This window comes from Flavobacterium soyae, assembly GCF_021245985.1.
Lineage (GTDB): Bacteria > Bacteroidota > Bacteroidia > Flavobacteriales > Flavobacteriaceae > Flavobacterium > Flavobacterium soyae.
Window position 1 is genome coordinate 57,672 of sequence record NZ_JAJQXA010000014.1, and the last position, 50,301, is coordinate 107,972.

Here is a 50,301-nt window from a genome sequence, read left to right on the forward strand (position 1 = left end):
TGTTTAAAAGTTTATAAGCTATGAGCACCAACGGCAGCCAAATAGACAATGTTATTTTTAAAAGAAATGGAGTTAATCAGGAAGAACGCTTTAGTGACGCATTAGAGCCAGACAACCTGAAACTTCATGATTTTACTATTGAAGACTGGCTGTTATTTGCTTATAATTTTGCCAAAGAAGTCAACTTTTTTGACACTAATAATGATAAAACCCCAGAAGGCGATTGGCAGGAGTTTTTCAGCTATTTTGGTTTTTCAAAAGATAATCTGCCAGATGGTATTCCGAAAAGAACAGATAAGGAATATGCTGCTTTAAAAGAAAACATTACCAAAACATTATCAACTGTTAATATAAATCAGGACCTTACTCCTCACCTAACCTTGTTTGTGTGTTTCCTGAAATTATTGGAATTATCCCAAAACAAGCTTAATCTTATTACCAAAAAGCATTTGGATTTTTTCTATAAAGACATCCTGCAAATTCAAAAACTACCAGCAAAAGCAGATAAAGTCAATATCATTTTTGAACTGGCAAAAAAAATAGCTGAAGAAAAAATAGCTGTCAATACAGAACTTGACGCAGGAAAAGATCCTGATGGCAAAAAGTTAATTTACAAAACCACAGAAGAATTTATTGCCAATAAAGCCAATATAGCGTACCTAAAAAGCGTGTATAATGACGTTGATTTGGGTGAAATAAAATGCAGCGAAATCGCCAATTCTCTGGATGGAAAAGGTGAACCTTTAAAAGAAGACGCTCCATATTGGTTTCCTTTTGGATATAATTCAGATGAAAAAAAGTACCCAAAATTAAGCGATGCCAAATTAGGTTTTGCCATAGCATCTGAATTATTTAATCTTAAAGAAGGCGACAGAAATATTGGTATCACAATTTTTTTTGACGAACCCTTAAAATTTACAAATCAATCATTTACTATAGCGGATTTAGAGAAAAACATTAGCATTCAGTATAGTGGAAAAAAAGGTTGGATTGGAGGTTTCAAACCCGGCACAAACGTTCCTTTTAATAATATAAATGTATCTTCGAATATTGATGGAAATGTACTAAGATTAGTGTTTCAGATACCAAAAGATAGTCCGTCAGTTATTAATTATGATCAGAAAATTTTAGGGGAACATTTCTCTACAGAACTTCCTGTAATCCGATTTCTAATTCATACCGAAGAAGCAAAAGGTCATGCCCTTTTTAGATGTTTAGTTACAAAAACGATAAAAAGCATTACTGCAAAAGTTGAGGTTAATGATGTCAAATCTTTATTATTAGAAAGTGATACCGGCTTGCTTAATGCGGCAAAACCCTTCTACCCTTTTACAACGCAGCCAGAAAAAAACAGTTCATTTATAATCAACTATCCAGAAATCTTTTCTAAAAACTGGATAGGGGCTGATATTAATATCAAATGGAAAAATACTCCATTATCATTTAAAAATCACTATGCTGCCTACAAAGTAACTTTTCTTGAAACTATCAGTAAAGAAATTTTCAACTCTGCAATATTCAAGGATGAAGACAGTCAAACTAAAATGCGTGCCAACCAGCCCGAAGATGCCAGAAAAACCATTTTACAACCAAAAGGTACTGCAGAACCTAACACTATAAAGGTATTTAACCCTGATGGTCCAATTGTTACTGCAGATGACTATTTTAAAGCAACAGTATCAGTTTTAAACAAAGAAGTTTGGAAAGACCAAACGAATGATGTCAAGCTATTTACTGATTCTGATAAAAACAGCGTATTTGAATCTAACATCAATGTAAAAGGCGAATATGAAATTGACAAAAGCGGCCCTATCCGATTAACATTAAATCAGTCGTTTTTACATTCATTATATCCCAAAATATATACTTTGGCGATAATGAATGTGGCGGAAGATCCGACTACACCAATTCCAAACGAGCCTTACACGCCACTTGTAGAAAGCATTAGCCTGAATTATTCTGCGGAGGAAAGTATTGATTTTAGGGTTTCTGCTTATGAGTCTAACCGAATAAAACTGTTTCATGAAGCTCCGTTTGGCCAGCGCGAAGAACATTCTTATTTGAAAGAGCAGGCCATCAATAAAGAAATTTTAGAGGCTAAAACATCAATTGCAAATTATCTGGTTCCCGATTATTGCCATGGAGGCGAATTTTATGTAGGCCTTCAGGATGCAGAAATATCGCAGCAAATTTCATTATTGTTTCAAATATTAGAAGGAAGCGAAAATATCAGCGTTCCCACTTTTACAGGAAAACAAAAAGTAGAATGGTACATATTATGCGATAATTACTGGAAAAACCTTGACAAGGATATTCTAGCAAATGGCATAGACAACTTCTTAAAGTCGGGTCTCGTAAAATTTGGCATTCCAAAACAGGCAACTAATGACAATACATTGTTTCCAGCCGATACCATTTGGGTAAAAGCAAAAATGCACAAAGACTACGATGCCGTTTGCAAAGTGATTGATGTGAAAACCCAGGTTGTTACTGCAGCATTTTTTGATAACAACAATAATTTAGCGCATTTAGACAGCACATTGCCTGCAAAAACAATATCAAAATTAATTACCAGGGTACCACAAATTAAAAGTATTGAACAGCCTTTTAATTCGTTTGATGGAAAACCATTAGAGTCAGACCCATCCTATTATTTACGTGTAAGCGAGCGCCTGCGTCACAAAAACAGGGCTATAACGCTTTGGGATTATGAACATCTTATTTTACAGGAATTTCCAAATGTTTTTAGAGTAAAATGCCTTAACCATACTTTTATTTCGGGTACAGATACCTCATTTTTATCTCCGGGAAACGTAACGCTGGTCGTAATTCCGGACATCGTAGACAAAAATGTATTCGATATTTATGAGCCAAGAGTAAGCACAGCCACATTAAACAGCATTGAGAGCTTTATTAATTCTAAAAACTCCATGTTAGTGTCTGCAAAAGTAATTAATCCTGATTACGAAAAAGTTATAATAAAACTGGATGTGAAGTTTTATCCAGAATACGATGAGAATTTTTATAAAAAACAGCTCAACGAAGATCTTATAAAATTTCTATCTCCTTGGGCATTTGATACCTCAAAACAAATCATATTTGGAGTTGAACTGCAGCGCAGTATTGTTATAGAATATATCGAAAATCTATATTATGTAGATTTTTTATCGATGCTTGAGATGGCCATTTATGTCGATAAGAATGCCAAAAATGAAGAACCTAAGCCATTGCCATTAGACGATACAGATAAAAATGAGGCTAATATAGATCTTTTAGACTTTCAAACTACACTGTCTCCATCAAGCCCAAAAAACATCTTAGTTTCTGTTAAAAACCACATTATCAGCACCAACATAATAACATGCAAAAAAACAACCCCAGAAGAACCTGAAAAATGTCGATACGAAACCAACATATAACCATTCCTAAAAAATCAGCATCAGAGGACGATTTGGATTTCTTTTATTTAAGAAAAAAAGGAATCGAATATATCGAGTCTTTTGGAAGCAAATTTTGGACAGACTTTAACGAGCATGATCCAGGTATTACGATGCTGGAAATGCTTTGCTATGCCATTTCAGATCTTGGCATGAGGCTCAATCTTCCTATAGAAAATATTTTAGAATCTAATGACATTAATAAAGGCATTCCGAAACAGTTTTTTAAAGCTTCAGAAGTATTGTCTTCTAGTCCTGTCACGCAAAATGATTACCGAAAACTTTTTATAGACATAGATGGAGTTAGAAACTGCTGGCTCGCCAAACATGAGAAAAAAGTCTATGTAGACTGCAAAAAAAATCAGCTTTCTTATGACTTTAAAGATTATAAAGATCTACCCGAAAATTTAAGAAAAACCTTTGAGCTCAATGGCTTGTATGATTTGTATGTAGATTTTGAAAGTTCAAAACCTGCAGAAATAGAGATCGTTAAAGAAAAAATAAGAAAGCAGTATCACGCTAACAGAAACCTTTGCGAGGATCTTGTCGATATCAAAAAAGTGGTAGACTACCCTATAAAAATATGCGTAGATATTGAAGTAAATACTGAAGCTGATGAAGAACTGGTTCATGCCAATGTGATTGATGCTCTGGAAAGTTATTTATCTACAACCGTCAATTTTTATTCTCTAAAACAAATGATTGACAAAGGATACTCAACTCTGGAAATTTTTGATGGTCCATCTTTAGAGAACGGTTTTATTGATACAAAAGAATTGCTTACGGCCGATTTGAGAAACGAAGTACGCCTTTCTGATATCATGAGAATAATCATGTCGGTGCCGGATGTAGTACTGATTAAAGATATTTCTTTGGGTAATTGCGGCGGCGATGATCTGGAAAACAAATGGCTTATCTGCCTTGCTCCTTACCAAAAACCCATTATTTGTGCCAAAAGCGTTTTCAATTACAACAAAGGAGTATTGCCTCTTAACATCAATCAGGCTCAGGTAAAAATTTATTTAGACGCCATAAAAGCCGAAAAAGACAAAGCTACAACCAATGCCAGCCAGAATAAAGAATTAGAAATACCGAATGGTGAATATCTGAACACGGATTTTTATACCACCATACAAAATGATTTTCCTGAAACTTATGGTATTGGCGAAGTAGGTCTTCCAACCAGAGCATCTGTTGAACGTAAATCTAAAGCAAAACAATTAAAAGGATATCTTTTATTTTTTGACCAGATATTAGGAAGTTATTTTAAACAATTAGGTCAGGTAAGCGAATTGCTTTCAGTAAGCGGTAATTTAACCCGAACTCTCTTTACTCAAGTCGTTAAAGACATTGAAGGCGCTAATGACATTGTAGATGGATATGATAATTACACTGATGATAGTATTACAGAACTGCTTTTTGACCAGCAGGACAATAATATTGAACGAAGAAATAAAATTTTAGACCACCTTTTATCACGTTTTGCCGAGAATTTCTCAGAATATGTTTTTGTCAACAAAACCATTTACGGCAATACTACAGATCAGGTAGTATTGCGCGATAAAGAAAACTTTTTAAAAGATTATAAAGTAGTAAGCAAAGAGCGCGGCAATGCTTTTGATTATTACAAACAGCCTATTACCAATTTATGGAATACGAATAATGTTTCAGGGGCCGAAAAAAGGATTTCGAGACTTATTGGGATTAAAGATTACAGCCGTAGAAATCTTTCTAACTCCTTTGTCCAGATGTACAATTTTATTGATTCAGACAATCAATCGGTGTATAGATGGCGTATTGTCGACACAAATAATGAAATTGTACTTTCTTCAACAGCTGAATACTTTGACACTTCTGCTGCAAATAAAGAGCTTTATTTTGCTGTACTGCAAATTATTCAGACACGGGAATATAAAATAAAAGAGGCCTTTAAAAACGGTACAGTAAAAGATTTAGCCATTATCGACAATATTTTAATACAAAAGTCAGATGCTGGGAAATATTCTTATGACATTATAAATCCGGCCATCAAAGACAAGAAAAATCCAAACCGTATTATAGCCCGCAGATTTGAATATTATAATAATCTCCCAGATTTAGAAAAGTCAATTCTGGATTTGATTCAATTTATGAAAGAAGATTTTACCGAAGAAGGAATGTTTTTGGTAGAACACATGATGCTTCGCCCAGATGTAAATCAAACAACAGTAAATCCAGATACTTTCATGCCTATCTGCGCCGAAGAGTGCGGTGATTGCGAACCAATAGATCCCTACTCCTACCGTGTGAGCGTAGTACTGCCAGGATATACATTGCGGTTTGCCAATACCGATTTTAGAAATTATATAGAAAAAATAATTAAGGAAGAACTGCCAGCTCATGTTCTGGCAAAAGTATGCTGGATTGGATATAGGGAAAAAGATGTGAAAGACCCCGCAGAAAACCAGCTTGTTCAATTTGAAAAAACATACAAAGACTACTTGCTTGCCAAAACTGATTTGAATCAAGAGCAGCCGGAACCGCAATTAATCAGTTTTATCAAGGCACTGACCGTTCTCGACAATGTTTATCCAACAGGACGACTGTTTGACTGCAGTGATGAAAACGAGCGATTGTCAGATAAAATTATACTAGGAAAAACGAATTTAGGATCACTATAAAAACTATTGCCATGTCAGCAAAACTTTCAACAATAACAACACAATACCGAAGATTTACAAAAAATCAGGTACTTACAGAAGGAAACCTTAATGAGGTTGTAGATTTTTTTGACGACCAGGATCGCCTGTCCCGCATTTATCTGAGTGGCGTTGGTATAGTTTGCGGACTTTATTCGTCTTATGATGAGGTTCAAAAAACCATTTCAATAACACAAGGAACAGGTATAACTACTGATGGTGATCTTTTTAAGTTATATCAGGCAGATGTACTGGGAAACAAAAAAATAGATTTTGATTCCAAAACATACACACACTGCAAAGTTTATGATAATACAAAAGCGGGGTATAAACCTTTTTTCTATGATGGTGCAAACAAGCAGCTGCCTCTTTTTGAACTCTTGACAGAAGAACAGCAAAAAAAAGAAAAAGACCCTAATTTTGCTTTAGCAGAATTTACCGCAAATACCAAATTTGAGTTTAAAGAAGCTGTAATTCTTTTGTATCTGGAGTCGTATGAAAAAGAATCTGACCTTTGCGTAAGCCTTTCTTGTGACAATCAGGGATTGGAAATTGCAGGCAATTATAAAGTTTTAATTGTCAGCAAAAATATTGCGGCACAAATAATGAATCACGACAGCATGATTGGCAAAATCAATTATGCTAATTTATACCATACATTACCAGACCTAAAATCAAACAGAATTGTACTAAAAAAAGAAGATTTTGTTCATCTTGAGGCTATAAAACAAACTTTTACCAAAGGAATTTTCAAAAACAATGCTGTTAAAAATTTGCAGGAAGGTTACAATCAACTGTTGACAGGCTTAAATATGCCAGTCGTTTTAGAATCAATTCAAAAAAATATAGACGAATTATTTAATTTCGAAGGAGACCCGGTACTTCCTTCAGATTTTCAATATAGATATGACCTTCTTAACGATCTTATTGATACTTACAACGAAACCAGAGCACTTTTACTCAATATAGAGGATAGTTACTGCTATCCTGATATTAATGCGTTTCCAAAGCACTTAATGCTGGGCGAGCTAATAAAAACGGAACCTTGTTTTGAATTCCGTCATGCTTTTTACAAATCGCCTTTGCTTACAGGAGAAAATCTTAACACTTGCAATGACTGCCTTGCAGATGATGACGCTCCTGTTATAGATTCAAAAGAAAAGAAAAAGGTAAAAGCGGATGAAATAAAAACAGATGAAATAAAAGTATGTTACGGCGAAAACATATCCAGACAAAGAATGTACAGTCTTATTCTGAGAAGTACAGAATTATTAGAAAATTACAATCCATCGTATGATTATATAAAAATTACACCCTCTCTGCAAATGGGCAAATTGGGCAAGAAAGCCATTCCTTTTTACAACAATGTAAACAATTCGCTTATTAAAGCTTGGGATTTTGATAAAACGATTTTAGGATTGGAGAAAAACAATGTTAGTTATCATGACGATTTATTGAATACTAAAGAACCGCTCGAAATACATCTTGACAGTGATTTTTATAGAATTGAAGGCCACCAGGGACGCAATTACAAAGAAGCACTAAAAGCTATCCAGCAAATTAGATTAGAAAACGGGCTCGGGTTCAATATCATGATTCTGGCAGTAAATGCAAATGAACTGGATAAAACCATCCAGTATTTCACCAAATATTACCTAAACAAAAATCATGGTTACGAACATAAAGCAGGTGTAGTTCCCGGAGGCACTTTCATAATGATATATCTGGAAGAAAAAATACCTTATTATAAAAGCCGCAGACTTTCTTTAACCGGTGACTTTGAAAAATTTGCTGAAGGCATAAACATTTTAAATCCGGTTGTTGCTGATTTCTCTATACCGTATTTATGTTGTGACGAAAACAATATAGGGCTTACTTTACCAATAGATAAAATTTGCTTTGACAGCAAAACACCTCCTCTGCCTTTTAAAGTATCTCCAACAGGAGGTTTTGTAAGAGCCAATGTTAGACCTGATCAAAACGGAGGAATAAAAGTAAATGAATTTGGCGCACTTGTTTTTGATCCAAATATAGTCAGTAAAGAATTAATAGGCCAGCCTATAACCTTTACAGTTAATAACTTTGATACTGACTGTAAGATAACCATTTTTGAAAAACCAAAATTCGATTTTGTCGCTGTTCCTTCAAAACCTTCGGGAGCAGACGAAACCGAAGTCACTTTTACCGTAACCGGAGAAAATATTGAAGGCAACAAATATACTTGGGATTTTGGAGACAAAACCGATCTTGTAACGGATGATAAAACAGAAATAAAACATATCTACAAGTATAATAGTGAATCGCAAAAAAAATTCACATTTGATGTTACCCTTAGTGCAGACAATGGCAACTGCGGTTTCCAAATCACTCATCCTGTGAGTTTTGAAATTGAAGATCCAAAAGTACTGGTAGATGGCGAATTAGTAAACGAAATATCCTTTTGCCGAAACGATAAACCTGTAGAGCTTACTCTGCAGCCCAATGTAAAAGGGGCCGAAATTTTAGGAGAAGGAGTTATAGTAACATTCGGAGAAAAATATATGTTTGCTCCAGGCGAGGTATCTAAGGATGTCAAAACCGTAACCATTTTTATAGACGACAAACCATCCAATCTTACCATTACACTTTTAGATCTTCCTACTGCTAGTTTTAGCTTTAATGTAGATGCGGCGGGAATTCTAACCCTAAGCAACAATTCTTCAAATGCCACAACATACATCTGGGAAATTAATAAAGAAATAGTAAAAACAGATAAAAAAGATCCAGTAACACGTCCAACTTCGTTATATAATGAATCTTCTATTTCAGTTTCATTAATTGCTGAAGGCAACTGTGGTTCTGTAACTGATGGTCCAAGGTTAATTGAGATTAGAAAAGAACCTGAAGTAAATATATGTCTTAACAATGCTGAACTATTTGTAAAAAATGCAATGGAAACCACTTCCAGTTTAAAAGAAATTTCCGTTTTAAATAAATTCAATGAGGAGACTATTAACTTCATTTCTGAAACTGAAAACAGATTTGCCGAAGTTCAAAAAAACCTTGAGAGTTACATCAATGGTAAGGCAAATGCTAAATTATCTGAATTATTCACGCAGGAATATTTCAATTTTATATCCACAGTTGTCGCCTCTGCCATTAGACTGCAAAATCCAGATCAGATTACTGCGGTACAAACACTTATATCGCTAAATACTTCATTGTTTTACACTATTTTGAGATGTCAGGATCAAGAAACACTTAAGGTATCTGAAAAACAAATTATCCCGGCAGCATTACTTTTTAATAATTTATTTAAAAGTTTCATAGAAATAAAATTCAATACAGATAAGGATGGATCATTGAAAGAGTTTTTGTCAGGTATGCTAACAGTATTTTCAAAAATCGATTTTATACTGTCTAATTTAAATATACAAATAGAAGACCTTACAGCTGGTGATAAATTCTAATAAACATATTATCAATAAAGTTTTCCTTGAGATAAATACCAATTCTAAAGAAAAAGGATATTATCTCAAGGACAATATTGATGCGTTTTTGCAAAAGGAAATATTCCCGTTTTTAGAAAACTATTTTAATGAAGTGGATTCGAAAAATCCTTCACACAGCATACAATTAGACAAACTAAACATTGATATTGCCATAAATCAAAATTTGGATTTCGAAGATTTCAAAGAGCAAATTCTAAAAAAAGTAATAACACAAGTTGAAGAAGTTTTTGAAAAAGAAGAAAAAAGCACAGAAAGTTATAAACTAATTCATGCACAGGAAAAGGAAATAGAAAGCTTTTTTTATTTTCTGGAAACAGGAACAAATGCCTGGTGGACAGCCTTAAATCATGATCTTAAAACAATAGACAACACTACATTTGATGAAGTCTTAAATGATAAAGCTTTTCCTTTTAAGTGGGCTAACGCAGTTCAAAAACCAATCGTGAGAGCCAGGTTTATTAAACAATTTAGCGATAACCAAATTGCGGCAATTATTACAAAAGGAATATTACTGAAAAAAAACAATGCTGAAAGCAGTGCCAAAATAATCAGGATTAGTGCCATAAAAAAACACATTGAAGCATCTGTTTCAAAAAATCAATTAACTCCGAACCAAAGATTTTCAATGTGGGAAATAGTTGTTTTAAGCCTTTTGGAAACACGCAATCCAATGTTAAAACAAAAGATTTCCAAATTGATCTGCAGTGTATTTGAATTGCATAAAAAAAACAGCTTTTTAGAACACAAAGAACTTTTTCTGCAGGAAATTGAAAATCAGATAGAGATCCAAAACGAACTCGAATTACTGGCTAATCTTGATGCTGTTGTTTCGGTTATCGAAAACAAAGCAGCCTCAATTATTTTAAAAGAAAAAGTAACAGGAATAAAAACTATCCAAAAAAACCAAGAGTCAATAAAAACTGAGGCAGAGTCAGAGTCAGAGACAAAACCAAAAACTAAAACTGAGACAAAAGGAAAAACTGAGGCAGAAAGAGAAAATGAAATACAAAAAGAAACAAAAACAGAAAGAATTCAGCAAAATAATGAAAAGGAAGTATCCGATATGGATTTTATTTTATCAAAAAATAAAGATGCAACGGTTCAGAGTGACAATGAAAATATCGCACCCTTATCAAATAATTCAATAGAGAAAACTCTCAATACTCAGGAAGAAGTAATAAATAAAAAAGATTTTTCTATTGAAAAAGAAGAAAAAGAAAATACCAAAGAAGATATAGAAGAGCTGGAAGAAAGCCTAATAGATGCAAACGTTCACATAGATACAAATGTCAACGATTTATATGTTCAAAATGCAGGTTTGCTATTGATTCATCCCTTTTTAAAATCTCTTTTTGAAAATTGCGGGCTGCTCAATAAAGACAACACTATAAACAATCCCGAAATTGCTGCGCACCTTTTGCATTATATAGCCACAGGTCAGGAACAGGATTATGAAAACACTATGGCTTTCGAAAAATTCTTATGCAATATTCCAATAGCCCAGCCCATTGAAAGAAACATTATACTCTCTGAAAAAATGAAAAAAGAAGCAGCCACAATGCTGCAAGCCGTGTTGAGCAATTGGGATGTGATGAAAAAATCATCAGCAGAATTGCTGCAAAATGAATTTTTGCAGCGACCTGGAAAACTGAATATTAATGAAGACGAAAGCCCTGTAATACTTATAGAGCGAAAAACACAAGATGTTTTATTAGATAAATTAAGCTGGAATTTAAGCATCGTGAAATTGGCCTGGAAAAAACGAATCATATATGTTAACTGGTAAAAATTAAAAATATGAATGCTGATAATACTTCTTTTTTAGAATACGATAAAAAAAATATTCTTATTGAGCAGCAAAATGCGTTTGGATTTATATTCAACAATCTCGATTTGTCGAAAATCGCCTTTTGCGGAGGAGTTGCAGATTATTTGAACCTTCGCCAGTACTATCAAATGCGCATAAATGATTTGGATATAATGTATGAAAACGAAGAAGATTTAAATCCAATTAAGAGCAAAGTTGACATAAAGAGATACACCTCTAAATTTTACAAAACCAAAAACGGAGAAACATTGGTTTATAAGTTCAAAATTCATGGCAAGGAAATAAATATAGATAATTTCCCAAATGATTTTTCGAGATTAACCCTTACGCAATCACCTCTTTTGGGCAAAATGGTATGGCATTCCTCATTTAATGAAATGAAAAAATTTCATAACAATGAGATACATCTAAAAACCTCGGAAATAGCAGGAGTAAACTACGAATGGAAACGATTATATAAACACAGCCGAAAAGCTTCTTTGTACAACAATGTAACTTTCTTAGAAGAAAAAAACTTAATTCATACTATTAAAAAGAACATTTTATGAGGGAAGAGCCTAGAATAATTTACAGTTTAGATGCATTTCCTGTTAGTAATAATCGATGGAATCAAGGTAATAAATTTAAAGAAACGATTTATTCGACTGCATTAAGTATACTATACAGCCATTTATGGTATCAGGATATTGAGCTTTATGCAGATGACACTGCGTATAAGTTTCTTTATATGCTTCCTATCAGAGTTACTGAAATTAAGAGCAACAAAGACACCGTTATTTGGATGAAATCGAAAATTGATGTTATGGAAAAACAAATCAAACCTTTTGTGCATCTTGACAATGATGTCTTTATAAAGAAAAAAATAAATTTTGATTTTGATAAGGTAATTGTTGAACAAAACGATTACGAATTGTACGGTATGTACCAATATCGTTTAGATTTTTTTAATCAATATACTCAAAATTTAGACTATTGGAAACCCGATTTGGGATATGCATATAATTGTGGAGTATTAGGTTTTAGAGACTTTGGGCTTCGAGATCAGTTTTTAAAAGTTTTTCACGATTTAGAAGAAATCTTTTTAAAAAATCATAATCCCAAAATAGCAAAAATAGAGCCTTGCATTGTTTTAGAACAATATAATCTTGCGGCATTGTTACATCATCATAATATTAAACCAACATTATTGCTGTGGAAAAAAAACCTGTTCGAAAATTTCCAGCTAGCAGATAAAATTGGCTATTCACACATTGTTGGTCAAAAAAAATACAGAATTGACATTGTTCAGGAAATAGAAAACAGGCTTTCTAAACTGTTTCCGTATTGGTACAAAGAAGTAAAGAATGCCTTAGAGAAAGAAGGTATTGCTTAAAATAAAACCACACGCTGGGTGTAATTGAATACATGAATTTTCTATTTAACACATAGAAACATAGATTTTACTTAAAAACAAGAAATGCAAAAAAGAAATACATTTCTTTCACATAGCATAATTATGTGCGTTTAAAAAAAAGTGAAACGCCTTATTTCGAGCTTACATAATTCTATGTTTCTATGTGTTAAAATAATTACGATTAACAAGTTAAAACTATAAAAGCTATATATGAAACAACGATACAAGATGATTTACAGCCTTGATACGCTTCCTATAATGCATAACAGATGGGATATGGGAGACAAACTAAAGGAAACTATCTACATGACTGCTCTGAGTGTATTATACAGCCATTTGTGGTATGATGAAATTGAGCTTTATGTAGACGAAATAGGCTTTAAATTCCTGTATATGCTTCCTTGTGCCGTTACCAAAGTGCAAAACGAAAACAGAATCGACCTTTGGATGAAATCAAAAATCAATGCTATGGAACGTCAAACAGAACCATTTATTCACATTGATACTGACATACTTATTAAGAAAAAAATAGATTTTCTTTTTGATAATGTTATAGTAGAACGCAAGGAAGATACTTATGAAATCCATTATAAAAAGCAGGTAGAGTTTTTTAATAAATACACCAAAAACCTGCCTTACTGGCATACAAATTTAGGCTATTCTTATAATTGCGGCATATTTGGTTTTAATGATCTCAAACTCCGCGATGAATTTATAAAAAGCTATTATGATTTGGAGAAAATATATTTAGAAAACCAAGAAAACTTTACTGAATTAAAACAAGAAGGTTATGAAACCTGCATTTTAATAGAACAATATACTCTTGCATCGCTATTGAATTATAAAAACAATAATCCTACAATGCTTTTAAAAGGAAACAACATAACAGAGCATGGGAAACATGCCGATATTATTGGGTATTCTCATTTTTTTGGAATGAAAAAATATGACAAATATGTTGTTGATGAAATTGAACTTCGGCTCTCTAAAATATTTCCATATTGGTATAAGCAAATAAAAAATGCATTAGAGAAAGAAGGTGTTATCGCAAATAATCTGCAGTTTGTTTAGTGAAACAAATTAGTATTTCAAAATGGTAAAATAACAATCATGAGAGAATTTGAACAAAAGAAAATAGCTAATCACTCCCCTTCTACTTTTTTTGGACCAAAAGTTCAAAAAAAACTAACTACAGGGACAGTAGGAGATAAATATGAAATAGAAGCCGATAATGTTGCTGATAAAGTAGTAAACAAACGCAAAACTGGAGGTTTACTGCAATCAAGAAGTGAAGAAGCAGTACAGCAAAAGCCTATTGCAGAAACCATTTCAACAGTTCAAAAAAAGGACTTGGCACAAGAACAGCCTCTGCAAAAAAAAGGCAAGGAAAAAGAAGAAGATAAAAAGGTACAAAAGAAATCCGATAAGGAAGAAGACAAAAAAGTACAGAAAAAAGGAGAAAAAGAGGAAGACAAAAAGGTACAGAAGAAATCCGACAAGGAAGAAGACAAAAAAGTTCAGAAAAAAGGAGAAAAAGAAGAAGACAAAAAGGTACAAAAGAAATCCGATAAGGAAGAAGACAAAAAAGTTCAGAAAAAAGGAGAAAAAGAGGAAGACAAAAAAGTACAGAAAAAATGTGCCGAATGTGAGAACGAAGACAAAAAGGCTCAGAAAAAAGAAGAAAAAACAGTTCAAGCAAAGCTAAAAGAATCGAACTCAGTAAATGAAAAAGTCGAAAGTAATCTCAGCAGCTCAAAAGGCGGCGGCAATGCCATGGACAAAAACACAAAGCGGGAAATGGAATCGGGTTTTGGAGCCGATTTTAGCGGTGTAAACATCCACACTGACAGCAGAGCTGTTCAAATGAGCGAAGAGCTGGGCGCACAAGCTTTCACACATGGCAGCGATGTCTATTTCAATAAAGGAAAATACAATCCAGACTCCAAAGAAGGCAAACATCTGCTGGCGCATGAACTCACACATACGATTCAGCAAACCGGATCCAAACAAAAATCTGGGGCAATACAAAAATCGTCAATAGAAAACCATCAAGAAGATTTACATGCAGAAAGACCTGAAAATCCACAGTTTAAAGGCAATCCTCCATTAGAAAAAGCCAATGATAATCAGATGCTTATTTCTACCGGTCAAAAGGGGCAATATGTTGCGGAATTGCAAAATGGGCTGATGCAGGCAGGTCAAAGTTTACCAAAATTTGGGGCAGACGGCGATTTTGGAAGTGAAACACGAAATGCAGTAATAGGCTTCCAAGCAGAAAACGGTTTGAATAAAGTTGACGGTATTGTGGGACCGGAAACTATAGGAGCTTTAGATAATAAACTGGTAGGACAAAAAGGCGGTGATAATAATTGTTGTGGAGAAGCATTTCAATTACCGCAAAATAATAACGATTTTAACATTAATGATTCCGTTATGTCTTCCTCAACTTTTTGTTCAAAAGGCGATTTTAAAATAACCTCAACTGCCAATTGGGTTACACCACATAATGCAAAACATTATAATATACTATTGACTGCTATACAAGGAGGAACAATACATAAAACCGGCAGAAGATATGATGTTGGCAAAACAGAAACACAGTCATTTGCTGTAAAAACCAAAGATTGTATCTTCTTTAAAGTAGAGGTTAAAGTAATTAATCCTGGAGGTAGTCCAAATTTAAAAGGAAGTTTTAATGTAACCAATTAGAGATGCCAGCATTAAAACAAATATCAAAATCAAATCCTTCGCACTCCGCGTCACACCATGACAAGGGGAAGGAATCTTTTTTTGGTGTTCAGGCAAAATTGAATATAGGTAAGTCTAACGATAAATTTGAAGTAGAAGCCGACAGAGTCGCAGACCACGTGGTGGCCAATAAACAAACGCAAAAAGCAGACTCTTTCTTTTCGCCTTCGCCAGTAGTGCAAAAGAAATTGGCGCGCAATGTTCAAAAGCAAGAAGAAAAAAATAAAGAAGTGCAGCAAAAAACTGCTGCCGTAACCATAACACCTGTTGGACAGTTAAAAGGTGAATCAATCCAAAATAAACTCGATTCCAGAATAACTGAGAAACGAGAAATCAATCCGGCTTTTTCAGGATCAAAAACGTTAATTCAGCATAAATTAGAAGACAAAACCCAGAAAAAAGAGGAAACAGTTCAGAATAAAAAAGAAGTCAAAAAACCAGAAACTGTTTCAAAAAGCGCTCCATCAATCAAACCTTTAATTCAAAATAAAGGAGAAGAGGAAAATGTACAGCAGAAAAAAGAAGAGGAAAAGCAAAACTCAGACGAAGAAAAACAACTGCAAAAAAGCGCGGCTGGCGATGCCAATCCTGGCGATAATTCTAATATCGAGTCCAAGTTAAACAGCAGTAAAGGCGGAGGTTCTCCACTATCCGGAAAAGTAAAAACCGAAATGGAATCTGGTATTGGAGCCGATTTCAGCAATGTCCGCATACATAATGACTCTAATGCTGTTCAAATGAATAAGCAATTAGGAGCTCAGGCCTTTGCTACCGGAAACAATATTTATTTTAACGAAGGAAAATACAATCCGAATTCGAAAGAAGGCAAGCATTTACTCGCTCACGAATTAACGCATACCGTACAGCAGGGAGCCGCAATTAGAAAAAAACCGGAACCAATCTCCCCTGCTCCCGAAATGGTTCAGGGTTCGTTCCTCGATTTAGTTCCCGACTGGATCATCGATGGGGCACGACACGTTCCGGGTTACACTCTTTTCACCGTTATTATCGGTTATGACCCGTTACGACAAGTTGATGTAGAGCGAACTCCAATTAATCTGGTTGAAGGCTTAATGGGTCTTATTCCTTTTGGAACAGCCATATTCGACAAGCTTCAGGAATACGGAATACTGCAGCAGGTTTTTGACTGGGTAGAAGGAAAATTAAGCGAACTCGGATTAACAATCGACAGTATTCTTGATCTGGTTGAAGAGGTTTGGGACGAAATATCATTTCCTTACACCGGTATAATTGATTTAGTAACTGAAAAATTTAATGAAGTAGTTAACAGAATAACTTCTTTTGTAAGCGCAACGGTAGATCAGGTGATTACCTGGATAAAAGAAGCCTTGATAGGTGTAGCAGAACCTATACTGGCAGAAAACAAAGCTTGGTCATTAATCAAAAAAATAATCAAATACGATCCGTTACGCGATGAAGCTGTCAATGCCACAACGGTCGAAATATTAGAAGATTTCTTAATACTGATAGACAAGCAGACAGAGCTTGAGCAAATGCGTGAAAAAGGCACGCTGCAAAAAACTGCCGACTGGCTTGACACTCAGGTTGGAACTTTCAATTCATTATTAGGCGAACTTCGTGGACTCATAACGGCAGCCTGGGATGCTATTCAGCCTGCAAATTTGGTCAATATTGCCGATAATCTCTCTGCACTTGCAGATCAGGCTGGAGGATTCCTGCAGCGAGTTTGGGATTTTGCATCAGGTGTAGCACTAAAAGTATTAGAACTTGTCAAGGAATCACTATTAGGATGGCTGTCTTCTCAAGCCGCTGCCGTAAGAGGTTATTCACTTGTTAAAGTAATTATCGGAAAAGATCCTTTTACGCAAGAAGTCGTACCTCGCACAGTTCCAAATATGATAAGAGGTTTTATGAGCCTTATGGATGGCGGAGAAGAACAATATGCACAAATGGTAGAATCTGGTGCAATAGCCAGAATTGTGGGCGAAATTGAAGCTGCAGTAGAGACGCTCAACATGACACCGCAATCTATAATACAGCTCTTTACCGATATTTGGGATTCTATGAGCATCGATGACCTCATCCATCCGATAGATGCTTTTATGAGAATCATTGAAAAATTTGGAGAACCTATAGGCCGATTAATTGCTTTTGTAGCAGAAATTGTTCGAATCGTTATTATGGCGATTCTCGAAATCATGAATTTCCCATTTGACCTCATCGGAAATATCATTACAAGAGCCTTAGAAGCTATAGATGATATTAAGAAAGATCCAATTGGTTTCTTGAAAAACATACTGCGAGCGCTTAAACAAGGATTCGTACAATTCTTTGACAATATCGTTACCCACTTAATCAATGGTGTAACTGGCTGGTTAATGAGCGAGTTGAAAGATGCCAATATTCCGGTACTTACAGATTTCTCTTTACGCGGTGTTATCAGCTGGATATTAGAAGTGCTGAATATCTCGATGGAAAGAATCTGGGAAAAACTAGCAGCACACCCTCGCATTGGTCCTGCAAGAGTGGCCAGAATCCGCAGCATGATTAATACGCTCGAAGGTATCTGGACATTCATAAAAGATGTTCAGGAGCGAGGTATGGCCGCCATTTGGGACAAAATACAAGAACAGCTAAGTAATTTATGGAATACCGTTCTCGATGCCGTGAAAAACTTTGTCATGGAACGTATTGTCAATAGAATTACCGCCAGACTTTTAAGCATGTTAGACCCAACGGGGATCATGGCTGTGATAAATGGTGCTATGGCGTTCTTTAATGCTATTCAAAGTTTTATCAAATACTTGCGAGAAATGCTCGAAGTGGTCAATTCGTTTGTCAATGGCGTAGCCGATTTAGCACGGGGTAATGTCGCCACAGCCGCTGATTATCTGGAAAGAACTATGGGGCAAGCTATGCCTGTCGTAATAGGTTTCTTGGCAAACCAAGTTGGTTTAACTGGTATTGGAGCAAGAATTGGAGAAATGCTTATTGCTGTTCGTCAAATGGTTGATGAGGCACTTACATGGCTCGTGAATCAGGCTGTAGACAGAGGAATGGCATTGTTGGACAGAGTGATGGGAAGAGGCGGCGCAGATGGACTGACAACTGTTAGACAAAACCTGCATCAAGAAGAAGAAACTCATTTAACCAATGGTGGCATTACACATGAAAATGCTCAAGCTGTGGCACAAACTGTGGCTACTAGAAATAGTACTTTGGTAAGCTCAATACAAGTTGTAGATGGTGGTGATAAATGGAATTACAATTTAGTTCAGAGAGCAGCGGAAGAAGGTAAAAATAAAGCGGAAGCTGATAGTGATATCCACGAAGGAACTATTATTGGCAGTAATCGCAATAAAACTACAGCAAGAAGTGAATTAACAAGAATAACAATTTCTATGGTTGGTAATGGAATAGATCAAACTACTTTGGATAGATATAAAGGGCTTGAAGACGGTTATTTAAAATATTTACGCACCAAAGGCACCTCAGACATGATTCAATGGCCTCTAACTTATTTAAAACTTAGATCATCACGCAGCAGAGGAAGAAATGGAGAAGAAGGTTGGATTAAGGAACAATTTGGTGAATCAGCAGGAAAAAACAATCGTACGTATAATCCGAGAATAGTTGATGATGAAGGTAGATCAAAAGTGGTACCGACGATCCCCGATTATATAGAAGGCAATGAAATTGGAGATGTTAAGGATGTTAATTACCAATCATATACAGAGCAATTAAAAGCCATAAAACAAGTAGCAAGAGATCAAAGAAAACGATTCTCATTAATTATTCGTAAAGATGATAACCCCAATGGCGCAACGAGTTTGAGCTCAAACTTATCTAATGAAGTACAAGTTGGTCCACATAAAATTATTACACCAGAAGAAGCTTCTGAATAAAATTTAAAATTATGATAGTTTTTAATATATATACTACGTTTCATTTTGACAATTTAAAATCTGTAAATGATTTAATAACTTTTATTATCAACAATAAGTTTCCATTGTTTGAGAACTATGGCACTACTGAAGACGGCAATAAAAAAATAGAAAAATCTAATTTTAAAGCCATTGAAAAGATAATATCAGATTATCCAATACATGCTTTTGGAGAAATTTATTTTAGAACAAAAGACAAAAAAATTATTCTAAAAATAGAAAATAATGTAACAGGGATAAGTCGTTGGACCCTTTTCCTATCTGAAAATAAATTTGAAAACAATACCGCATTAAATCCTTTATTTGATTTTTTTGAACAAATTATTAATAAATATGACATCTTTTTTATTGGAGGAGATATACAAGAGGAATTTGATAAATCAAATATTAGAGAAGAAATTAATAGTAATGGAAAACAAACTATTATAAAAGTTGGTTTTGATGACATTAATCAATTACCAGGCATTTATTGGTTTAATTTTTTAACGAAAAAACTCATTCCAAAAAACTTTTTATCAAGCAAAGCGATCAAATCTGTATTTACTAAAACAATAAATGATGGGGTGTTTATTGTCCTCACTGAAAATATTCTTAGTAAGGATAAAAGAGATATTGCAAATAATATTATTAAAGTATTTCCTGAGAATTTATTTTTTGACAAAAATAAAAACGTGTATTTAGATTGGGCTTTAGATGAAATTATTCTTAAAAATAAAATTCAGGAATACAAACATATTTTACTACCCTACTTCGATATATACAATCACAAAGAAAGTAACAAAATAAACTGGAATACCTATGATGAAAAATCAATTGACAAAATAAAATCTTTAGTTGATTATAAAATTCTAACGCCATTCAAAAATCAAACAAAATTTGAAGATATCTGTACAAGTATACCTTTAATTATAAAAGAAAATTCTGCTTTAAAAAACAAATTGGAAAAGCTTACAATAAGTTTAGGTGTATTAATTGGGGATGCTTTCGTTGAAGAATACAATTGCCAATGGTCAGCAAATAAAGGAATTTTCAATTGCTCGATTATAATTCCTAAGCTTACTCCAAAAGGGTTTTCTCCTTTCTTTTTTATTCTTCAAATTATTGTCAATGATTTAGTACCAGAAGATTTCATTAACGAGTTGAAATATTATATTAAATAAATTCTGGAATTAAAAAATTAACATTTCAGAAAATATAATGTAGCCAATTATTAAGATGGCAACCAAAATAATAACTTCTAAAAACTTTAATCATGCAAAAAACATTCTACCAAAAAGAACTGCTCATTAAAGCAACACAACAAAGAAAAGGAGCAAATAATAACAAAAAAGATATTGAAAAAATTCAGTCCTGGCTTAATTTGTTTGCTATGCAAAATCCAAGTTCGGGAACGGCAACGGGTATCGATGGAGATTTTGGACCAGCAACAGAAAAAGCTGTGCTTAATTTTCAAAAAGCAAATAACTTAGCCCAAACGGGTATTGTAGATCAAAAGGTATTCGATATACTTGTATCTCCTCTTAAAAAAGCTTTTACAAGTCCCATATCTGGAAATAATTTGAGAGAATTGATTTTGAGTGCAGCTCAAAACCATCTTAAAAATCATCCTTTTGAACTTGTAATCAACAGTCAAAGCAATACCGGACCGTGGGTGCGAAGTTATATGGACGGCCATGAAGGTACCGACTGGTTTTGGTGCATGGGATTTGTTCAGGCCATTATTGACCAAGCTGCTTCTGTTCAGGGAAAAAACTTTAAAACCCTTATGCCGTTAACTTATAGCTGCGATACTGTTGGTACAACCGGTCTTCAGAAAAAAATATTGACCCGTTTTCAAACGGCCAGAACTAATCCGGCTTTAATAAAACCCGGAGATATATTTTTGATTCAAAAAACTACAAATGACTGGTTTCATACTGGAATTGTAGCTAAAGTTCAAGGCGATATAATTGAGACTTTTGAAGGTAACACCAATTCTGATGGTTCTCATAACGGAAACGCTGTAATGAACAGAATCAGAAACTTTAAACAATCTAAAATTGACTTTTTTTCAATCGAATCATTAGTTGTATAAAATGGAAAATGTATTCACTTACCTAAAAAACCAATTCGTATTTCAGCTTGACAATCTTTTTCAGGTCGAAAACCCAATGGAAAAACCTGTTTTGAACCAAATCGATTCAAATGGTTTTATCAACGAATTCATCATCGAAAATAATTTAACGGAAATCGATATTCTTTTATTGGGATTGGCTCTTGCACCGCACCTTAAACCTGATTTTTTAAGTTCGGTTATTGCCGAGTATTTACCGAATGGAGGTGAATTGCCTGAATTTGGAGGAATGAAAACGAAGAACCATCGCGGAATTTTACCAACGGGCGAAACGGCTCAGTTTTTAATTGCAGGAAATGATCTGGATAGCCGAATTTCATTTTATGATTATCTGCACAATCAGTCACTTCTTTACCATAAAAGAATCATTAAAATAGAATCGGTTCCTAATGGTGAGCCTAAACTGAGCGGTTTACTGATTTTAGAAGACGAATACATCGAAAAATTCATTACCGGAAAAATCCTAAAACCACAGCTTAGCAGTATTTTCCCTGCGCAATTAATTGAAACTCAATTAGACTGGAACGATTTGGTTCTCAATTCTGTTACTTTAAATCAGATTAAGGAAATAGAAACCTGGCTCAAATTCAACGATATTTTACTTCACGAATGGAATATGAAAGCCAAAATAAAACCCGGTTTCAGGGTTATGTTTTACGGCGCGCCGGGAACGGGAAAAACACTTACGGCCTCACTTTTAGGAAAATATACCCAAAGAGATGTTTATAGAATTGATCTATCTATGGTGATTTCGAAATACATTGGCGAAACCGAAAAAAATCTGTCTTCACTTTTTGATAAAGCGACTGATAAAGACTGGATTTTATTTTTTGATGAAGCCGATGCCGTTTTCGGAAAAAGAACAAATGTTAGGGATGCACACGATAAATACGCCAATCAGGAAGTTTCGTATTTGCTGCAGCGCATCGAAAATCATCCCGGATTGGTTATTCTGGCCTCTAATTTTAAAACAAATATTGATACAGCTTTTACCCGAAGATTTCAATCTATAATTGAGTTTGAAGTGCCTTCATCCAGCGAACGTTTAAAACTATGGCAAAATAACCTGCCTAAAGGAATTAAGATCGCTGAAGATGTAAATCTTAATGAGCTTTCAAAAAAATATGATATTACGGGCGCTAATATTGTAAATATCATTCAATATGCCTGTCTGAAAACTTTAGAAGATAAAAATAAAAGTATCAACCTTAATCACCTGCTTCAGGGAATTAAAAAAGAATATGCAAAAGAGGGAAAAATGATGTAAATTTTTAATTATTAAGTAATATGAATCAAGAGCTGAAATGCGCCGTTAGATACAAAATATTGGCAGTCAATATAGGTTCGAAATTCATTGGCGTGCCATAGGTACGCAACAAAATGATAACTATTGCGTACCTGCGACACGCTAAATTTATTTCAATTCATGTTTTCTACCAATATTTAGTGTCTAAAGGCACAGCAGATAAATATGCAACCAATTATTTACTATTTTTATTCTTTAGGCAGCTTGCTTCAAATCAAGTATTTTTACCTAAACCCAGTTTATCCTATCTTTATAAATTAGCTTTACAAAATAATCGTCATTTTTAATTCTCTTATAAAGAAACTATGAGCAATTTCTATCTTACTGCCCTTTTACCAATACAAAAAGAATATCCTTCGCATGTTTTACCTAATAGAAATTTTCTTCCATTTAATGGGAAACCTATGTATCAGTACATAATTGAAAAATTACTGAAATTCACTCAATTTGAAAGTATCGTAATTAACACCGATTCAGATGAAGTTAAAGAGTATTGTAAATGGAACGGCAGATTAAGAATAGTTGACCGACCGGAATCATTAATTGGCGAAGACATCAAATCAGATCTGATAACGGCTCATACCCTTGAGAAAATTTCGGGTGAACATTTTATCGAATTTCAAAGTTTTAATCCTTTAGTAACAAATTACACCATAGATAGTTTTATCAAACAATATATGGATCATATTGTTCCCGGAGAATATTTTGATTCGGTTTTCAGTATACAGCGTTATGAATTGAGAAATTATGATCTCGAAAAAAGAGAAATGAATGATGAATTTCAATTTTCAATAATCGAAAATGGAATTCTTCATGGTTTTACCCGTACTTCTTTCCGTAAACATGGAAAAAAGATTGGAAAAACAGTCTCGGCATTTGAAGTAAAAGAAATTGAAAATACGCTTCTGGATTCAGACACTAATTATGAATTAGTGAAGTTGGTTTTTGCTAACCAAGATAAATTTCCTGCTATTTTTCATAGCGGCGTTTAATTTACATTGTTTTTCAACTGATCGGCAATTTCAATAATATGCTCTTCATCAGTTCCGCAGCATCCGCCAAAAACATTCAAATGCGGGAAAGAATCTTTTAATACTTTATATTCTTTTCCTAATTCTTTAGGCACTCCTCTGTCCAGTTCTATGGCTTCGTCTAATTCGGCGTGGCTTTTACAGGAAGCATTTGCACGAATTGCTTTGATACGTTTTACCCAATTTTCATTTTTACTTGCGTTTAGTTCGTTTAGAAAATGTGTTGGGTGTGCGCAATTAATCATATAATATATCGGAGGAACATTTACACTTTGATCTACTTTTTCAATAGCATCTTTTAAACTCATTCCTGTTGGCAGTTTACCATTTGTTTCTACCGTAAAAGAAATAACCACAGGCAGATTAAAAGATTCTGCTGCTTTAACAATGCCAATTACTTCTTCAATATAATTCATCGTAATAGCAGAAACAAAATCTATAGAAGTGTGGCTAAAAGCTTCTATTTGTGCTGTGTGATATTGCCGTGCTTCTTCAATTCTCATACAATTCTCAGGCACATAACCGTCGCCGCAAGGACCTATACAGCCGCTTATCAAAATAGAATTTATATCATTTTCAAACTCTGTTTTTAAATCTGCTAAAAGCGTAACGGCTTTTTCATTCAGCGCAGCTAATTCATTTCTATGATGACCAATCTTTTCAATCCAATCTGGATTTGTACGCCAGGTGGGAGTTTCTAAAATAAAATTGGTTTGATACTTTTTTGCAATTTTTAAATATCGGGTGTAATAATTTTTAAGGGCATTATATCCTTCCTTATTTTTTAATAAATCAAAAGCGGCGAAATACGGAAGATCAAATCCTTCCAGAAAAACCAAAGTTGTTTCGAGTCCGCCGTCTGTTAAAAATATTTCATCCGTTTCATTCGGCAAAGTTTTTTTATTGTTTTCCATATCTTTTAAATAATTATAAATATTTAATAATCAAATAAATAACTATATAAATATACAAAATTTGATATTGCATAAAAAAATTATTCGAAACCAAGAAAACTCTCTTTTAATAATGAAAAACTGTTGTATTATTCTTTTAAATTTTGAACTTTTTTAAGAAGCATTTCATCGATTTCATCTAAAAATTCAAACGCATCCAAAGGAAAAAGCTGGTGAACAACTTCTAAAATTAAAGACAAATTAATAGTTCTTCTGATATCAGTTTCTGATATTTTATGCACATCATGATCAACGCCTAAAATACATAGTTTTAGCATCTCATTAATAACACATCCAAGCTCATAGTAACTTGAAAACTTAACCTCTGCAACATAATGTTCATTTTCTTTATTGGCCGATTTTAGGGTTTTAAAATAATAACGCATTAATTTTTTAAATTTCTCTTCATTATCCATTTCATTTTTTTCCATAATTTTTTATTTTTTAAATATGAGCAAATATACAAATTATAGCATATGTGCTATAATATTTTTCTTATTTATATCTTCTTTTTGATAAGTGAAAAAGAATGATATTAAACCAAGAAAATTAATCTTCGATAAAGAGGGTTTACAGTTGCTGGCTAAGCGACTAAAAGAAATACGCGCTGAAAAAGGTTTATCTCAAGAAGAACTGGCTTATCGTTCTGAAATAACATTATCGCAAATTGCGAGAATTGAGACCGTAAAAATAAATCCTACTGTAAGTACAATATTTAAAATTGCTCGGGCATTAGAAGTACCGCTTAGCGATTTATTTAATTTTGAGTTACCTCCATTTTCAAATGAATAAATTTCGAAAATGAGAAAAACTGAAGTGCCAGAATCCGTCAAAATTGTCGGAAATAATATAAAAGAGATTATTAAAGAAAAAAAACTTAAAGTAAGACACGTTGCGCACGATTCAGATTTAGATATCGAAGCATTAAGGAGATATATGTTAGGAAAACAAATTATGGGTATTGACAAACTTATTCGTATCAGTAAAGCTCTAAATGTTGAAATAGCAGAATTATTCCAAAAAATATAATTTAAAGATTTTATCTAACTTTAAGAAAACCATTCGAATTGAATGGTTTTCTTGTTTTTATGTTTTATTTATTTTGGTATCTGTCCAGCTCTGCAAAGTGTTCCTTAATCACGCGCACAAATGTCTCCGACTTTACATAAAGCTTCAATAATAAAATCTTTTCAAGTTGATATAACTAAAATACTCATTATGAAGTATATCATTTACATAACAATGCTGTAACAAACTATTTTGAAAGCATAAATATCTCCTAAAAACCGTTTCAACCGCAATTTTGTCCGTCTCCCCCAAATATATTCCATGAACTAATTACAGCCGTAATACTTTTGGCCTGTATAAAAAACAATAGTATATATATAATAAAATTTAAATTATGAAAATCTTAAAAAAATTATTCATTGGTTCTCTTTTTCTTGTCTCTGCAAGCGGCTTTAGTCAAAGTTTCTTTAAAAACTTGCAGGAACATCTTTATTTTGGTGTAAAAGCAGGAGCAAATTACAGTGATTTTACAAATGCCGATTTTGATACTGAAGGCTTGACCGGGTTTCATGCCGGTGCTTTGGTCGGGTATAAATTCAATGATCACTTTGCTGTTCAGGAAGAGTTTCTATACTCAACTCAAGGGGCAAAAATTAAAGGCGGTACTATGGATGGTGAAGATATAAAGCTTTCGTATGTAACTGTTCCGATTCTTTTAAAATACAAAACAGACTTCGGATTGTACTTTGAAGCAGGACCGCAGATTGGAATCTTGGTCGACGAAGATTTTACAAGTCTGGGAATTAGTTCTGACACGAAATTTGCTGAAAAAATTGACGGCGGAGCTGCTGCCGGTATTGGTTATCAATTTCAAAACGGACTTGGAATTGGAGCCCGATATTACCATTCTTTTACCGATGTTACTAAAATAAAAACAGCGGGCATAAATAGTGATTTTCAAAATAATACTACACAAGTAAGCTTATTTTATATCTTTTAACAGATATAAAAGTTACGCACTTGCTTTTATTTACAATCAGCAGCTTCTGATACTTCAGAGTATTCAGCAGCTGCTTTTTAAATATAAAATTATATGGTCTTCCCTGCTTTATCACAGTAATAGATCATTAAATTTGTATATTTCCTAAAAGAAATAGAATCTTTATAATCAAGAAAATAATTCGATTTTTTAGTACTGCATATTTAGATGATAAGAAATATAAAAAGATCAGTAACTCCTCAAAACACCAAAGAAATCCGAAGGCTTAACATGTTTCTTGTAGGATTGGCTTTTCCGTTTACTTTTTTATTGCTTTTCCTTTTTGAGGAAATCCTTTCAGCTCTCTTTGTTCTCGCTATTAAAACTGCCTGCTACATGCTTATCACAAGTAATTTATTAGTCTGGATATTAAAGTATAGTGCTAAAAAGTTTCCTGATAATCTTTTCAAATTTAATTGCTGCAGATATACGCTAAGTTACATTTCGGGCATTACAATCTATCTTACATTGTGGCCAATTTTTGCCTCTCTGGCTAACATCCCCACCCGTTTAGACAATTATAAACTCTTAGCAGCTTTTATAGCTATTTCTACAGTATTGACTACAATTATACTGTTTCTTCATGATTTTGTAATATTCAAAGAAAATAAAATCCAGACAGAACTTGATTATTCGCGCTTGCAACTTCGCAGTACCCAGGCTGAGAATCTCTTATTAAAACAGCAGATCCATCCTCATTTTTTATTTAATTCCTTAAATACATTAAAAGCTTTATATAAAAAAGACCCCAATTTGGGCGAAGTGTATCTGCTGCAGTTAGCCGATTTTCTGCGTTCGGCAGTATCATTAAATAATAGTCATGCTGCTACACTTGAACAAGAATTGGAAATTTGTAAAAACTACTTGAATATGCAGAAAATTCGTTTCAATAATGCATTAGAATGGAACCTGCAGATAGAAAATCCTGAAATGTTAAAAGGTTATATACCTGCTTTTTCGCTTCAGCCATTGCTGGAAAATGCTATTAAGCATAATATATTTACCAAAGAAATGCCATTGAAAATCTTAATTGAACAGCGAGATTCTTATATAACTGTATTTAATGTTATTAACTTGAGAAATGCAGGAGAAACATCTACTAAAAGCGGATTAAGCAATTTAGCCGAACGTTATCTGCTATGGTCTGGTGAAGAAATTATAGTTAAAAATGATGGAATTTCTTTTTCTGTCAGCATTAAAATCATGAGTCATGAAAATCGTAATTATTGAGGATGAAATACTAGTTGCAGAAGAACTTGTCAGCAATCTTAAACAAATAGATCCAAATATTGAGATTATAAGTATTTTAAGCTCTGTAAAAGAAGCTGTAAATTATTTTAATGCAAATCCGCAGCCGGATCTTATCTTCAGTGATATTCAGCTTGGTGACGGATTAAGCTTTGATATTGCAAAGGATATCACCATAGATGTTCCTGTTATTTTTTGCACGGCCTTTGATGAATATGCTCTGGAAGCATTTCGGGTTAACGGAATTGAATATATCCTGAAACCTTTTAGTCTGGAATCTTTGGGAAAAGCACTGCTAAAATTTCAAAATATGCAGAAAATCATGGCCGGAAGTATTGCTCAAAAATACGAAGCTGCAATGGAAGCATTAAAGGCTAAGAATAAAAACAGCAGTACTACAATCATGGTAAAATACAGAGACAGACTGCTGCCATTTGCCCATGATAAAATAGCTTTGTTTTATCTTGAAAATGAAATTACCTATATGCGGTGCCATAATGGAAAAGTTTATTCTATGAGCGAAAGTCTTGAAGAACTGGAACATAAGACTGCAGAGAAATTCTTTAGAATGAACAGACAATTTTTAGTAAACCGTAACGCTATTATTGATGTGACAGATTATTTTCCAAGAAAACTTAAAGTTAATCTGCTCTTTTCATTTGACAAAGATATTATTGTAAGCAGAGAAAAAAGAAGCAGACTGCTGGCCTGGCTTACCGTTTAGAGTAAAATTACAAAAGTTAAAAAGGTGGAAGAGCTGAATAATAAAATCGTCGAAAAAAAGTAAACGGCTGTTTATCATTTATAATTCTAGTTTCAAATCAATCAATACTTTACAAAAAGCAGGTACAAATTGTGAATATCTATTTCCCGAAATCCTAATTTATTTTCCTGTAAAATCTATCTTTGACATCCTTAAAAAATAGAAAAAATGAGTGCAATTTGGTACGAATGCAAAGTAAAGTATAGAAAAACCGATGAAACTGGAGGCCAAAAAGTTTTAACAGAACCTTATTTGGTAGATGCGGTATCTTATACAGAAGCCGAAAAAAGAATTAATGAAGAAATGGCAGCTTATATTAGTGAAGAATTTAAAATCACCAATATTAAAGTAGCAAACTATGCCGAGATTCATCCTTTTGAAAATGCTGACCGCTGGTTTAAATCGAAAGTTTCTTTGATTGCTTATGATGAAGAAAGCGGAAAAGAAAGAAAATCAAATATGTATATGCTGGTTCAGGCAAATGATGTGAGAGAAGCTTTTGACAATACGATTCATGTTATGAAAAATACAATGGGAGAATATTCTATTCCAGCCATTTCAGAGTCAACAATTATGGATGTTTTCCCATATTTCAGTGGTGAAGAAGAAGAAACCGAAATGCTCGAAAGATTCAACGCTCTTAAAGCTTCAAAACCTGCAAAAGCAGAGGAAGAAATAATAGATCATATGGAATTTGAAACCATCGAGGAATAAATTTTCTTAAACTCCAAAAAATTCCAAATTCCAAAAAAGAACTTTAATTCTCAATATTGAAATTTTAATAAATTAGCTTCAGAGAAATCTGGGGCTTTTTTATTTTTTGGCAGTAAAACTTAGAAGCATTTTCAAATCAAAATAAACCCTATATTCGTTATACAAAACCATTTACAACCAAACCAAAAAACTCTATGAATAAAAAAACACTTATTTTAATTGGGTTTATTATTTTAAAGTTTGTCCTGCAATATGTTTTAATAAGTCCCGAATATGATTTGCAGCGCGATGAATATTTACATCTCGATCAGGCAAATCATTTGGCTTGGGGTTATTTATCTGTTCCGCCGGTAACTTCGTGGTTTTCTTATATTATTTTATTACTCGGAAATTCTGTTTTCTGGGTTAAGTTCTTCCCTGCCTTTTTTGGTGCTTTGACCCTTTTAATTGTCTGGAAAACTATTGAATTTTTAAAAGGTAATTTATACGCTTTAGTTTTAGGTACGCTTTGCATTTTATTTTCCGCTTTACTAAGAATCAATATGTTGTATCAGCCCAATTCATTTGATGTTTTGTGCTGGACATTATTTTATTATATTTTGATTCAATATGTTGCTGCAGAAAAATCAAAGTGGCTTTATATTGGCGCTGTTGTTTTTGCTTTTGGCTTTTTAAATAAATACAACATCTTATTTCTTTTAATTGGACTTTTACCGGCAATTATACTTTCTAAACAAAGAAAAATATTTGCAGAAAAAAAATTATACTTCGCCTTGATTTTAGGATTATTATTAATTCTGCCAAATTTGTTATGGCAGTACAATAATCATTTCCCAATTATATATCATATGAAAGAGCTGGCAGAAACACAATTGGTAAATGTAGATCGAGCAGATTTTGCCAAAGAGCAGATTCTATTTTTCATAGGCGCATTCTTTGTCATTCTTTCCTCTTTTTATGCCTTACTTTTTTATAAACCATTCGAAAAATATAAGTTCTTTTTTGCGTCGATAGTTTTTACATTAATTGTCTTTTTATACTTTAAGGCCAAAGCCTATTACGCAATTGGCTTGTACCCTATTTATATTGCTTTTGGTTCAGTTTTTCTTGCAGATGTTTTACAAAATGGCTGGAAACGTTTTTTAAAACCTGTATTTATTGCGCTTCCTTTACTATTTTTTATTCCGATGTATTATCTGGCTTTTCCAAATAAAAGTCCCGAAAAAATAGTAGCCGAAAAACTGGAAATGCATCGCTGGGAAGATGGAAAAGAACACAATTTATCTCAGGATTTTGCCGATATGCTGGGCTGGAAAGAACTTGCCCGTAAAACGGATTCGGTTTATGCCCTATTTCCAAAAACAGAAAACACTTTGGTACTTTGTGACAATTACGGTCAGGCCGGAGCTATAAATTATTATACAAAAAAAGGAATTAAAGCGGTTTCTTTTAATGCCGATTATGTGAACTGGTTTAACCTAGAACTTTATTATAAAAACCTAATTCGGGTTAAAGAATTTGAAGAAAACAGTAACGAACTTAAAGAGACAAGTCCGTTTTTTGAGACTGCTTTTATTGCTGGAGAAATCACAAATAAATATGCAAGAGAATATGGAACTACTATTTTTGTTTTTACAAATGCTAAAATCAACATCAATAAAAGACTCGAACAGGAAATCAAGGAAGAAAAAAAATACGCCAAATAAATGATCGATTTCGGCAATATTGAATATTTAAAAACTGGAAATCCAAAACAAATTCGGATTTACGAAACCTTAAAACAAAATAAGGTTATGGAAGTTCTTTCTGAATTTGATCCAATTTTAGCTGGCACAATTCCCATTAATATTGATATTGAAAACAGCGATCTGGATATTATTTGTTATTGGAGAAACAAAGCTGAATTTGCTTTTAAAATTTCTTCATCTTTCGAAAATAAAACTGAATTTAAAATTCGGGAAACCATTATTGATCAGCGCGAATCTGTAATCGCCAATTTTAAAATAGATGATTTTGAAATTGAAATTTTCGGACAAAATATTCCATCCAAAAATCAAAACGCATACAAACATATGATTGTTGAACATGAAATATTGGAATCTAAAGGCGAAAAATTTCGTTTAGAAATCATAAAACTCAAACAAAATGGTTACAAAACCGAACCTGCTTTTGGCGAATTACTAGGTTTAAAAACCAATCCCTATTTAGAATTACTCGAATATAAAGTGTGATTCTAAAGACACAAACCAACAATGCACTACATATCAAATACTTACACTAAATAATGGTTAACAAAAAATATTTCAATAATTTCTTTGCATAACAGTATTTAGTGCGTATCTTTGCACCCGAAACAACGCGGGATAGAGCAGTAGGCAGCTCGTCGGGCTCATAACCCGAAGGTCACAGGTTCGAGTCCTGTTCCCGCTACTAAGCAAAGCTCCAGAGAAATCTGGAGCTTTTTTCTTTATATAAAAAGTACTTTGTAAACAATCTGCTTTTTTATTGCTTTTCTTTATGTTAATACATTGAAAAGCAATAATTATCTTAATTATTTATTTAAAATTATATTTTAATCGTAAACCCAATGCTTAAAAAAAACAAGCCCCAAATTCTTATTTTTACTCTTTTAAGTTTATTTTTTTCCATCAATTCATTTTCCCAAAAAAATCTTTATGCCGGAATTGAAATTGGCCGAAGAGCTATAAAAGTTTCAGTTCTGGATGTAAGTAATATCAAGAAAGCCGATTATAAAATTCTTTCTTTCTGGACTGAGAGAATTAATTTTGCCGAACATATTGCTAATACCGGCGAACTTACTGAAGACGATATTAACAAAGCCAGCACTATTGCAGCCGATCAACTGGTAAAAATAAGAGCCGAATATAAAATGCCTGAAACAAATATTTTTATCGTAGCTGCTCCCGTTTTTTCATCTGCCCGTAACGTCCATCTTTTAAAAAATAAAATTGCTACACTAACCAACAAAGATCTTGATATTCTTAATGTTAACGAAGAGGCTAAAACACTGGTTAAAGGTGCAATACCTCCTGTTGATTATTCTAATGCCTTTTTACTTGATATTGGCGCACAAACTACTAAAGGCGGATACATTGACGAACTTGAAGATAATAAATTAGAGTTTATACCTTTAGAGCTTGATTTTGGTACAATGACACTTACCGATGCGGTGAAAAAGACGGTTGTTAATCAAACCCAGGTTAATGATATGTCGGCATATCAGGAAAAGTCTTTTGATTTTAACTCAGTGCTGCGTAAGAAGGTACAGGAAATGCTGGACAAAAATCCCCTTTTATTAAAAAAAGACAAAATATATTTATCAGGCGGAGCTGTCTGGGCTTTTGCAACTCTATATTATAATGAAAATGTAAAAGAGCATTATATTTCTTTAAACATGGAAGACATTCTTAATTACGATGCAATCCTGAAAAATAACTTCGTTAAATTCACTAACCTTGCTAAAACTAATAAAGAAGCAGCCAGAGTTTTGAGTACCTATAACCAGGAATATTTAATTTCTGCAAATAACATATTAACTGCCTGTTTGGAAGGTGTTCCTAATTTAGAAACAAAGAAAATATACTTTGTAAAAGAAGGGCAAGTAACCTGGCTTATCTCTTACATTGCAGATCGTTCTAAAAAGGTAAATACTAATTTTTAAGATATCTCCTTTATCATTCTTATAAAGCTTCAGAGAAATCTGGAGCTTTTTTATTTTGCATGGTGTTGAATCTCAATTACCCAAGAATAAATCATAAAAAAGTCAGGAAATTTGTATTAGGTTTAGAACATAAAATAATTTGTAAAATTTTTCTTAATTTAAAAGCTAAAAAGCTGTATTTTAGCTGTTTAAAATTAATAATTTTATGTATTCAATAGCTCAATATACAGATTTTTTTATTAGTTATTTAGAGAATCAAATTATTGATAAAGAACCTAAAAATCTTTATGAACCCATAAACTATATAATGTCATTGGGAGGAAAACGAATACGGCCTGTTCTTACTTTACTTACTACAGAAATTTTTGGTACAGACTACAAATTAGCATTACAAGCTGCTTTGGCAATAGAGGTCTTTCATAACTCTTCATTAGTTCATGATGATATTATAGACGAAGACCCTATTCGAAGAGGAAAACCAACCGTACACAAAAAATGGAATACTAATATTGCTATTCTTGCCGGAGATGCCATGATTATTCAAACTTATCAATATCTGCAAGACTATGAACCAAATCTTGCTATGGCTTTGACCAAAGCAGTTAACAAGATGGCGCTAAAAGTTTGCGAAGGACAAACATGGGATGTTGATTTTGAAACCCGACAAGATGTTACGGTTTCTGAATACCTAAAAATGATTGAATACAAAACCGGAGCACTCATAGCAACATCCATGAAAATCGGTGCTATTATTGCTCAAACTTCTCCCGAAAACTGCAATTTAATTTATGATTTCGGACTTAATGTTGGACTGGCATTTCAGCTGCAAGACGATTATCTTGATCTTTTTGGCGACACTCCAACCTTTGGCAGACGATTATGCGGCGATATTATTTCGAATAAAAAAACCTATTTATATTTCAAAGCTCTTGAAATTCTATCTGAAAGCGAAAAACAACAATTAATGAAATTATATGCGGCTCGCCTTGAGGACAATGCAAAAAAAATTGAAATCATAACAGAATTATTTCTAAAATCCGGAGTACCAGCGGCTACCCAGGAATCTATTAAAAAATATACTTTTGTTGCTTCTGAAATTTTAGAGAAGATTAATATAGACGAAAATAAGAAAACTATATTGAGGGCTTTTGCGGAGAGCTTAATGGAGAGAAGGGTTTAGTTTTAGTATTAAATCTTTCATCAGAATAAAACCTCAGATATAAAATAAATATTAGGATTAAGTTGCTCTCAATTCATTAATTTCATCTAAAAACTCCAATTCATCCAGAGGAAAAAGCTGCAAAACTAATTCTAAAATAAGCCCTACATTAATAGATTGATTTTTTCCTATTTCTGAAATTTTATGCGTTTCATGATCCACCGCCAAAATACATAATTGCAGCATATTTTTAATAGCACTACCTAACTCATAATAGTTTAGGAATTTGATTTCAGCAGTATAAATATCTTTTTCATCATTAACACGTTTTAGAGTATTGAAGTACAATTCAGCTATTTGTTTAATATTCTCTAGATTTTTAGTTTCTTTTGTTTCCATTGATTTATCCTTTTTGAGATAATTCAAATTTGAACATATTTTTCTTTAATGTGGTTATCTTGTATGATAATCTATAAAAAAATATGGATTGTTTTACAAAATTTAACTTTCAACTGAAAAAAAAATCTGAAAAAAATTCAAATAGAGTATACTAAATTATTTAAGTTTTAAAATCTTAAACAGCAAAGTACACATAAATCAAGTAGTCATGTAATTTAATCGCCTCTGACTTTGGATTATTTTAAATATTTCAGAGCTAAAAGAGAAAAGTCGGGAGACTTTTAAGACTTACACAATTTCTAAATAACGAAAAATGCGCAAAATCAAAGACGTTTGCACATTTTTTTATTTGAACACCCAGTGAGGCATGTTTGTTCTAATTAATTATTTTTGAAAGTGTTTTTGGGAATAGTTTTCTCGAATAGTTTTTCATAATTCTCAAAATCTTTATCCTTTAGTATTGGGTATTGCAAAAGCAAAATACTATTCTTAGGATTATCTTTTTGATAAATAACAACATAATCTATGTCAACATTCGGCTTAACATCTGGAATTATAATATATTCATTTTCTATATTTTTGATTGTATATTGTTCCCCATCAACAGAATAAGAATAAGTTACATCATTGCGAGGTGAGCCCCCTCTCAATGATGTTTTATTTGAAATAAAGGTTTTTTCAATTTTCCCTTTAGTAATTGCAAAATTTGCCTTTAATTTATTTAGAGATATATTTTTTTCAAATCTGTCATAAGTTAGAAAAATTGATCCTAGACTAAGTATTATTAAAATAATTTTTAACTGATTGTTCATGCTATAGTAATTTTTATAAATATAATAGGTTGCACAAACAAGAAACACAAACATAAAACATATGTATATTTTAGTCTGACCATTTAAATTACTGAATTCTTTCATATTTCTATTGTTTTATAACCTTGGCCTAACTCCCCAATTCCCTGCTCTGCAAAGTGTTCCCTAATCACATATTCACGCTGGCAAATGTCTCTGACTTTGCGCTACTACAAACAAATATATTTAAAAAACGTAGACGTCTCAAAGTCTCTGACTTTAAAATAATCTAGAATTAGGCTCAACTTAATCTTATCAAGAAGTCAATTCAAAAAGTCAGGAGACTTTTGAGACGTTTATAATTTCTAAGAACAAAAAAATGCGCAAAGTCAGAGACATTTGCGCAGCTTTTCAGTTGAACTCTTCGGGGAGCGGGGGGCTATTAAAATTGCATTGAAAACATAGTTTTTACCATATTCAATTAAAAACTTTTACTTTATTTTTTTTATACTATTTAAATATTTTACATATTCTCTTTTTAAATCTTTAATATTTTCATTACGATTATCTAGAATTATTTCTTTTAAGCTATCGCGACTAATCTTTTCAATATAATCATTTACAATAATATCAGTTTGATTACCCACTAAAAGATTATCTATTAAAACAATACTTGCTTTAGAGTTACTTACAAAATCTTTTTCAGTCATATTTGATGAGCATAAAGGTTTAGTAGTAACCCAATTATTGTATTTATTACCGTCTCCTTTATTTTCAATTAAATACTCTACAAAAGACTTTTTTTGTTTGTAAAAAACTTCTACAGTCTTTTTGTATTCGATAGAATCTTTTATAAACTTTAAAGAATCTATATTCCAACATAGAAGAATCTCTTTTTTAGGCATATTAGAAACAACATAATTTTTTTCTAAAGATTTTAAAATCTTTTCATAGTTTTCGTTATTGCTATTACAACTTACGAATAAGCAAACAAGTAATAATGTATAATATTTCATTTTATGTTTAATTTCTTCTATAATAAATTCTACTTGGATAAATTCTCCCTGTTGGTGATCTGAAAGTTGGATTAGGAGAACCGTAGCTAGCAGGAACATTTCTTGGATGGTGTGTTACTAATGGTCCTTGTCCCCATTTACTAGTAAGTTCTATTGCTTGACCTTTACTATTTACTTTTGTAACTATCGCCGAATGTTGAGCTATTGCTCTATTTAATTTGTAATCCCATGCATAATATACTACTCTATCTCCTACTTGATTAGGTGCATTAAATGATATTGCATGATAACCCGATTTGTTGTTACCTGGATTGTTATCCCATCTTGTTAATCCACTAGCCACTAAAGAGGCATTAGCAGGATCTGTAGGATCTCCTTGAGAATTGGTCCAAGCATATGAATGACAATTGTAGCACCCTGGGTTTGTTGTTCCATCAGGGTAAGTTGCTGGAGTTTCTGGCCCTACTTGAGTAATATCCCTATCTTTTTGCGTTTTCATAGTTGGATCACCGTCATCATTCATGCTATGCATTGCATGATTCAATCCAGAAACAACAAGTCCTGTAACTGCTCCTTGCCAAAAATTACCTCCGGTAAGAGCTGCTCCAGCGCCACCTGAAACTGTTCCAAAGGCTATCATACCTATTGTATTATTTGCTCCGATTGCTCCACTTAAACCTTGATGATTAATAGTTTCAGTAAAACTAGAACCTCTAAAGTTATGTGTTTCAGTAGTACTTCCTCCACTCCAAGCACTCGCAGCCACACTACTCAATGCTCCCGCTGCAAAACCACTCCAGAATTTACCTCCTGAAATAGCAGTCATGCTACCTTGAAAAGTTCCGTGTGCTGCAGCACTAAATGCCGCTTGCGAATAGAAATTACTAAATAATGCGGACGACGCGCTACCTATCCCAAACGTTACGGCAGAACTTGCTGCACCTATAAAAGTTGCTTTCACTAAACCACCAACACTAAAGGGAACATCAGCTACTAATGCTGTTATAGTATATGTTAATGCTGCAATAGCCGCACCAATACCAACTACTGCTAAAAATCCAATTTCTGCATATTCCCCGCTTGGATCCGTATACTTCAACGGATTATTTAACACATAGCCATACTTATTATAATTCTGTGTATTATATGGCTCTTGTATATAATTATCAGGCTGTAGGAACCTGTGCAGCTTTGGGTCATACAAACGACCGTTCATATGTATAAGCCCTACACTCTGCAGATGTTCATGACCTGTATACCCTCTGTCTAAAACGGTTAAACCAGAAAGTATATTACCTGCTCCATCCTGTACTTTTACAATATTACCCCAGGCATCAAATAATCTCTTTTCTACAACTGCACCGCTCTGATCAGATATGGCTGTTATTGTTCCCTGATAATCCCTGTGTAAATATAAATAATTCTGCGTGGTTCCGTCACTTTTTAACACTACAGAAGCACTGTATCCATCACCTCCTATGTAGGTTACGAATTCAACAGCACCGGTAACAATATTGTGTTTCACCTCCATGGTGCCGTCTGCAGAATAATGCTTACGGAAGGTTCTTAAAAGTTTGTCACTCTGCTGGCCTCCATAAAACATGGAGCTTCTGTCATTACCATCGTTGTAGGTAAAACTTATTTTATCTACTCCCGTTTCTTCAATTTGTACCGGGCTTTTAAATGTATTGTAAGTTATATTCAAGGCTCTTACTGCTGTAGCAGCATCACTTGTTTTACGGATCTGTACATCATCAAACCAGATATTTCCCAGTCCGTTGTTATCTAAACGAATACATAGTTTTTTAATATTTGCGGGAACTGAAAATGTTTTGACAACCTGTGTCCAGCTTCCTGTTACATTTGTCACTACTGCATTATAACTCAAGACCCCTTGGGCATCTTTCATTACAAGAACTATTTCTGCCTGCGGACTGCTGCTGTATACCCATGCAGAATAAGTATAATCTGTCGCAGCAGTATTATTTATATCTACCCATTTATCTGAATAAACATACTGTTCTGTTGTAAGGGTATTGGCCAGTTTTAAAGAATTTTTTCCTGTATGGGCAGCCGTAACATTATCATAACTGTAAAATACAGTCGCAGGAGATCTTACTGTACCCCAGCCTGTGCGGTCTTCCATACTGTCATTAAAAATTCCTTCTCTGTTCCCATAATATCCTACAGCTTCCTGAGTTGGGGTTATCGCTTTGTTTTGATAGGTTTTAGCCGTATCATATTCATAAGTCCCGACACTGTTTTGTATAATTCTTCCTTTATCATCATAAGACTGTGTTTCCTGAATACCAAGTCCATTTGTGTATTCTGTTAAACGGTCTAATGCATCATATTTATAGGTTTCATTTCGACTGAATAAGCTGTTGGTACGGCTGTTCAGGTTTCCTCTCTTAATCTCAAAATCGCTATTCAGAGTCATAATATTAACAGCCGTAGGGCTTGTTTTATCATGTTTAATCTGTTTAACATAACCATACTGGTCATAAGTATTGGTTACCGCTATACCGTTGCCAAATGCTGCAGTTAATGACTGCCCTCTTTCATTTAAACTATTGGTCTGCCATAAAACCTGCTGGGTAGTATCATCCAGGATCTGCCACGGAAAACCATTTTGATACGTGTTTTTTACGGTTTTAGAACTTGTTTTTCCTGAAGCTGTCGCTGTAGAAGTTTCTTTCTCTACTCTTCCTAAAGCATCAAAAGCTAATTGTTTAACAAAAACTGCATACGGAGTTGTTTCCGTGGTTTTGTAAAGCCTTTTAAGAGTATCATACTCATAAACATTTGTAGTTGTCTTTGATTCAATATTATCTACATAAGTGCTGCTTGTTATCTGGTTCAAAGCATTGTAAGCGTAGGTGGTTTTACTGTTAGTAAGTGTACCAGCAATGGTTTTTTCAGTTGGCTTACCACCAGCATCGTATACAAATGAAGTAGTCCCGTTTGGTGTTGTTTGAGTTTTTAACTGCCCAAAAGCATCATAGCTGTAAGTATAAACTCCTGCACTAGGATCTTCCATTCTGATCTTATTACCCCAGCCGTCAATATCTATTTTTACTTTGTTTCCCTGATAATCGGATTCTTTTAACTGACCATTTGCAAAATAAGTAAAATTAATCGTTCCTCCAGGATCGGTACTTTGAACTTTATTGCCCAAGGCATCTGCTGTCGCTGTAGTAACTTTGCCATCATCTGTACTGGTGGTGGTTAAAACAGAATAAGACAAAGTTTGTATTTTTCCGGTTGGAGCTGTAATTTTTGTCGGCCTCATCAGGTAATCATACTCATAACTGGTCCATAAACCAGGAGTCGAAAAATACGGCTCGCTCTCTTTTTGTTTTCTTCCTAAACCATCATATACAACCTGCTTGGTCACCATGGTATTGGCAGCAAATCCTTTTACAGAATTTTTTACTGCTCGTCCCAGTACATCATATTCAACCACTGTTTTAGCATCCAGGTTATTCGTAGTTGTTGTAGTATACCCTCCTGTTCCTAATTTTGCGTATACAATTGTTGTAGAAATAGGCGTCGTAGAAGAACCAGTAATTGTAGTGTTGGTTAATTTCCCCCAGTTATCATAAATAAAATCGCTGACAACTCCCATATAATCTGTTGACTTCGTCACCTGCCCCAGATTGTTATAAACGTAATTGGTAATTAACCCCTGATGGTTTGTTTTTTTGACTACAAAACGTTTTGCAGCATCGTATTCATCGGTAATAGTTCTTGCTGCCGGAATAGGTGCAGGGGCTCCTGGAGCTGAAACTGTTTTGGTCAATAAATTTCCAAGTCCGTCATAAGTCATATCCTCTACCAAAGCATAAGTGTTATGACCTTTCTTTTCCGTTTTCGTTAAGTTAAAACCGGTATAAGTATAAGCTTCCTCAGAGGTACGTGTGTCCCCTGAAGCCGCATTATTAGCCGATGTATTTACTTTTTTAGGTCTTCCGATGTAATAAGCACTGCCGGCACCCGTTGGATTATTATCATATTGAGTATCCGTTGTTACAGATCCCTGAACTGTAGCTCCGCTATATTTTTTTAAAACACTCCTAACCTCTAATCCATAATAATTGTTACTATCAACAGTTCCATCATAAGTAAAAACGGTTTCTGATTTAGTTCCGCTAAGATGATCTTCAATCGTTTGTTTCGATAACAACACATTATATACACCACTGTTTGAGTTAGGCGCGCCGGCACTCTGCGCAGCAGAAGCAGTAGGAGATGCAGTAAAAATGGTGTTAGAACTAGAACTGGCAGAAAAACCAGGTTTTAAAATTACCTGAGGAGCGTAATAATTAACCGCTAAATCATTATTTACTGCTGATGAAGCTGTTATAGAATTACCTGCCTTATAAGTCTGTCCAGTTGTAACAGGTGTCGTGATGATTATATCATTCTGAAGAGGGCTTGAATAAACCACATCTCCTCCTCCTTTGGTATAAACTGAAAAAACATTCGTTTTAGTTGTTAAAAGACCTGAAGGTGTAGTATCAAAAACTGTCGACGGGTTGGTACTTGTCCAGCTGATTGTATTGGCTCCTCTTAATACAGGATCATTATACTGTGTTGTCCAGATTTTTGTATCCGAAGCCGATAAATACCAGCTGCTTCTGGTGGTTCTTGTAAAACCTACTGTGCCGTAATTATAATTCGAAACATACCCTCTGTATCTGAAATCCTGATATTTAGAAATCCCGTTGATTGTTGCAGTTAATTTAGACACTAAATAACTTGCTGGGTTTTTGATAACTTCTATATTAGGATACGTTACCGCATCAGCCGATGAATAAAAATCTGAAGAAGCACTGCCTAATGTTCCTGTAGTTGGTTCCATTGGCAGGTACTCAATAGTCTGTTTGATGTTACCGTTTGATTCCATTACAGATTTTAACCTGTTTTCTGTATCGACATTTTTGTTAAATTGATAATATTCAATTTTATTATAATGGCCGCGCACTAAAACCAAATCTGTATTACCTCCATCGTACCTATAATTAGAAGTAAGAGGAATTGGAATATCAGGTGAGTTTGAGGTAAAAACAGTAGAGCTGTATACTGAAGTAAAACCCGAAGCTCCTACCTTACCAATATTATTAGCATAACCGTATACTTCCCATTGGGTATCATGATTATTAATACTCCAGTCATCTTTATAATACTTTCTCCAGACACGAACTAAATCAGATTTACCATCCTTATTTATGTCCATCGCAAAATAGCTGCTAAAATGTCTTTGTGTTTTATAATTGCCTCCTGTATCTGGCCAGTATTCTACAATGTCCAATGTTTCTTTTGTAAAAAAAGAACCTCCTGCTGGATTTGGATTACTGTAGTAGATATTCCACTCAACTTTATTCGGTCCACCTTCATCTGTAGGCAGCATAATATCCGTTTTACCATCTCCATTATAATCTCCCAATAACATATATTTTGTAGCACTATACTGATCCAAAGTCCCAGCACCAATTACCTCTAATTCTATCCATGGAGCAGCTGCGAGCTGTTTAAAAGTAAAAATTTTATACGTTTTATCTCCGTTAATTTTTAATATATCGGACTTACCATCAGAATTAAAATCTCCTACAATTCTTTTTTCATAATACTCTACTGTTCCAAGAGCAGAAGCATTAGCAAGCTTAACAAAGCCCGCTGTATTTAACTGATTGCTAGAATTTGGATTTAGATCAAGTAAGTAATATTCAGTATCTTCCGGATTTCTAACAGAAAATTCACATCCAGCAATAGAACTCCCATAATAATCATGATAAATTGTCTGATAATTATCATGAGTTTCATTCTTTCTATTAAAAATAAGTACTTCACTTAAACCATCTCCATTGAAATCACCTTCGAGATAATTCGTTGATTTTTTTACTGATGAAAAAATACAAGCTTGCGGATTAGCTCCATAACCGCAATTATACTCATCATATGAACAATAATAGTCATTGGTATAATCAGTTCCACGATAAGCAATGTTATCCATAGTTACAGTTTTATTATAAGTATTGGCAACTGTACTACCAGACAAGTTATAAACTTTAAATTCAGTTGTCGTAGGAGTTTCATTTGCAAAAACTATAGAGTGCAGCTGATTTACTTTATTACTATTGAGTGTTGTTGCATTAATCAACTGCCTTTTGTCCATTGCAATAGGTAGATTAATTGGTGCATTTCCCGTGTCATTTTTAAATAAATTTGTAAATATTTGATTATTTGCAATAAAATCTAATCTTCCATCTCCATCAAAATCCCCTGCAAGTTCAACCTTATCAAATGCTAAATTATTAGTGTACTCCTTTTCCGTTCGCTGTGGTGTTGTAGGGCTGGAATTATATTCAAAAACAACTGGATTTGACACCTCACTTTGAGCATTTATTTCTTGTATTTGTTTTAATCTTTGGTATCCTAAACTTGCGTCCTCTTCATGTGTAAGTTTATAAGTTCTAAAAGTTAGGTTATTAGCAAAAACTTGTATATAGTCTAAAATTTGGGTCGCATAAATTGCTCCTCCTTTCAAATAGTCTTTTTCTATACGACTAGCAGCTTTATAAACAAAACTAATTTTATTTTGAGCTGCAATTCCGGCAGCTGCATTCCCGCTAAAAGCAATATTATCAATATACAGTTGATTTGTACTATTATAGGCAACTGTCTTATAATTATAATCAATAAAATTGCCGTACACATCTTCGTAATGAACTATATACCATGAATTTACAGAAACTGAATTCTGCAGGCTTCCAGATCCTTTAGAGCCATACCAGCTTCTTGATCCATCAGGTGCAGTTACTATAAAATAAGTCGTAGTACCTTCAATTTTTAATTCAATTTTGGTATTGCTTTTATATTCGGTCTCATAAGTAGAATTTGCTGCCCAGTAAGTTCCTGTTTTTAGCAATAGTCTTTGCCCGTCAAGCGCTAATTTATCATTTGAATCAAAATCAACACCATCAACATAACCGTCAATATCCCGGCGTGTTGCCATTCTGCTGATTGTTGAAATACTATTAATACTCCAGCCCTGACCGGCTATACCGCCTCTAACTCCGCTGCTGTAAACCAGGTTTATAGTAGGAGCAACTCCCTTTATACTTGGAGGAACTGCTATAGGAAGCGTATAAGTTGCAGTACCTGAGGCTGAAATTTGTAGTTCTCCTTTTGTATCTGTAAAATTTTGAGAAAAAGATAAAAAAGAGGTAAATAAAAATATAATGAAAAAGTAAAATTGTTTCATATAAAGTAGCTTACTGCTTAATAATTTTAATTGTTTTTTCATCTCCGTTTTTATATTTTAAAACAACCAGATAAATTCCTGTTGAATATTCCTGAAAAGAAATATTCAAAGCATTAACACTTTCTGTTTTAGGAAATGCTTTTAATACCTGACCATTTAATCCGTAGACCATTACTGATGAAACTTTATTATCGTCTATTAATTCCCATTGAAGATAAAGTTCTTCTCTAACTGGGTTTGGATAATACGAAATCACATCCTCAGGGAAAAACTTTTCCAAATCTTCCTCTACAACTGCTTCAATTTCTTTGATATCTCTGGCAGGTTTAGCAGTACAGCCGCTAAGGCATAGAACCCTGCTGATTTGATTTCCTGCAGTATCATAACCAAACGTGATTTTTTGCTGCGCATTAGATAAGGCACAAACTGCAAATAGAACAAACGTAAAAAGACGTTTCATAATAATTTATTTATAAACATTTGTTAAAAAAATACAAATGAATATAAAATAAAATTATAAAACAACGATTCAATTATAATTTTATATCAAGTTTTATCGACAAAAAGCTAACATAAACGACAAAATAATAAATAGAGTTCAGAAGACAGAAATTAACCGATTCTTGTTTAACCTTTAACATTTGATTCCTTAGTATCTCTACAAACTATGGAACTAATTGTTAAACAAAAAAGACCGTCTCTTTGAGACAGTCTTTTAAATATATTTTCTTAAATAATTAAGCTCTAAACAAAGCAAATTTATTATAGTTATACAAAACCTTATCATAAGGAACATAAAGCGAAACTATTTTCTCTGACGATTCGTCAAATTTAATTCCGTTGTGTTTTCTGAATAAATAAATTTCTCTTAAACAGTTTGATAAACTTTGGTGGATTTCACTTGTAAAAGTTGGCAGTTTTTTGTCTCCAACCAAAAGATCGATTTGATAATTAGAGCTGCTTTTTGATAAATTATTACCAATAATTCTGATGGTAAATGTAGTTGACTTTCCGTATTGTTCACCTTGATATTGAAGTGTCATAATTTTATAGTAAAAAGGTTAATATTTTATGTTTAAACTTTCTTTAGAATTGAATTCAATTTTAAAGTTATAAAAAATATTGAATGCTTTATAAAAACCCGCATCAAATTTATTGAAGCAAAGTTACTCAACTTTTTTAAAGGGAAACAAATTAGATTAATTTACAATACTATTTTCAGGCTTTCTTTCTTCATTTACATCTAATAAAAACAAATTTCCATTTTCATCAAACATTGTCATATTCAAAGCGTCTAATAAAGTAAGGTTTTTTGAAACCGAGCCTGTAAATTTATTATAGGAAAGATTCATTTCAGAAAGATTAGGCATTTTTTCTAATTCCTTAGGAATTTCTCCGCCCAGATTATTATTGAACAAACTTAAATTTTGCAAAATATTCAAATTAGAAATATCTGAACTTACAACTCCTGATAATCTATTATTATTTAACAGCAGTATTTTTAAAGTCGAAATCTTATACAATGAACTTGGCAGAACACCAGCGATTTGATTATCAAATAAACAAAGAATTTCTAATTGATTCAGTTTTCCAATTTCTACAGGTAATTCACCGGAAATATTATTCTTAAAAAGTTCTAAATCTTTCAAATTCTTCAAATCACAAATGCTTCTAGGAATTGTACCAGATAACTGATTACCAGAAACATTTAAAGCTTCAAGTTCTTTAAAATTACTGATTGAATTTGATAATTGTCCTTTAAGATTATTTTTATGAAGATCAATTGTAATTAAATTTACCAGTTCAAAAAATGCAGCAGGCAGTTCTCCCTGCAGATTATTATCGGCTAAATTTAAAGAAATTACTTTTCCGTTTTCAACACGAACTCCATACCAGGTTGAGACTGATAGTGACAAATCCCATTTTATTTTCCACTGCGAACCATTTGTCGCATGATATAATTTAATTAGCGCGTCTTTCTCTTTATCTGAAACAGTATCTGCAAAAACATTTAGAGAAAAAATAAATGCTAAAAAAAGTGTTGCAAAGCTTTTCATAACAGATTTGGGGATTGTTTTTCTTGCCTCAAAATTAGTTAATTACTGGATGTAAAGCGACTTATGTCGATAAAGTGTTAATAAATAAAAAATCGTCTTACTTTTCTTCTTTTTAAAAATATCGAAATCGTTATAGTTTTTTGATTAATTTTGGAACAACTAATTACAAAAACCTTAAATTATGGAAATTAACTTAATTACATTTTTCGTTGCCGCGATTGTGACACTCATAATCGGTTTTATCTGGTATCATCCAAAAGTTTTTGGAACAATCTGGATGAGAGAAAATAATTTTACCGAAGAAGATTTAAAAAAAGGAAACATGCTCAAAATATTTGGGTTTACGTACATTTTTTCTGTTATGATTTCGATGGCTTTAATGTCGTTTACCATTCATCAGTCGGGTGCAATTGGAATGATTGGCGGCCCGCCTTTTATTGAAAGCGCAAAACCGTCTTTCCACGCTTTCATGGCTGATTACGGAACTGCTTTCCGTACTTTTAAACACGGTTCTCTTCATGGTTTTATGTCGGGGCTGTTTTTTGCTTTTCCTATAGTTGGGATTAATGGATTATTCGAAAGAAAATCATGGAAATACATCTTTATTCATGCAGGATACTGGATGCTTACTCTTACCATAATAGGCGGCATCGTTTGTCAGTTTGCGTAAATTATAAATAGTACTGACCCGTTTGAAGCCAAAATTCAAACGGGTTTTTCTTAATAATAGCTTAAAGAAGATGAGTTATTATAAATATTATCTAATTTTGAAGAAATTAGCTCACACTTTTGAATACAACTTATTCTTTTCAAATCTACAACAGCACATCATTACTGCCTTTAGAGTGGAATTCGCTGGCCGCTAATAATATTTTTTTAACACGGGAATATCTCGAAGTACTGGAAAATTCCTCTCCGGTAAATATGATTTGTCATTTTATTGGAATTTTTGAAGAGGAAAAACTTGTTGGTATTGTTTTAACTCAATTTTTATTTGCAGAAAAACTAGAGTCTTTTGGCGAACGCGATCAATGTTTAAAAACATCTGTTCGCAATTTTGCATTAAAGAATTTCGCTTCTCACGTTTTATTTGTTGGAAACAATATGTTAACCGGACAGAATGCTTTTGCTTTTGATCAGAATATTAAAGAAGCAAAAGCTGTTAAAACACTTCATAAAGCTATTAATCAGCTTAAAAAAGATTTAAAAGCTAATGGAAAAAAAGTTCATATAACCAGTATAAAAGACTTTACTGCAAAAGAAATTGAACCATTGCAGGCTGAATTTAAAAACAATTATACGTTTTCGATACAGCCTAATATGATTTTTAAAATCAATGAAAATTGGAAAACTGAACAAGATTATGTTGATGCACTGTCAAAAAAATACCGGGACCAATACAAACGCGCCCGCAAAAAATCTAATGGGATAGAAAAACAGCAAATGTCTTTGTCTGACATTAGAAAATATGAAGATGTTATTTATGAGTTGTACTTTCATGTGGCTAAAAATGCACCTTTCAACACTTTTTTCCTAGCCAGAAACCATTTCAGTTTTTTTAAAGAAATTATGAAAGAGAACTTTTTACTTTATGGTTATTTTTTAGATGAAAAACTAATTGGTTTCAATACACTTATAAAAAACGGTGAGGTCATGGACACTTATTTTTTAGGTTACGATGAAAGTGTTCAGCGCGAAAAAATGCTGTATTTGAATATGCTTTACGATATGATTGCTTATTCTATTAAAAAAGGATTTTCAGCGATTGTTTTTGCCAGAACTGCTCTCGAAATTAAAAGTTCTGTTGGGGCAAAACCTGTAAAAATGTATGGTTTGATAACGCATAGTAATGCTTTAATCAATCATAATATTGCAAGGTTTTTTAATTATTTAGAACCAAAAACAGAATGGCAGGAACGCAATCCTTTTAAATAAATATATCGCTCCGATGGAGCTTTTTTTATATTATCCATTTAATTTTCTATAAATATTGCGCTCTTACAGAGCTGCATAAATATCCTGCATAATTTCTATAAATATTCTGCTCTTCCGGAACGGGGCAAACATCCTTCATAATTTTATAAATATTCTGTTCCTAAACCAGACAAACTCCGTTAGGAGTGTAATATTTATAGAAAAAAATAAGACATCAGTCCTAAGCTCATCGGGGCGATACAAATTGTTTTTTTAGATTAAGGAACAGCCAGTTTCATTTGTTTGGGCAGAATATGAATTTCTAATGACTTTTGTGCTCCGCAATATTCACCGTCAATTTGAAAATGAACCGGATAATCTGTTTTTATTTCTGCCTTATCTGTCGAAATAATAACTATATCTTCAGAATCAATTGGCATGTTTCCGGTAATAATTTTTCCAATTAGTAACAAATCCAGACTTTTTAAAATTACTAATTCAAATTTTCCGTCGTTCATTGCACCATTTGGGTTAATGATTACGCCCGTTCCGTATTTCTGCGAATTAGCAATAACAATCATTCTTGCAACATGATCAACAGTTTTATTGTTTGCTGATATTGTTGCGACAAAAGGTTCATCAGGTTCTGTTAATGTCGTAAAAGCCTGCAAGGCATAACCCCAAAAACCTCTTACATCGCTTTGTTCATAATTTTTGACCAGATTGGCATTCAAACCAAGATCACTTAAATGAATACTTTTTTTGCCATTAATACAAATCATATCCATTTCAATATAATGATTCTGAAAAGCAATTTTAAGGTTTTCCTCAATTCCCACAGGCAGATTTAAATCGACCGAAAGTCCGTTTGCAGATCCGGCTGGCAAAATCCCAATAATCACATCCTGTTCTTCCATCGCTTCAGCAACCATTTTAATGGTTCCGTCGCCGCCGGCAACTATAATTCGTTCCGGCAGATATTGATTATATAGTGCCTGTATTTCTTTTAAATCATTTTTACCCGTAGTTTCATAAACCTTCAAACCAAAATAATTTGTAGCTGCAAACTCCCTAACAGCCTCAATTAAACTTGATTTATCTAGGTCTCCTGAAATAGGATTTACAACAAATAAGACATTCTTTTTCAAAATTTTATTTTTAAAACCAATTAAAATAATTAATTTACAGTGTTATATAAATATACGGAATTAATGAAACCTATTTTACAATTATATCGGGGTTATGCCAATGAAGAAGAATTAATTGTAATGGGACATGTCTTTAAGAGAACGTATGATTATGATTTTCAAAAGAAAAACTTAAAAAATGCACGTTCGGTTGTCAATCAATTCAGAATAAAAACTATTGAAAATTTTGATGTTTACCTAAAATTCAACAAACAGGAGATACATACAAAAACGCTGGACGATGGTTATTTTAATTTTTGCATTCCGCTTGAAAAAGAAACTCATTTTGGGTGGATCGAATATGAAGTGAGTATCAAATATGGTGGCAAAACTATTATTTCAAAAGGAAGCTTTATACGCCCGCATAAAGGGAATTTAGGAATTATTTCTGATATCGACGATACTTTTTTGATTTCGCATACGCGGAATATCTTCAAAAAAATGTACATCTTACTTTTCAAAAATGTAAATGACCGAAAGGTTTTTAAAGATGTTGTACCGCATTATCAGGCTTTAAGTTCGGCCGGACGTCACAATAAAGAAGAAGAAAATGCTTTTTTTTATGTTTCGAGCAGCGAATGGAATTTGTACCGCTTTATTGTACAATTTACCAAAATACATCATCTGCCGCGCGCCGTTATTTTATTAAAAGATATTAGAAGAGGTGTTACTGATTTCTTCATGAGCGGGCGTGGAAATCACGATCATAAATTTGAAAAAATAAAGCATGTTTTAGAATTTTATCCTAATCTTAAATATGTTTTATTGGGAGATGATTCTCAGCATGATCCGGTTTTATACGAGCGAATCTGCAAAATTTTCCCTGTTACCGTAATTGCTGTTTACATTAGACAAACGGGTAAAAGCAAAAAAAAGGAAATCAAAAAGGTCATGAAAAATTTAGAATCGCTCGATGTTTCTGTTTGTTATTTTAAAGAAAGCAGCGAGGCGATTGCGCATTCTAAGTCTATTGGGGTTATTAAATAGTTTTTTGTTTCAGGTTTCAGGTTTTGAACTGAATGAATATTTTACCGCAAAGATTCTGTGTTGATTTCCAAATTAAAATCTTAATTTTTATTAGTTTTGTTTTTTCAAGACAGTCTTTGAGCTAGTCTCTATAGCGTGTAAAGCCATTTGTGTTTTCACGCTATTT

Annotated in this window: 37 protein-coding genes and 1 tRNA gene (1 of these 38 cut by a window edge); 28 read left to right on the forward strand and 10 right to left on the reverse strand. The window is 33.3% G+C overall.

The features are described from left to right. The 14 genes from LUU93_RS16915 to LUU93_RS16980 form a co-directional block, all read left to right on the forward strand. Window positions 1-7: the 3' end of a GPW/gp25 family protein gene (locus LUU93_RS16915; protein WP_232682346.1), read on the forward strand. It extends 404 nt beyond the left edge of the window; the window shows 7 of its 411 coding nt (coding positions 405-411); its start codon lies beyond the left edge, outside the window; its stop codon occupies window positions 5-7. A 13-nt stretch (window positions 8-20) separates the two neighbouring features. Continuing rightward, a complete protein-coding gene (locus LUU93_RS16920) occupies window positions 21-3,419 on the forward strand; it encodes a baseplate J/gp47 family protein (protein ID WP_232682347.1) in 3,399 nt (1,132 codons plus the stop codon). Then, window positions 3,395-6,097 (forward strand): baseplate wedge protein, encoded by a 2,703-nt coding sequence (locus LUU93_RS16925; RefSeq protein WP_232682348.1) that lies wholly within the window; start codon window positions 3,395-3,397, stop codon window positions 6,095-6,097. The genes LUU93_RS16920 and LUU93_RS16925 overlap by 25 nt, the downstream gene beginning before the upstream one ends. An 11-nt stretch (window positions 6,098-6,108) precedes the next feature. Then, window positions 6,109-9,564 carry a hypothetical protein gene (locus LUU93_RS16930; RefSeq protein ID WP_232682349.1) on the forward strand — a complete coding sequence of 1,152 codons (3,456 nt, stop codon included), beginning with the start codon at window positions 6,109-6,111 and terminating at the stop codon, window positions 9,562-9,564. Beyond that, window positions 9,551-11,392 carry a contractile injection system tape measure protein gene (locus LUU93_RS16935; RefSeq protein WP_232682350.1) on the forward strand — a complete coding sequence of 614 codons (1,842 nt, stop codon included), beginning with the start codon at window positions 9,551-9,553 and terminating at the stop codon, window positions 11,390-11,392. The genes LUU93_RS16930 and LUU93_RS16935 overlap by 14 nt, the downstream gene beginning before the upstream one ends. Before the next feature lie 11 nt (window positions 11,393-11,403). Continuing rightward, entirely contained in the window at window positions 11,404-11,982 is a 579-nt protein-coding gene (locus LUU93_RS16940; protein WP_232682351.1) for a hypothetical protein, read from the forward strand. Continuing rightward, window positions 11,979-12,806: a DUF6734 family protein gene (locus tag LUU93_RS16945; protein WP_232682352.1), complete on the forward strand. Its 828-nt coding sequence runs from the start codon at window positions 11,979-11,981 to the stop codon at window positions 12,804-12,806. The genes LUU93_RS16940 and LUU93_RS16945 overlap by 4 nt, the downstream gene beginning before the upstream one ends. Window positions 12,807-13,037: 231 nt before the next feature. Continuing rightward, on the forward strand, window positions 13,038-13,898 hold the full coding sequence (locus LUU93_RS16950; protein WP_232682353.1) for a DUF6734 family protein: 861 nt from the start codon (window positions 13,038-13,040) through the stop codon (window positions 13,896-13,898). 39 nt (window positions 13,899-13,937) lie between these two features. Then, a complete protein-coding gene (locus tag LUU93_RS16955; RefSeq protein WP_232682354.1) occupies window positions 13,938-15,536 on the forward strand; it encodes an eCIS core domain-containing protein in 1,599 nt (532 codons plus the stop codon). A 2-nt stretch (window positions 15,537-15,538) separates the two neighbouring features. Continuing rightward, window positions 15,539-19,462, forward strand: coding sequence for an eCIS core domain-containing protein (locus tag LUU93_RS16960; RefSeq protein WP_232682355.1), 3,924 nt, complete (start codon window positions 15,539-15,541; stop codon window positions 19,460-19,462). An 11-nt stretch (window positions 19,463-19,473) separates the two neighbouring features. Beyond that, a complete protein-coding gene (locus LUU93_RS16965) occupies window positions 19,474-20,661 on the forward strand; it encodes a hypothetical protein (RefSeq protein ID WP_232682356.1) in 1,188 nt (395 codons plus the stop codon). A 92-nt stretch (window positions 20,662-20,753) separates the two neighbouring features. Beyond that, on the forward strand, window positions 20,754-21,575 hold the full coding sequence (locus LUU93_RS16970) for a peptidoglycan-binding protein (protein ID WP_232682357.1): 822 nt from the start codon (window positions 20,754-20,756) through the stop codon (window positions 21,573-21,575). A 1-nt stretch (window position 21,576) separates the two neighbouring features. After that, window positions 21,577-22,881: an ATP-binding protein gene (locus tag LUU93_RS16975; RefSeq protein WP_232682358.1), complete on the forward strand. Its 1,305-nt coding sequence runs from the start codon at window positions 21,577-21,579 to the stop codon at window positions 22,879-22,881. 344 nt (window positions 22,882-23,225) lie between these two features. Beyond that, entirely contained in the window at window positions 23,226-23,912 is a 687-nt protein-coding gene (locus tag LUU93_RS16980; protein ID WP_232682359.1) for a cytidylyltransferase domain-containing protein, read from the forward strand. Here LUU93_RS16980 and LUU93_RS16985 read toward each other — a convergent pair. After that, on the reverse strand, window positions 23,909-24,865 hold the full coding sequence (locus LUU93_RS16985) for a homocysteine S-methyltransferase family protein (protein WP_232682360.1): 957 nt from the start codon (window positions 24,863-24,865) through the stop codon (window positions 23,909-23,911). The genes LUU93_RS16980 and LUU93_RS16985 overlap by 4 nt on opposite strands. 128 nt (window positions 24,866-24,993) lie before the next feature. Further along, window positions 24,994-25,335: a hypothetical protein gene (locus LUU93_RS16990; RefSeq protein ID WP_232682361.1), complete on the reverse strand. Its 342-nt coding sequence runs from the start codon at window positions 25,333-25,335 to the stop codon at window positions 24,994-24,996. Window positions 25,336-25,423: 88 nt separating this feature from the next. On the opposite strand from LUU93_RS16990, the gene LUU93_RS16995 reads away from it, so the two are divergent. From LUU93_RS16995 to LUU93_RS17045, 11 genes are all read left to right on the forward strand, one after another. Further along, window positions 25,424-25,696 (forward strand): helix-turn-helix transcriptional regulator, encoded by a 273-nt coding sequence (locus LUU93_RS16995; RefSeq protein ID WP_232682362.1) that lies wholly within the window; start codon window positions 25,424-25,426, stop codon window positions 25,694-25,696. A gap of 9 nt (window positions 25,697-25,705) precedes the next feature. Further along, on the forward strand, window positions 25,706-25,933 hold the full coding sequence (locus tag LUU93_RS17000; protein ID WP_232682363.1) for a helix-turn-helix domain-containing protein: 228 nt from the start codon (window positions 25,706-25,708) through the stop codon (window positions 25,931-25,933). Window positions 25,934-26,306: 373 nt separating this feature from the next. Next, window positions 26,307-26,912, forward strand: a complete 606-nt coding sequence (locus LUU93_RS17005; RefSeq protein WP_232682364.1) for a porin family protein — start codon at window positions 26,307-26,309, stop codon at window positions 26,910-26,912. A 375-nt stretch (window positions 26,913-27,287) separates the two neighbouring features. Then, window positions 27,288-28,181: a sensor histidine kinase gene (locus tag LUU93_RS17010; RefSeq protein ID WP_232682365.1), complete on the forward strand. Its 894-nt coding sequence runs from the start codon at window positions 27,288-27,290 to the stop codon at window positions 28,179-28,181. Further along, a complete protein-coding gene (locus tag LUU93_RS17015) occupies window positions 28,162-28,923 on the forward strand; it encodes a LytR/AlgR family response regulator transcription factor (protein ID WP_232682366.1) in 762 nt (253 codons plus the stop codon). Before LUU93_RS17010 ends, LUU93_RS17015 begins: the two co-directional genes overlap by 20 nt. A gap of 207 nt (window positions 28,924-29,130) precedes the next feature. Further along, a complete protein-coding gene (locus LUU93_RS17020; RefSeq protein WP_232682367.1) occupies window positions 29,131-29,676 on the forward strand; it encodes a DUF4494 domain-containing protein in 546 nt (181 codons plus the stop codon). Window positions 29,677-29,870: 194 nt separating this feature from the next. Continuing rightward, window positions 29,871-31,382 carry an ArnT family glycosyltransferase gene (locus LUU93_RS17025; protein ID WP_232682368.1) on the forward strand — a complete coding sequence of 504 codons (1,512 nt, stop codon included), beginning with the start codon at window positions 29,871-29,873 and terminating at the stop codon, window positions 31,380-31,382. Further along, window positions 31,383-31,907: a DUF4269 domain-containing protein gene (locus LUU93_RS17030; protein ID WP_232682369.1), complete on the forward strand. Its 525-nt coding sequence runs from the start codon at window positions 31,383-31,385 to the stop codon at window positions 31,905-31,907. Window positions 31,908-32,033: 126 nt separating this feature from the next. Continuing rightward, window positions 32,034-32,106: transfer RNA gene (locus tag LUU93_RS17035), tRNA-Met, on the forward strand. A 157-nt stretch (window positions 32,107-32,263) separates the two neighbouring features. Then, window positions 32,264-33,358 (forward strand): Ppx/GppA phosphatase family protein, encoded by a 1,095-nt coding sequence (locus tag LUU93_RS17040; protein WP_232682370.1) that lies wholly within the window; start codon window positions 32,264-32,266, stop codon window positions 33,356-33,358. Window positions 33,359-33,563: 205 nt separating this feature from the next. Beyond that, entirely contained in the window at window positions 33,564-34,538 is a 975-nt protein-coding gene (locus tag LUU93_RS17045) for a polyprenyl synthetase family protein (RefSeq protein WP_232682371.1), read from the forward strand. Between the two features lie 57 nt (window positions 34,539-34,595). On the opposite strand, the gene LUU93_RS17050 is transcribed toward LUU93_RS17045, so the two are convergent. The 7 genes from LUU93_RS17050 to LUU93_RS17080 form a co-directional block, all read right to left on the reverse strand. Then, window positions 34,596-34,916, reverse strand: a complete 321-nt coding sequence (locus tag LUU93_RS17050) for a hypothetical protein (protein WP_232682372.1) — start codon at window positions 34,914-34,916, stop codon at window positions 34,596-34,598. A 380-nt stretch (window positions 34,917-35,296) separates the two neighbouring features. Beyond that, on the reverse strand, window positions 35,297-35,728 hold the full coding sequence (locus tag LUU93_RS17055) for a hypothetical protein (RefSeq protein ID WP_232682373.1): 432 nt from the start codon (window positions 35,726-35,728) through the stop codon (window positions 35,297-35,299). Window positions 35,729-36,198: 470 nt separating this feature from the next. Further along, a complete protein-coding gene (locus LUU93_RS17060; RefSeq protein WP_232682374.1) occupies window positions 36,199-36,723 on the reverse strand; it encodes a hypothetical protein in 525 nt (174 codons plus the stop codon). 7 nt (window positions 36,724-36,730) lie between these two features. Then, a complete protein-coding gene (locus LUU93_RS17065; RefSeq protein WP_232682375.1) occupies window positions 36,731-44,032 on the reverse strand; it encodes an RHS repeat-associated core domain-containing protein in 7,302 nt (2,433 codons plus the stop codon). After that, on the reverse strand, window positions 44,001-44,450 hold the full coding sequence (locus LUU93_RS17070) for a T9SS type A sorting domain-containing protein (protein WP_232682376.1): 450 nt from the start codon (window positions 44,448-44,450) through the stop codon (window positions 44,001-44,003). The genes LUU93_RS17065 and LUU93_RS17070 overlap by 32 nt, the downstream gene beginning before the upstream one ends. A gap of 277 nt (window positions 44,451-44,727) precedes the next feature. Further along, window positions 44,728-45,033, reverse strand: coding sequence for a hypothetical protein (locus tag LUU93_RS17075; protein ID WP_232682377.1), 306 nt, complete (start codon window positions 45,031-45,033; stop codon window positions 44,728-44,730). Window positions 45,034-45,189: 156 nt separating this feature from the next. Next, complete coding sequence (locus LUU93_RS17080; RefSeq protein WP_232682378.1) at window positions 45,190-46,047, reverse strand: leucine-rich repeat domain-containing protein; 858 nt, start codon at window positions 46,045-46,047, stop codon at window positions 45,190-45,192. A 181-nt stretch (window positions 46,048-46,228) separates the two neighbouring features. Between LUU93_RS17080 and LUU93_RS17085 the strand changes: the two genes are divergently transcribed. Together LUU93_RS17085 and LUU93_RS17090 are read left to right on the forward strand one after the other, a co-directional pair. Next, complete coding sequence (locus LUU93_RS17085; protein ID WP_232682379.1) at window positions 46,229-46,717, forward strand: DUF1761 domain-containing protein; 489 nt, start codon at window positions 46,229-46,231, stop codon at window positions 46,715-46,717. Window positions 46,718-46,836: 119 nt separating this feature from the next. After that, window positions 46,837-47,982, forward strand: coding sequence for a peptidogalycan biosysnthesis protein (locus LUU93_RS17090; protein ID WP_232682380.1), 1,146 nt, complete (start codon window positions 46,837-46,839; stop codon window positions 47,980-47,982). Between the two features lie 257 nt (window positions 47,983-48,239). On the opposite strand, the gene LUU93_RS17095 is transcribed toward LUU93_RS17090, so the two are convergent. Further along, window positions 48,240-49,109: a diacylglycerol/lipid kinase family protein gene (locus tag LUU93_RS17095; RefSeq protein ID WP_232682381.1), complete on the reverse strand. Its 870-nt coding sequence runs from the start codon at window positions 49,107-49,109 to the stop codon at window positions 48,240-48,242. Between the two features lie 63 nt (window positions 49,110-49,172). Between LUU93_RS17095 and LUU93_RS17100 the strand changes: the two genes are divergently transcribed. Continuing rightward, entirely contained in the window at window positions 49,173-50,135 is a 963-nt protein-coding gene (locus LUU93_RS17100) for an App1 family protein phosphatidate phosphatase (protein WP_232682382.1), read from the forward strand. The last annotated feature ends 166 nt before the right edge of the window (window positions 50,136-50,301 follow it).

Coding starts and splice junctions, on each gene's coding strand:
- LUU93_RS16920 (WP_232682347.1), top strand. CDS start 21: ATGAGCACCAACGGCAGCCAAATAGACAATGTTATTTTTAAAAGAAAT.
- LUU93_RS16925 (WP_232682348.1), top strand. CDS start 3,395: ATGTCGATACGAAACCAACATATAACCATTCCTAAAAAATCAGCATCA.
- LUU93_RS16930 (WP_232682349.1), top strand. CDS start 6,109: ATGTCAGCAAAACTTTCAACAATAACAACACAATACCGAAGATTTACA.
- LUU93_RS16940 (WP_232682351.1), top strand. CDS start 11,404: ATGAATGCTGATAATACTTCTTTTTTAGAATACGATAAAAAAAATATT.
- LUU93_RS16945 (WP_232682352.1), top strand. CDS start 11,979: ATGAGGGAAGAGCCTAGAATAATTTACAGTTTAGATGCATTTCCTGTT.
- LUU93_RS16950 (WP_232682353.1), top strand. CDS start 13,038: ATGAAACAACGATACAAGATGATTTACAGCCTTGATACGCTTCCTATA.
- LUU93_RS16955 (WP_232682354.1), top strand. CDS start 13,938: ATGAGAGAATTTGAACAAAAGAAAATAGCTAATCACTCCCCTTCTACT.
- LUU93_RS16960 (WP_232682355.1), top strand. CDS start 15,539: ATGCCAGCATTAAAACAAATATCAAAATCAAATCCTTCGCACTCCGCG.
- LUU93_RS16965 (WP_232682356.1), top strand. CDS start 19,474: ATGATAGTTTTTAATATATATACTACGTTTCATTTTGACAATTTAAAA.
- LUU93_RS16970 (WP_232682357.1), top strand. CDS start 20,754: ATGCAAAAAACATTCTACCAAAAAGAACTGCTCATTAAAGCAACACAA.
- LUU93_RS16975 (WP_232682358.1), top strand. CDS start 21,577: ATGGAAAATGTATTCACTTACCTAAAAAACCAATTCGTATTTCAGCTT.
- LUU93_RS16980 (WP_232682359.1), top strand. CDS start 23,226: ATGAGCAATTTCTATCTTACTGCCCTTTTACCAATACAAAAAGAATAT.
- LUU93_RS16985 (WP_232682360.1), bottom strand. CDS start 24,865: ATGGAAAACAATAAAAAAACTTTGCCGAATGAAACGGATGAAATATTT.
- LUU93_RS16990 (WP_232682361.1), bottom strand. CDS start 25,335: ATGGAAAAAAATGAAATGGATAATGAAGAGAAATTTAAAAAATTAATG.
- LUU93_RS17000 (WP_232682363.1), top strand. CDS start 25,706: ATGAGAAAAACTGAAGTGCCAGAATCCGTCAAAATTGTCGGAAATAAT.
- LUU93_RS17005 (WP_232682364.1), top strand. CDS start 26,307: ATGAAAATCTTAAAAAAATTATTCATTGGTTCTCTTTTTCTTGTCTCT.
- LUU93_RS17010 (WP_232682365.1), top strand. CDS start 27,288: ATGCTTATCACAAGTAATTTATTAGTCTGGATATTAAAGTATAGTGCT.
- LUU93_RS17015 (WP_232682366.1), top strand. CDS start 28,162: ATGAAAATCGTAATTATTGAGGATGAAATACTAGTTGCAGAAGAACTT.
- LUU93_RS17020 (WP_232682367.1), top strand. CDS start 29,131: ATGAGTGCAATTTGGTACGAATGCAAAGTAAAGTATAGAAAAACCGAT.
- LUU93_RS17025 (WP_232682368.1), top strand. CDS start 29,871: ATGAATAAAAAAACACTTATTTTAATTGGGTTTATTATTTTAAAGTTT.
- LUU93_RS17030 (WP_232682369.1), top strand. CDS start 31,383: ATGATCGATTTCGGCAATATTGAATATTTAAAAACTGGAAATCCAAAA.
- LUU93_RS17040 (WP_232682370.1), top strand. CDS start 32,264: ATGCTTAAAAAAAACAAGCCCCAAATTCTTATTTTTACTCTTTTAAGT.
- LUU93_RS17045 (WP_232682371.1), top strand. CDS start 33,564: ATGTATTCAATAGCTCAATATACAGATTTTTTTATTAGTTATTTAGAG.
- LUU93_RS17050 (WP_232682372.1), bottom strand. CDS start 34,916: ATGGAAACAAAAGAAACTAAAAATCTAGAGAATATTAAACAAATAGCT.
- LUU93_RS17055 (WP_232682373.1), bottom strand. CDS start 35,728: ATGAACAATCAGTTAAAAATTATTTTAATAATACTTAGTCTAGGATCA.
- LUU93_RS17060 (WP_232682374.1), bottom strand. CDS start 36,723: ATGAAATATTATACATTATTACTTGTTTGCTTATTCGTAAGTTGTAAT.
- LUU93_RS17065 (WP_232682375.1), bottom strand. CDS start 44,032: ATGAAAAAACAATTAAAATTATTAAGCAGTAAGCTACTTTATATGAAA.
- LUU93_RS17070 (WP_232682376.1), bottom strand. CDS start 44,450: ATGAAACGTCTTTTTACGTTTGTTCTATTTGCAGTTTGTGCCTTATCT.
- LUU93_RS17075 (WP_232682377.1), bottom strand. CDS start 45,033: ATGACACTTCAATATCAAGGTGAACAATACGGAAAGTCAACTACATTT.
- LUU93_RS17080 (WP_232682378.1), bottom strand. CDS start 46,047: ATGAAAAGCTTTGCAACACTTTTTTTAGCATTTATTTTTTCTCTAAAT.
- LUU93_RS17085 (WP_232682379.1), top strand. CDS start 46,229: ATGGAAATTAACTTAATTACATTTTTCGTTGCCGCGATTGTGACACTC.
- LUU93_RS17100 (WP_232682382.1), top strand. CDS start 49,173: ATGAAACCTATTTTACAATTATATCGGGGTTATGCCAATGAAGAAGAA.